Below are 57671 nucleotides of genomic sequence, written 5' to 3'. Positions count from 1 at the left end.
GAAAAGTGTTCAATCGAAATGAGCAAAAACTGTTCACTTTATTCTAGCGGTTACAGCTGGCTTTTATCTATTTCTTTTGTTCGGTAAAAAACGAATAGCGGCTAAGTGGATATAGCGTTTTATGAGAACCATGTGTGTCGACTATTCATTGGCCGATATTATCGTCGGAGCCAGCTTTACCCGACCGGATCTTCTTTAAGTGAATTTCTCTGAAAATACGCATCAGTGGGCGGACAAGCAGTTCGATGCTTCCGAAAAGGAAAAACCAAATCGCTATCGTTTCGGTTTCCTTCCAAAAGAATAGAACACTGCCAAGGATGAACCAGACCGCAATCAGCACATCGTTTATATTATAGTAGAACTTATAGCGGTTGCGAATAATGAGTTCATGATTTTTTGAACTGAATTCGATTTCTGAACGATCATTTTCGTCTTGTTGTGGCATTGGTGGATGCACCTCCTACAGAAGCATGGGTCACATCTATCTTGACTCTCTTCATTTTTTAAGACTTTATAGGTTTTATACCCAAAAGTGCAGAAGCTTAAAAGAACTTCACTTCTTCTTTTGCCCAGAGCTGCCTGATACATTTTAAGGATGTGATTGATGGTGCTTCAAGAGCTTGAAAAGTGGACGACATTGTTTGTTCGGAGATCGACCAATATAATATCCTTAGGAAACGGCTTTCTTGGATGCAATTGTAGTAAGACAGCCAAAAACAGGAGGCGGACAGTGATGACGGGACGCAATGAACCGTGCCCGTGCGGCAGCGGGAAGAAGTATAAGAAATGCTGTGGCCAGGGGCAGGGAGCTGGACAAGCTAAGACGATTGAAGCTGAACTTTTGAATGTCGTTGAAAAATTCGAGTTGATGGGGCTCCGGCCCGAAACCATCAGCGGAATCGAGGAGACGGCAAATCGGTGGCTTGATGAGCTGGGTGCGATATTTCCGGAGTCTTTTATCGAGGAAGCGGCGCACAGTGTCTATGCATTTGTGGGTCATCCAGAAGACTGGCAGGCTTTTCTCGGCGAACAGCTCAAGCGTCATCCGCGTGCGGAAGTGGCTGAAGCACTACGCGCGTGGAAGCGGCCCATGCTGATGCTGGCTAAAGTGCAGCCGGCGGCAGATGGGCGGTTGTTCGTGAAGGATGAAGTCAGCGGCCGCGTGTATGAGGTGTTTCAAGAAGAGCCGGCGCATACCGGCCTGTGGGTGCTTGGTATTGCTCTCCCTTGTCCGTCAGCGACTGGGGATGCAGTACTGTTCATGAACGGGACGCTGTATATGAAAGAAGAAACTCCGCCATCATTAATCGATGCCTTGACACAACAGCTGCCAGCTGGGGATTTGTTGGGACTGTTGAAACTGCTGACGGGCTTGAGCCAGGACGAACTGCCGGAATTGCCGCCATTTGAACAGCAAGTGCTGGAGCAGGTCATCGGCTTTTTAGGGCCATCCGCAGAGGATTCCGCACTGCCATCGCTCACCGTAGAGTTGCTGGAAAGAGTGAAGATCAATGCGAGAAAGCCAGAAGCAGTGGCAGCTGGCGTGATCCAGGCAGGGGCGGATATCGGCATCGCCAAGAATATACCGAAGCAGAAGCAATTGGCGGAAACGTTCGGGGTTTCGGTGATGACAATGCTGAAATACCGTGATCTCACGCTTGATTTTTTGGTCCGCATGCTGGAAGAAACAGAAGGGCCAGCGAGCAAATCCAATAAAAGCGGCCTGAAAATGGACAATTCCGAAGACAGTGGAACAGACGAAATTTTGCAGTTCAAAGTCAAGTTGTTGCGGACCAGCCCGCCGGTGTGGCGTCGGCTTCAAGTGGACAGCCGGATGAGCTTTGCGGAGTTTCACGAAGTGCTGCAAGCCACGTTCGAGTGGGACAATGATCATTTGCATGAGTTCCGGATGAACCGCAGTGGCGGCAAAAACATTGAAGATGCGTTGATTGGCATGGATGATGAACAATTGGATTTTGCGCCGATCCTGCCTTCCTTTGTCGAGACCTTGGATGAGCGGGCGGAATTTCTGGAAGACTGGTTTGTGGATCTCAAGGACCGGGCCGTGTATACGTACGATTTTGGAGCGGACTGGGAACATGAAATCATTTTGGAAAAGCAGCTTGCCGCTGAACCGGGCGCCAAATACCCGCGCTGTGTCAAAGCACAAGGCGAAGCGCCGGGGGAATATGGATTTGAGCTGGAGGATCCGGAGTGGCAAGCTTCTCCGGATGACATAAAAGAAGTCGTTAACGATTTGTTGGAACCGGTGCAGGTTGAGTGGGTTGCGCAAGAACGTCACGCTGTAGCTGCTGAAGGAAATGACTGGCAACGATTGATACAGGAAATGGCAGAGCTCCGAAAACTGGATCCGTGGAACTGGCTGCATGATGACCAGGTATTTGTCTTGGAGAGTCCGACGAGTAAGGAAGTGTTGTTCGTCTCGGTGCTTGGTGCTGCCGGGGAGGAGTTCGGGCTTGCTGTCTATATCGGGGAAGAGGGCTATGAGAGTTTGCTGGCGACGATGAACGGCACGGTTCCGGCTGAAGAACTGATATTCAGCCAGCGCAGCCTGTTGGCTTCATTCTCCGACCGTGACGAGCTGGATGAGGAAGATCTTGAGATAGTGAAGGCGTCCGGCATGTCGTTCCGCGGCAAAAAACAATGGCCGTTGTTCCGCAGCATGGTCCCGGGCTATTATCCGTGGTCAATTGACGAAGAAGAAGTCCGTCTTTTGATCGACGTCATCGCACAAACGAAAATCGTGTTGGAGAAGGTAAGAGGCGGGATGGACATTCCGGTGTCGAGAGATTATCGCTCGTTCTACAAACTCCGGATGGACCAGGACGGCCAATGGCGAGATGAAAAATTCATTGTGGAACGCCCAATGGATTCGATCGCCGGGAGGGTGACCAAGCTGATGGTACCGGAGACGCAAGTCGCAAAGCTCAAAAAGAAAAAGACGGTAAATTTGGCCATCGAATATGGACAATTTTTCATCGATCGGCCCGTGCAGGCTAAGCCGGGTGAGCGTCCTTATTTCCCGCTTATCACGGCTGCGATAGAAGTGAAAAGTGGGCTCGTGCTGCACCAGCATATCGATGGGCAAAAAGAAAAAGCGCAGATGGTCCAACAGGGCTTGCTGAAGTTTATCGAAGCTTCAGGTGCGTTGCCGAAGACATTGCTTGTGTCGGAAGAGACAGCACGGCTGATCCGTCCGTTGACCGAACGCTTGGCAATTCAGGTGAACGTGAAAAAGCATCTGCCGGAATTGGAACAGCTTAAGCAGGTTATGGGGAAGATGTAATGTCCCTGTGCACCACACAATTTGCATATGTGAAAAGCTGATATCGCGGGGGTTGCGATGAAAGGGATTGGTTGTTTGCCCCTGTGCATGACACAATTCTAGAGGCTGCGGAAGTGGTTCTCCTATGTCTTAAGTGGTTCTCTTTTGTGGCCGAGGTGGTTCTCGACTGTGGCACAGATGGTTCTGACTTGTCTTAGGCTCTTGAAGAGGATTTGGTTGCTGCGGTATTCAAGCTTGCTGTAGGAAAACCGGGTCGTGAGCGGTACAATGAGTGTACGAGAAACAGAAACGGAGTGAGGATTTGAATAATAAGCTATGGATCGATTATGTCTCAGCCGCTGTCCAGTTATATGGCATTGCGCCATTTGGCCAAGTGGCGGAAATGATTTCTGCGCAAACGGATGAAGAAGTGAGCGAGTATGATATCGAGCAATGGATAGAAGATCCGTTTGGGGGCAGCATGGCAAAAGCGGCCTTGCAAAAGAAGTTCGTCTATCTATACCCGGGTAATTTTTTTGTTGGGGAATGGATCATGATATTCGATGAGTTTGATTCGCATTGGGCTCGCCAGCAAGGCAAGCCGTTCTATGTGCCGGACCAGGAAGAATTGTTGCTGTGGAGCGATCCCCATTATTTCCACAAGCCGGATCAATATTATGTGCTTGAGGAGTTTATCAAAACGGAATTTGACGGAATGAGTGAAGAGTACGCGCAAGGCATTACCGAAGATATCCAGATGATGGCGGAAGATGCATTTTCACCGGAGAAAGTCTTATCCGAATTTGAGCGGAGGGAGCTGAAGCTAACGGCAAAGCAAGTACAGTCTTTAATGCAGATGGTGACGGATCTTCATAACAACACGCGTCAGCAGATTAACCGCGGGCATACGCCGTATGAGTTGTTTCAGCTGGAGAAGAAGTCCTTGCAGCCGCTGCCGAATCAGGTGAGGCGCAACGATCCATGTGTGTGCGGCAGCGGGAAGAAGTACAAGAAGTGCTGCGGGAAATCGGGGTGAGTGTCCCTGTGCGCTAGACAATTCATTAGGCTGGAAATGCTGGTAGAGGGGGATTTGTCCTGTAACGTGTTCAGGTTTTGTCCCTGTGCATGACACAATTCAGAAGGCAGGGAAGCGAATGAGTAAAATAAAAGCAAATCGAAACTTTACGCCTTGTGTGCCGGTGGTCGACGATGAAACATTCGGCGGCTTTCCGTTCACTTGGAATATTACAAGCGCTCAGTCGTGGATCGAGCAGAACTTTGATCAAGTAGAGCAATCGGTTGTGCAGGTAGCACCTTTATCAACTGGGCTAGATTCCGATTCTTTAGATGAAGCGTGGATTCCACAGGCAGATTTGACGAAACCGCTGCTGGTCGTTCGTATGCGTCCGGAAGTTTTCAAGTTGATCGACGGCAACCACCGCGTGGCGAAAGCAAGGCGTCTCGGTATCACAGAGCTGCCGTCGTACTATTTAACCGAACAGCAGCATCGCCAATTTTTCACACGCCAACAGTCAGACACGATGTATGTAGATTATTGGAATGAAAAAGTGGAGCAAGTGGAACGAGGCTGGGGCAAGTGGGCTATCGTCGGAGAAATGAAAGTATGAGGAGTTTTAAGGAGTTTAGAGGATATATACCAATGGAGTAAGTAAAGTCTGCTAAAAAGCAGGCTTTTTTGAGTCGAATCGGAAAAGCTGAGAATAGCCGCAGGGAAGAAAGTCAGCTTATATTTGGACAAATAAAGCTATGAAATGACAAAATGAAGCGGTAAAATAGATTGTTTGATGAGTCTTAATGACTCGAGTGAATTAATGACCATATTCGCTTAAAAAAGGAAAAAATATCTATACAAGTAGACCATAAAAACTATATAATAATTAAAGTTAGAATAGAGTGACAAATTAATTCCGCTTTAGCGGCCGCAAGATTTCCAGGAGAATCCGCTGGAGGTCAACGGTCGTGAAAGCCCGCTTGGATTGACGGAGAGTCAGATGTCTTTGGCTGATGGGGTTTATCTAAAACGTGGAAGAAGATGATATGCCGCGAAAATGTGCGGGATGTCGTTGAACCGGATAGCTGTTCTCGAAACTGACGATGAATTTAGATATGGGGAGGTGTGCTGTGTTCACGCATAGGGAGATGAAGGCAAAAAGAAACCTCCGGATGTAATGGTCTTGGGAGACAGACATCCGGAGGCACCAGTTGGAGTGTACCAACTATTAGTTAGTATACTCCTTTTTAGTGAAAGAGATAAGCGAAAACTCAAAAAAGGGGATACGGAAATGAGAAAACGGAAGAATTTCAAGTTGGAAATGAACTTTGAAAAGGAAATCGGGCAAGATACCGTATTGATTTTGCCGGACTACGATGAAAATGGTTGCTTGAATTCAATGATTTACCATACGGACGGCAAGATCAAGGTCGAGTCGAAGCCTTTCGATCTAATCGATACGAATTTGCGCTTCCGGGGCTCGAGCATGCGCGGCGCGGTGGAAGGCTCGGCGGCAATTCTCGGGAAGCTCAATAAGAACCCGATCATCATCGATCGCGATAAAGGGATTATTTTATTGCCGAGCAAGTCGGCGCTGGTGGAGGGCTGTGTATGGCTATCCTTGCAGCACATTATGGAATGCATCAGCATCGATGGCTGTACGACGAAAGTCAATTTGAGCAATGGTTGTTCGATCATCCTTGATGGCAGCAAGAAGTCGATCCAGCGCCGCATGGAAAAAGCGTATGAACTTCAGTTCAAGATGGAAGCGCAGAAGCGGTTTTTCGAGAGTGGCCGTGTGCTGCCAGAGACGAGGTATCATTTGGTTAAGCAGGCGGGACATGTGAATTATGAGCATAAGGCTTTGGAATAGGTGAGATGGAGAGTGGGCTGTGTGCCTGCTCTCTTTTGTTTTTGTCCCTGTGCATCACACAATTCGGGAGGAGAGAAGATGGATAGAACGGGATTCGTCTCGAGTTGCGTCCCTGTGCACGACACAATTTGTTGCGGTAGAATGGAGAAAATGCAGTGGAAAGGAAGTCAGACATATGGACAGCATCATTTTTGATTTGGACGGGACATTATGGAATTCGCTCGACGTCGTTTTGAAGGCATGGAACGAGGCGCTTGAGGAAAGCGGCGCAGAGGGAAATTTGACGAAAGAAGATTTACGCGGCGTCATGGGGCTGCAAGCGCATGAAACCAGGGAGAAGCTGTTTCCGCATCTATCGGATGAGCAGCATCGTACGTATACCGAGAAGGCCTCGGAGTTAGAGAGTACGTATTTGCGAAAACAAGGCGGGCAACTCTACTCCGGTGTGGAGCATGTGCTAGATAGGCTCGCGCAGCAATACAATTTATACATCGTCAGCAATTGCCAGGAAGGCTATATCGAAAGCTTCTATGCGTACCACGAGCTGGATAAGTATTTCCTTGATTTCGAGAACCCGGGAAGAACAGGTTTGTCGAAGGGGGAGAACATCCAACTGGTTATGGAACGAAACGATGTGGCGAAGGCCGTGTATGTCGGCGATACAAAAGGCGATCGTGAAGCGGCGAAACTGGCGGATGTTCCATTCGTCTATGCAGCGTATGGGTTTGGGGAAGTCGATGAGTTTGATTATGTGATTGAGGAGTTCGAGGAGTTATTGAAGTTGTTTGGCTAATTGGTCGAGAATCAGGAAACTGGGACTCGGTGAATTGTAGCCATTGTGAAAGCTCATGAATGGACAGGTTAGTTGAAGACTCAGTTTCGGGAGGTTTTGAATTGTGAAACGGATTTGTTATTCGAACCTAGTTAAAAAGTGAAGGCAATAAGTTGCTAAATTGGAATTCTATGAGAGGGCGGATCCTTATTATTGGCGATAAATTCACTTGCAGAAATTGCGGAAGAGAAGTTGAAGAAGACGAGAAGATGGCAATTATCGTTACACCGAAAAAGACAAATGGGTATGTTCTTTTAAAAGCCTGGGGTCCTGACCAAATTATCTATTGTTCAAGATGCTTTAGTAAGTTGGAATAAATACAGGTAACTATTTCTGTGGGAGTCTTGAGACCAAGGGTTAATAAACCGAGCATTTCTCGAAGGACATCCGTTAACGAATGACTGTTAGGACTAAATAGAAGGGGGAATGGATTCTTAGGGGGAATCGCAATGGAAAACAAAAAATTACCTTATATCATGTATTGGACTATACTTAGCATTGGTATTTTGTCTTTCACGATACCTTTTTTCCAGGAATATGGAATCATTACGACCCTAATACTGACGCTTTTATGTAGTTTATTTAGTTGGGCAATAGCGATGGGACTTGGAAAACGGAACTATATGTATCTAAGCGCTCTACTCTTAGTGAGCCCATGGCTATTCTTATTATCGAGCCATTTCATAAACTAGATTTTTTCTTATAGTTATTGAAAAAACAGATACGAACGATTTAGGTGTTTTAGGTTGGAATTCAAGGATTTCGTTTTAGGCAGAAAAGCCGAGTATCTCGTTGTCGCGAGGTACTCGGCTTTTAGTCGTCTGGGACTAATGTGATTTGTCATCTTTTAGCACATTCGCTAGTTTCTCTGTAGCCGCGAAGAAAGCCGACACTATGCCGCCATGTATTTTGACGTATTCGCTCAACCGATACGCCACGTAAATACCGGCAATGTCGATAAGTACATCGACAAGCCTTCCACTGCGTTCAAAGAACAGCTGCAGGAACTCGGTGAAAAAGGCGAACATGCTGCATAGTGCGAAGGCGACGTGGCGTTCTTTGAGGGCTTGATTCATTAATAGATACAAAATGCCGAACGACAAGGCGTGGCCGGTTTTCTGGAACACGTACAGTTTGCTATCGAGATGGATGTCGCTCGTGATGAGTAGGTCCGACAGATTCGGGAACAGCCGGACATTGAAATTGATGTCGTTTGCCAAAAGTGCCGTGAAATTGTAGTTATTGGTGGCGATCAAGATGAATAGAGCCCATAGGAGGACGGGGATGTATTTGGCTTTCATGCAATGGTTTCCTCCGCAGCGGATGAATAGTTTAGTGGTGCAGGTTGTGGAGCTAGTATCTCCCAAGCTGCCTGATCAGCTCGATCGTAAAACCAAACCGCCTCACCAAGATTTCATTGCACTCGACGGGCGGTTTGGTTTCAGTCATCCAGTTTGATAATGATGGTGTCGTCGATGCGGCGGACGGAACTGGCGGCGGGCCAAGGTTCCATTTCTTTGTACAAGTTACTGGCTTCGATGGCTGTTTTCTCTTCTGTTGTGGCTAGGTCGTAAGAATACCCGAAATAGTTTTTCATCATCCGCTTGTAATGAGCAGGGTGGGCTAAGAAGCGGCTTCCGAGCATGCCGGTCATTGCCGGTACACTATTTGGCACTTCTTCACTGCTGACGCTCGGGTCCATGGAGATCCGCCCGAATATCGCGAGTGTAGTAATTTCAGAAGCGCCTTCGGTTTCTTCGATGCGGTCCACTACGCGGTTCAAGAATGCATAGGATCGTTCGTATTTTAAGTTCATATTGAAATAGGCGATGTTGGCGATGATTGCAAAGTTGAAGATTAATACCGCGGACACCAATACAGTGCTCCAGGCCAAGAACGGCGTGGTGAATTTAACGTGAACATAATTGTCGTAGAAAACGATCGGTAAAAAGTAAATGCTGATTAATGCCATGACCATCAACATATGGTAGCTGACCTCAGCTGAAACGAAATACAAGCAATAAGCCGATAATGGCAAACTCAGCAACAAGCCAATCGCAATTCCGAACAATGCCCCGTGGCGGTAGAGTTTGTGATAGATGGCAAACCAGCTGAATCCTAGGATAATCAAGACGAACGTGACAACATTTAATACTTCAAACAGGTTGACCGGCATATCGGTGATGAAACCGCGGAAGAAGAATTTTTGGAACGAGTCATTGATTAAAGTGAAGCGTTCAGCTAATGTTACTGAACTGTCTCCTACTTCACTCAAGCCTTGATAATCAGAGATTTTTCCAGCGAAGAAGTTGGTGTATAGTTTAAATGTGATGCCGTATAAAGCCATACCGACGGCCGTGACGGCAAAAAACCGCAAGATGTGAACTCCAACCGTTTTTAAGTCCGCTTTCCGGCCAAGGATTTCAGCGATCAAGAAGACCGTGACAAGCGTCAGCAGGAATGGTAAATTCGCCTGATAGACCCCAACACTGAGATAGAAAAGGAGCGCTCCGGGCAAAAACCCGTATTTGTATTTCTTCGTGAGGATTAATGCAAGGACGGTCGTCAACGAACCAAGCATATAAGCATCAGCTGTAAACATATAGGAAAAGGTCGAAGTGACGGTTGGAAATGTGACAAGCAATCCAGCGGTCAAGACGATCGATAGGTTTTTCCGTAGGTCGAATAATTCGACAAGGGCGACAGCGGTAAGCGCCAAATAGAAAATGGACAAAGTGCCATTCACCCACGGTAAGTCAAAATAAGAACTGATGCCGCTGAAAGGGGACAGGAAAAACCGGCCGAGGGCGAATTTTTTCTGCGAACCGTAAATATTGAACAAGCTGTCGTGGTTCGGCAAAGTATTAGTGAAAATGTATAGGTGGGTTAAAAAGCCGATGATGATAGCGGCAAAAAACGCTGTCTTCCACTGCGGCTTGATATTGTTTTTGAGTCGAAGCAATAAATGTTCGGGCATGAAATTCTCCTTTTAAATAGATAGGCATGCGTGTATGTACAAAAAAAGTCTTGTTGTTTTAAAAACTCGATTGGTTGGACTGTATTGTTAGGCAAAATAAAACCTTCAAAATTGTACCATATAATGAAGGAGTTATCAGAATTGATTCTTTAACAATTGTACGGGATATATGGTAGCCAATAAATTCTTGTTCGCTTTTCAGAGAAGAAATTGTTATCATAATGATACAATATTTAACAAGTGAAGAGGGCGTGAAACAGATTAAGAAACTAATTACGATTCTGATTCCTGCATATAATGAAGAAGAAGTGTTGAATCCGCTTATCCATCGCTTGAAAAGCGTTACGGCGAAATTACCGAACTATCAATTTGAATTTCTTTTCGTCAATGATGGCAGCAGCGACAATACGCTTGCTATGCTGAAAACATTGGCGAAAGTGCATTCCGAAATTTCCTATGTCAATTTATCGCGCAACTTCGGCAAGGAAGTCGCCATGCTCGCCGGATTTGACCATATTAATGGGGATGCGGTCATCATCATCGATGCCGATTTGCAAGATCCTCCTGAATTGATTCCAAAAATGATTCGCTACTGGGAAAAGGGCTACGACGATGTGTTTGCCAAACGCAAGACGCGGGCAGGGGAAACTTGGTTCAAAAAGTGGTCGTCCAATTCGTACTACAAAATTCTGGAGAAAGTCTCCCATATCCCGACGCAAAACAATACCGGCGATTTTCGCTTGCTGGACCGCAAATGCATCGAAGCATTAAGGCAGATGCGCGAGTCTCAGCGTTATACAAAAGGCATGTTCAACTGGATTGGCTTCAACAAAAAGGAATTGCTGTTTGACCGCGAACAACGGGTAGCCGGCACCACCAAATGGAATTATCCGAAATTGTTCAATTTAGCGATTGATGGGCTGACCTCATCGACCGTGGCACCCCTGCGGATTTCTTCTTTTTTTGGAACTGTAATTTCCATACTCTCTCTATTGTTCATGCTGTTTATCTTCATACGCACCTTGGTGTTTGGCGGTTCAGTACCAGGGTATCCTTCGCTGATGACGGTTATTTTGTTTTTAGGCGGCATCCAATTGATTTCCCTTGGAATTATCGGCGAGTATTTAGGGAAGGTTTTCAATGAGACAAAAAATCGCCCCGTCTACCTGATTGACGAATACTATTCACCGATCGCCTTGCGAAAAACTGAAATGCGCCGAGATGGTTGAGTTCGAACGGACAAACAGTAAGGAAATAAGCAGCTCTTCCCATAAGGGGAGGGCTGCTTATTTTATGGTTTGTCAGTGAAAGATTCCATATAAGAGCAGGCTGATTGCCAAATGCATGTACGACGCGAAAATACCAATTCTTTAAGAAGCTGTTCAATCATGCGCGACAATGTTCAAAGTTTTACTTTGCTATTACACAAAACGCATATTATAAAATTGGATGAAATATAAAAAATTGGGAAATTATAAGTTATAGTTTACTGTCTATATTTATGATTAATAGGAATAAAGATAGTGGAAATACAGCATTTCATAGATTTTTACTGTATAATAGTCCTTACTGATTTTAAAAACGCTTTTATCAGGTGAAGTTCATGATGAAAGGAAGGACGTGTTTATTTGAAGACTGTATTACGAACGATCACTATCCTCCTGGTGGGGCTGGCTATACTCGCGGGAGCTGGATATTGGGCGTATAAGAGCTTAACCACTAGCGATGAGCAGCAAATCTCGCAAGCTGCGGAAGAGGCGGACGAGAAGTTGGCACAGGAAGAAGATACGGAACCGCCGAAAGCGAATGAAACTGTGGAAACGGTAGGCTTGAGTGAAGGGGAATTCCAGATTCATCTTCACCAAATGACGCATCAAAAAATCGAGGCAACCGAAAAGCGCGGAGCCATTGAGATGACGCCAGAGCGGATCGATGAAATGCTGAAAATCTTGCGGGCCAATGAAGGCGCTTATGAGGAGTACGAATTCTATGAGCAAAGCTTGACCGCGTGGGAAGAAGGCAATTTCTCCAATGCCGTCAACGTGCACAATACCATCTGGGAATGGCATAACGGCACGGTCGGACGGGCGACGGGCTTGTTATCGGAAGAGCAGGAAGCTCAGTATGTGGAAGATAATTTCTAAAAATGCACTCTAAGATCGCTGGAGTCATAATGTTATTTGGAAGTTGCATCAAGCGATTGGCGGAGCAATATGCGAGTTGTGAAAGCACAGTCAGGAAGCATATTGTGCGGAAGCGCGTTCTAGACGATTGAGTGTAGCTTAATTTCATTACCTATCAGACGAAAGCCTCGGATTCCTTGATGGAGTCTGAGGTTTTTGGGTTTTCGGGGAGGCGCATTGGGTTATATAAAGTCTCGCGGCTTGGGTTAATTGGCTGATTTTTTCTAAATTTACAAAATAATTCTCTTATTTCTGTTTAATCCTTATGCATCAAGGGAAATATTTCATATCTTGAAATATTATAGGGGGAAAACAGTTGGAACGATTCTTGCAGGGAGTAGCTGATTTTTCAGCATGGCTATGGGGCATTCCGCTCATCACGATGTTATTGATTTCTGGACTTTATATGACGTTTAAATTAGGGTTTTTTCAGTTTCGCTATTTTAGCTACATAGTAGGCCAAACCTTTGGCAGCATTTTCAGGCGGCCAAAAGGCGAAGGGACGGTCACGCCGTTTCAGGCATTGACGTCTGCCTTATCGTCGACGATCGGCGCAGCGAACATTGTCGGGGTTCCGGCGGCAATCATGTTCGGGGGACCGGGCGCGATTTTCTGGATGTGGGTTATCGCATTGATCGGCATGGCGCTGAAGTTCGCGGAAAGCGTGCTGGCGGTTGAGTACCGCGAGAAGAACGCAAAAGGCGAATTTGTCGGCGGGCCGATGTATTACATGAAGAAAGGCTTGAACATGAAATGGCTCGGGATCTGGTTCTCGTTCGCATTGATGATTGAATTGATCCCAAGCATCATGGTGCAAGGGAACTCCATTGCCAATACAGTACAAGCGACATTTAATGTACCTGTCTTGTGGACGGGCATTGCGACCGCTGTGCTTGTGTCGATCGTCGTCTTCGGCGGCATCAAGCGCATCGGTAAAGTGACGGAGATTTTCGTTCCGTTCATGGCATTGATCTATGTCGGCGGGGCCGTAGTCATTCTGTTGATGAACATCACAGCGGTTCCGGAATTCTTTATGCTGATCTTCAGCAACGCCTTTTCACCGGCACCTGTTATGGGCGGATTTGCCGGGGCGGCGATTGTGGAAGTCATCCGCTGGGGATTTGCCCGCGGTCTTTATTCCAACGAAGCAGGACTTGGGACGGCACCGATCGCACACGCAGCGGCGACGACCGACCATCCCGTGCGCCAAGGCTTCTGGGCCGTCATTGGCGTGGTCGTGGATACTTTGATCGTCTGTACGGCGACAGCATTTGTCATTTTGTCTTCCGGCGTGTGGACAGAAGAAGGCGCGATGGAAAATTCATCGGCGTTGACAAGCTTGGCCTTTGAACAGTATTTCGGTGATTTCGGCGCTATTCTCGTGACGGTCGCGCTCATTTTCTTCGTGTTGTCGACGATTTTGGTTGTCGTGTTCTACGGCGCCAAGCAAGCGGAGTTCTTGTTCGGCACTAAAGCTTCCTATGGCATGCAAGTGGTCTATATATTCGCTGTCATTCTGGGCGCTGTCGGTGCAGCTGAAGTGATCTGGGGCTTCCTCGACATCATGCTTGCCGCTATTCTCATCCCGAACATTCTCGCCGTATTGTTGCTTAGCAACAAAGTGAAAGAGTTGAAGGACGAGTTCTTTACTTCGGATGAGTATTACCGCAAGGATTTGAAAGTGAAGAAACGGGCGAAACGCCAGAAAGCGGTTAGAGAAGGGTACGAATCGTAGGTTTTTTGGTTTTGGTTTTGGTTTTGTCCCTGTGCATGACACAATTTCTGATGTGCAATTCGCATAGCAGAGGGATTCTGGCGCTTGGATGTCCCTGTGCGCCACACAATTTGAGTAGTCGGAATGTCAAAAACCCCTTGAACTCGACCGAGTTCAAGGGGTTTTTATGCATTCAGGGGTTTGGAGGTTTTGAGGTTTTGTCCCTGTGCGTGGCACAATTTAAGGTGTGGGATTCGCATCGTGTAGGGAGTTTGTTAGTTGGTTGTCCCTGTGCGCCACACAATTTATTAGAGTGAATTTTGAATTTTTATAAATTAAAATGAATAGTCATAATTGGTTTTGCAATTGTGACAATGAGACTGGATTACTGAAAAAAATTTTCGGAAAATCATTATTGTAGGTTACTCTTTGTTGTGAACCTGGCAAGGTATTTGTAAAAAGGCGAGGGATGAAAAGAGCCGTAAACAGTGAAGTCTATTGGGTTTTGGTTTCTTATTATCAAAGGATCAGGCTAGCGATTTTCCATTAAAAGTATATAAGAAAAACAAAATATTATCTGAATTATGAGAATTTTCATAGACTACTTTACATATTTTGACCCCTGATGTAGGTTTATTGTAGTGCTATTAGTTATACGAATTAATATTTTTGATAAATAATTGATTTTTGGTTATTTATTAGTGAGTGTGAAACTGTTGTCATCTTTCTCGATTCATTTGATGGCCAGAAAGATGAAGATGGTGGAGGTTGAAGTTCTGTCTCTTAGGCTAGCAGCACATGCAGATCGATCAAATCGAGCGGAGGAATGGTTGAAATGATGAACACGCAGCAGGTGACTTCACCAGACAACAAGACAGCCAAGATGATGGCCGCACAAGCGGTAGAGAAATCGCGGAATTGCCCGGTTGGCAGCGCGCCTGAAATCGAAGGGCATAAAATTCCTCAGCTGTATATCGGTTTACCGCTCGACCGGGGCGTTTCCGTTCAATTGTACCGGGATGAGCAACAAGGCTTGAACGAAGCAAAGGTTTTAATTCCAGTTGGGCAAATGCCAAGTTTTATGCGAGCGCTCATTGAACACCCAATATTGCTGCCGACGAGTTATTCACAAAGTTCGTCAGTAGAAGGCGGACAGCATTTGCTTCGGATTACTTCCGAGGAAGCCCTCTCTGATTTCGTTGAACGTTTGACGGATGCGCTCAGTGTGCTGCCGAGAAAAAAGTGAATACACGGCAAATTGATCCTGTTGCTATTGAACAGGGAAGGTATGCGTTTATTTTAGCCACCTTAGCTATGTGTAAATAACCAATTGTTAGCCGCGTGATCAATACTTGTAAGGACCAAAATCGAGGAGGATGAATCGGATGACTGCGATTGTAAAAGAAGAAATGACAATGGAGATCCCGAAAAAAACCTATTTGCAAACTTATAAGGAACATATTGACGGCTACAAAAAGTACAAGCTGGAGAAGTTGGCGCCGCAGTGGCATGTGCCAGTAGGTAGTAAGGTGAAAAAAATACAGGGCTGAAGCTGTCCCTGTGCACCACACAATTCGCGGGGGATAATTCGCGCCGCAGCGGGATTCTGGTGCTTGTGTGTCCCTGTGCGCCACACAATTCAAAAAGCCGTGAACTCAAATGAGTTCACGGCTTTTTGCAATTAATCTCATGTATTCAATAGCTCTTCGTAAAAACGGACCGGATGTATTCTTTTGGTTTCTCCTATTTCAGCAGGGAACCTCCGATGATTAGAAGTCAATATGAAGTTGCAGTTTTCCTGTAAGGCAGTTACCCACACATGAAAATCATCTTGATCAAATTTAGAAAGTGGTTCTGACATTTCCTGCTTTTCAGCAATAGTCTGTGCAGTTTAACGGTCACATCCGCTCAATTCTACCAAGACGTCACCTATAGATAAATGCTCTCGAAGAATCGTTTCCACGCTATATCGCCCTAATATGCTATTGACCGGCAGACCCTCATAGTACTCAAGGAGGGGGTTTAGAAATGCTTGGAAAAATTCTTCGATATCATCTGATGAATAAGCCACACGATTTTTTCCTTTACCTAACCCTTCAGCCGCATTGCGTACGAATTCGAACAAGCATACTTTAGAAAAAACAGGTTGAAAGAGATGTGGAAATTTAGCGGCTTGTAAAATTTTTCGGTTGATTCCATCGGTTCGCAATGCTCCGCACAATATGGTGGTATCAATGAAAACTTTTGGTCGTATAGGCGAATCATAGATCAAATTCATCTACGTTCCCTGCTTTATGGTTTTTGACGTCGATTCGGTCGAAAAAAGCTTTGGCACGCTTATCTTGTTGATCTGTTGTGATGAAGTTTGCCTTTGGAATTCTCCAGTGACCGCCATCTGTCTTATAGGCTCCGGCAAATTTACCTTTCTCGCACATCCTTCTAATCGTTTGGTCGCTCAGTCCGATTTTCTCAGCTGCTTCACTAGGAGAGTAAAAAGAGTTTTCTGTTTTCTGATGTCTGATTGGGCGATTCACGAGAGATGCTCTTAGCGAGTTCTTAGCGCTGTTCGCCATGAGGGAAGCAATCAACTTTTTGTGGATTACTGACGGATCTTTGTCGGTCATCTCACTTAGTTTTGAAAGATAATCAATCAACAGTTCATAAGCTGGTTCCCGATCTTTATTCTTTAGTTGATGCTTTATTTTCCGTTCTATTTGATGTAAGTCTAATACCGATTGGGGATCGGTTATTTTTAATGAGAGGCTCGAGATTGCAGGAGTTGTAAAGCCCATTTGGCTCAAGGAACGCTCGACTGTCGTTTTTAACACAGCTTCGGCTTGTTCGGTATTGATTGTAGACAATGTTTCGACGCTAGCCCAGAGCTTTTCTTGTTCTTGATCGATGGTAGGAATCATTTTTCCACCTCCTATTTGATATAAATTATACAAATTAAAGTCAACAAAATCAACAAAGTAGACATTGAGTTGAGGGTGGTCCCTGTGCATCACACAATTTACGACAAAAGATCCGCGTCGCAGAGGGATTCTGGTGCTTGAGTGTCCCTGTGCACCACACAATTCAATCGTCAAAAAGCCGTGAACTCATTTGAGTTCACGGCTTTTTTGCATTATAGGTTTTTGACGTAGTCTTCAACTTCCTGGGAAGTCGCGAGCCCTAGGATATGCTCGGTGTGCCCTTCCATGTCCGCTTTGGATAGGCGGCTCAGCTGGGAGCGGGCTTTTAGGATGGACGAAGCGCTCATCGAGAATTCGTCCAGGCCGAGGCCGAGGAGAATCGGGATGGCGATTTCGTCGCCGGCCATTTCGCCGCACATGCCGGTCCATTTGCCTTCTTTGTGAGACGCGTCGATGACGGTCTTCACGAGTCGCAAGATGGCTGGGTTGTATGGCTGGTAGAGATAAGAGACCGATTCGTTCATGCGGTCAGCGGCCATCGTGTACTGGATCAAGTCGTTCGTGCCGATAGAGAAGAAATCGACTTCTTTCGCGAACGTGTCTGCCATGACGGCAGTCGACGGGATTTCCACCATGATGCCGACTTCGATTGAATCGCTCACTTCGACGCCTTCTGCTTCGAGTTTCGCTTTTTCTTCCAATAGAAGAGCTTTCGCTTCGCGGAACTCATCGAGTGTCGCGATCATCGGGAACATGATTTTGAGATTCCCGTGGACGCTTGCACGGAGTAATGCGCGCAATTGCGTGCGGAACATGTCCGGCATCTCGAGGCATAGACGGATGGCGCGAAGGCCTAGGAACGGGTTGAGTTCTTTTGGTAATTTTAAGTACGACAACTCTTTGTCGCCGCCGATGTCGAGCGTGCGGACGACGGTCGGTTTGCCTTCCATGCCTTTGAGGACAGCGGAATAGGCATCGAATTGTTCTTGTTCAGTCGGGAACTCGTCACGGCCCATGTACAGGAATTCTGTCCGGTACAAGCCGATCGCTTCGCCGCCGTTTTCAATGACGCCGGTGAGATCTTTCGGCGTGCCGATGTTCGCGCCGAGTTCAACTTCGACACCGTCTTTCGTGACGGTCGCTTCGTTTTTCAGCTTGGCCCATTCGGCTTTTTGGCCGGCGAACGCGGTTTGTTTTTCTTTGTATTCGACAAGTGTCGCTTCGTCCGGGTTGAGCAGGATTTCGCCTTCCAACCCGTCGATGATGACAATCGTGCCGTTATCAATGGAACCCATCGCTGATTTCGCGCCGACGACTGCCGGGATTTCCAGCGTGCGTGCAAGGATCGCGGAGTGGGACGTGCGCCCGCCGATATCGGTGATGAAGCCTTTGATGTATTTCGGGTTTAATTGCACCGTATCCGAGGGCGTCAAGTCTTCTGCGATGACGACGACTTCATCGGTGATCATGCTTGGGTTTTGGATCTTGACGCCGAGTAGGTGGGCGAGCACGCGTTTCGTGACATCGCGCACATCGGCGGCACGTTCTTTCATGTATTCATTGTCCATCGCTTCGAACATATCGACGAACATCGTCGAAGTTTCGTGAAGCGCGAACTCTGCATTGACGTTATCGTTGTTGATCTTGTCGGTGATCGGCCCGATCAATTCCGGGTCTTCCAAGACGAGCAAGTGGGCGCCGAAAATGGCCGCTTCCTTGTCGCTGATTTCTTCAGCGGTGCGTTTTTTGATGACTTCGAGTTCAGCGATCGATTCGTTTACTGCTTGACCGAAGCGCTGGATTTCCGCCTGTGTATCCGCTACGTTTTTCTTGTCGACTGTCAGTTCCGGATTTTCCAGGCGGAAGGCCTTGGCGATGGCGATGCCGTTAGAGGCTGCGATTCCGGAGATGCGATTCATTCGTTCGAGATTCCTTGCTCATTGAGTACGCGTTCGATTGTTTCCATCGCTTCCGCTTCGTCTGCACCGTCTGCTGCGATCTGGACTGTTGAGCCAGAAGGCACGCCAAGTGACATGACGCCGAGGATTGATTTCAAGTTAACTTTTTTGTCTTTGAATTCCATCGTGATGTCCGATTGGAATTTGGATAATGATCCTACGAGTGCTGAAGCTGGACGTGCGTGCATGCCTGCCGGGTCTGTGATTGTGAATGTTTTTTCTACCATGAATAATTCCTCCTTAGGGTGGGTGGTGTGTAAGCGAATTCACCCCTCATTATGACAGTTTCTGTGCAAATTGCATAGCAGGGCGCCGTTTGAAGGTGGGATCAAAAACGACAGGGTTGTCGTGGAGGCGGCGACATGTCCTTGTGTGTCCCTGTGCGCCACACAATTTGGCGTATCACATTCGCGCCGCAGCAGCATTTCGCTTTTGGTTTGTCCCTGTGCGCCAAACAATTTCACGGCAACGACAGGCTTGTCCGGACAGCTGCGACAAAGTTGGTTTTTCATTACATTGAATGCGCTTACACTTAGGACGTATAATCTGAATTAACAAACACAGCACATGGGCAAGAGCCCAAAAGAAGGAGGATGAAAGGAATGGCAGAAGAACGTTCGAGCGTCAAAGTGAACGTCCAGAAGTTTGGTAACTTCCTCAGTTCGATGGTTATGCCGAACATCGGCGCGTTTATTGCCTGGGGTCTTATTACGGCATTATTTATTCCAACGGGCTTTTTCCCGAACGAGAATTTCGCGTCACTTGTTGGGCCGATGATTACGTATTTGCTTCCGCTGTTGATCGGGTATACGGGCGGTAAGCTTGTGCACGACCAGCGAGGCGGCGTCATTGGTGCGATCGCGACGATGGGGGTTATCGTCGGGGCGCCGGATACGCCGATGTTCCTCGGCGCGATGATCATGGGGCCGCTTAGTGCCTGGGTCATCAAGCAGTTTGACCATTTGATCGAAGGCAAGATCCGCTCTGGGTTTGAGATGCTGGTCAATAACTTCTCAGCCGGGATTCTCGGCGGGGCGCTAGCGATCTTCGCTTACCTCGGCATCGGGCCGGCCGTCAGCGCGCTGACGCAAGTGTTGGTGTCAGGCGTTGACTGGCTGCTGGAGGCAGGATTGCTGCCACTGACAAGCATCTTGATTGAGCCGGGGAAAATTTTATTCCTCAATAATGCTATTAATCACGGCATCTTGACGCCGCTTGGGCTGGAGCAAGTGCAGCAAGCAGGGCGTTCGGTTCTGTTCTTATTGGAAGCGAACCCAGGACCGGGTCTTGGCGTGTTGCTCGCGTTCATGTTCTTCGGAAAAGGCATCGCGAAGCAATCGGCACCAGGGGCCGTCATCATCCACTTTTTCGGCGGGATTCACGAGATTTACTTCCCGTACGTGTTAATGAAACCGATGCTTCTATTGTCCGTCATCCTCGGCGGCATGAGCGGCGTCTTCACACTGGTCTTGATGGGTGGCGGTTTGATAGCCCCGGCATCACCAGGCAGTATCTTCGCGATTGCCGCGGTCACACCTCCTGAAGGCATGGCATATGTCGCGAACTTCACGGCTATCTTGGTCGCAGCGACAGTGTCATTCTTAATTTCAGCGGTCATCTTGAAGCGCAGCAAAGACACAGCGTCTGATGAAGACGTCGAAGCTGCAACAAAACGCATGGAAGAAATGAAAGGCAAGAAGAGTTCGGTTGCTGGTGCACTTGGCGCTAGCGCTGGAGCTGCAGGAACGACTTCTGCATCAGGCACGTTCCCGGACGATGTCCAAAAAATCGTCTTTGCGTGCGACGCCGGGATGGGATCGAGCGCAATGGGTGCTTCGCTCTTGAGTAAGAAAGTAAAAGAAGCGGGCATGCACATTAAAGTCACCAATAGTGCGATTTCGTCCATCCCTGCCGATTCACAAATCATCATCACGCAGGACAAATTGACGCCGCGTGCGAAAGACAAACGCCCGGATGCGTACCACATCTCGGTCGACAACTTCCTGTCGAGCCCGGAATACGACCGCTTGATCGAGCGCATGAAACATGGCGTGACAGCAGAGCAAAGTGAATTGGTCGACGATAGCGAAGCGAATGCAGCGACTGGCGATGAAGGCGACGCTCCGTTACTGACGGAAGACAATATTTTCATCAATAAACGCTTCCGCAATAAAGAAGAAGCGATCCGCTTTGCAGGGGATGCACTCGTCAAAGCAGGATACGTGGAACCATCCTATGTCGACGAAATGTTGAAGCGCGAGGAGATCACGACGACTTACATGGGCAATGATGTCGCGATTCCGCATGGCACGGAAGATGCGAAAAAAGCGGTTATCAAATCCGGCTTTACGGTTGTCCAAGTGCCGGACGGGGTAGACTTTGACGGAGAGAAAGCGAAACTGATCTTCGCTATCGCCGGCAAAGACGGCACGCACCTGGAGATCTTGTCAGGCATCGCGGTCATCTGCGCCGAGCAGTCGAACGTCGACGAACTCGTCGCCGCGAAATCTTCTAAAGAACTGCTCGAGATCTTGAACAGCAAATAAACTACACCACGAAAAGGCAGGGGAAATCCTGCCTTTTTGTGCTATTTCTTTGGTTTATAAGAACTTAGTTAAGTATTTCAATTAACACATTCCGCAAACCTGCTGCGCTTGCCGCGGGCGAGCGCCAAGCCTCCTTAGAAGCTGCGCTTCCTGCGGGGTCTCGCCTTTCTCGCTTTCCCGCAGGCAAGATATTGTCGAAGCTTGCGAGGGCAATACCTTTGCGACGCAGTGCGCAGCGCTGTAGGAGCAGTACTGTTTTCTCCGCAGGTTTGCTCCATTTCTTCATCGGGTTATGGTACTTAAAGCCATCTTCAGAATACCGAGAATGAGTTCAATATAAGTATTATAAGAGGCTAGCTATTTTGCGGAATGTGGATAGTAGTGAGAAAATGAATATAGAACGTTGAAAAGCTTTTATAGCTATAAGAAGTAAGAGTTCACAACAAAATGTTCAGTGAGATATTAGAGTGTTTGTAGAAGCGTCCGCTCGTCTCCAGTGGATCAGCGAGACGGCCGAGACCCCGCAAGACGCAACGCGGCTGAGGAGGCTTGGACGCGAGCCCACGGAAAGCGAGCGGTAAGCTTCGAAAAACACGGTTTCCTATTAATCTTTACAGAAAAATATTTGATTCAACAAAGTCTTCATCAACGAAAGGTGACAAGGGAGTAGGTGAGTGGATGTTTGTCACGGTTAGGGAAAAGTCGATTATTGAGCTGGTGACGCGGATGTCGGCGAAGCATACGGTCAATTCCTTGGCGACGTATCTCGATGTCAGCGCGCGGACGATTCAGCGCGATTTGAAATCGGTGGATAAGCTATTGGAGCAGTTTGGGCTCGGGATGAAGCGCAATGCGGCGGATGCGTTGTTTATTGATGGCAATAACGAGAAAATCTACCGGCTAATGCAGAAACTTGCGGCCTCGAGCGCGCCGGAAGCGACGCCGGAGGAGAAAAAGCTGCGTTTGTTGGTCATTTTAATGGAAGAAGGCGCGTTTTTTAAAAAGCAGGTGCTGTCGAATCAGCTCGGCATCAGCACGACGACGCTCACTTCGTATTTGGATGAGCTTGGCAATTGGCTGCGCAAGTTCTCGGTCACCTTGTCCAGGCAGCGCGGTGTCGGTGTGGAAGTTGCGGGTGAGGAAGCACATAAACGCCATGCGCTGGCGGCTTATTTCTTGATTCATTTCTACGAAGAGCTGATCGAAAGCTTGTATGATTTGCAGAGGGGCAAGGCGCAGGACGGCAAAGTGCTCGGTTATTTCAACCCAGACTATTTGGCTGCGGCGAATAAATTGGTCGGCGAACACATCAGCGATGAACAAATCCGCTTGGCTGACAGCGATTATACGGGCCTCGTCGTGCATTTGGCGTTGGCGCTGCAGCGCACCGAGAATGGCTTGTTGCTGGATGCACAAGAGTCGATTGGCGAACCGAACGGCGAGTACCACGTGATGGCAGCGATTTGCGAGGATTTGCATGAACGTCTTGGCGTCCACTTGACTGAGCGCGATATCGAGTTTCTTGCGGTCGTCTTGAAGGGCTCGAAAATCCAGGCGTCGAACGTGCTGTATTACAATAGTGTGCTGCTTGGGAAGCTCGTCAAGAACATGATCCGCGATGTGTCGGGGCAGCTCGGTGTTGATTTGACGAAAGATTTTTCCTTGTACCAAGGCTTGCTCGCGCATATGGAGCCGCTCATTTTCCGGCTCAAGCAAAAGCTTGAATCGTTCAACCCATTGACCGACGAGATCAAGAAAAAATACCCGATGCTGTTTCTCGCGGTCAAGCAGACTTTGGAGACGGAGTTTGACGACCTCGAGTTCTCGGCGGACGAAGTGGCATTTATCGTGCTTCATTTCGGATCGGCCTTATTGATGAATGAAGAACGCGTACAGATCGACGCAGTCGTCGTGTGCCCGACCGGCATCGGCACGTCGAAAATGCTGGCGAGCCGCATCCAAAAAGAGTTGCCGGAAATCGATACGGTGAAAATCTTGGCGGTCCACGATTTCCAGACGGCGAATTTAAAAGATTACGACCTGGTCATCTCGACGATTCGCCTGCCGGTGACCGATGTGGATTATTTGATGGTGAGTCCGCTACTCAGCGAACAGGACATCAGCCATATCGAGAATTATTTGCAGCACAATATCCAGAAAGTGACGCGCAATAAACAGTATTTGCCGGCTGAGGATTTGAGTGAAGTCGGCAGGAAACACCGGCCGGATCTCCGGCGCTTGCTGCTCGACATCAAGCAAGTGCAAACCGGCATGGAAGCGATACTCGAGCATTTCAGGGTCGTAAAAATGCGCGGCACCGATTACTGGCAAGTGCTCTCGGTTGTATTGGACGGGATGGAAGCGGACGGTTTGTTGGATGCTGCGAGCACTTTGCGGCAATTAAAAGACCGCGAAACGAAAGGCGGCCTCGGGATTCCGGGAACCAATATGGCGCTGTTTCATTGCCGCGACGAATCTTTAGGCCAGTTGATGTTCCAAGTGGTGCATTTGGATACGCCGAGTGCGGTCAAAGGGATGGATGGCCGCGACGTTCACATGACGAATTTATTGTTGATGCTGACGCCGGTGGAATTAAGCGAGCGCGAACAGGAAATCATGAGCTTGATTAGTTCGAGCCTCATTGAAAGCGAAGCCGCGATGATGATTTTCTCGTCGTCGAATGAAGGCGTCATCCGCGGCAAGCTGGAAGAGTTGTTTTACGAATACTTACAAAATAATTTGATGAAGGAATGATGCGAAATGAAACAAGCGATCCATTTTGGAGCAGGAAATATCGGCAGAGGGTTTATCGGGGCGTTGTTCTCGGAATCCGGCTATCACGTCAGTTTCGTTGACGTGGCGGAACAAGTTATCGATGGATTGAACGAGCAAGGCCAGTACCGGGTGAACATGGCGCAGGAGACGGAAGAAAGCGTTTTGGTGGAGAATGTATCGGGCATCAATAATATGAAAGACGAAGAGGCGGTCATTGCGAAGATCCAGCAAGCGACGTATTTGACGACAGCGATTGGGCCGAACATTTTGCCGCGCATCGCGCCGTTGATCGCGCGTGGCATCGAAGCGCGCGTGAAAGGGAATTTTGCGACGGGGCCGGATTTGGAGCCGGTATCAGACTTGGACGTGGCGTCGAACATGAGCGCGGGTTCGGAAAAATTATACATTATTGCCTGTGAAAACCAGATCGGCGCGACTGATATTTTGAAAGGGCATATTTTAAGCCATTTGAGCGACGAAGCAAAAGCTGACCTCGCCGGCAAGGTGTATTTCTTTAATTCGGCGGTCGATCGCATTGTGCCGCTCCAGGAAGGCCATTCACTCGATGTCTTGGTCGAACCGTATTACGAGTGGGTCGTTGAAACGACGGAAGACATTCCTGCTGTTTCCGGCATGACGATTGTCGAAGACTTGGCGCCGTTCATTGAGCGCAAGCTGTTTACGGTCAATACAGGGCATGCGGTTATCGCGTATTATGGATATCTCGCTGGCAAAACGACGATTGATGAAACTTTGGCCGACCCGGCAATCGAACAAGAAGTGCGCGAAACCTTGAAAGAGACGGGCGCGTACCTCGTGCAGCAATACGGCTTGGATGAAAACGATCACCTCGCGTATATCGATAAAAACATCGAACGCTTTAAAAATAGCTATTTGAACGACGGCGTCACGCGCGTCGGCCGCGCGCCGATCCGCAAGCTCGGCCCGGAAGACCGCCTCGTGCGCCCGGCCGTGCAAGCTCAAAAAGCAGGGCTTGCTTATTCGCATCTCGCGAAAGCCATCGCGGCGGCGCTGCTGTTCGATAATACAGAAGACGAAGAAGCGGTGAAAATTCAGGAGATGATCGCACAAGGCGGGCCGGAGCTCGTGTTGACAGAAGTCAGCGGGCTTGAAGCCGATAGCGAACTGGCGAAAGAAGTTGTGCGCCAGTATGAGGGGATGAAGAAGTAGGTGTCCCTGTGCACCACACAATTCCAACCGCATCCCGGTGGCCGAAATGGCGCCGGGATGCGGTTTTTGCGTTGCCGATTGTGGTTTGCGTCCCTGTGCACCACACAGTTTCGGCGTGGAGTATTCTTGCCTGTCCCTGTGCATCACACAATTCGACTGGCCGAAACCCCGTCACTGCGGCATTTGGCTGCTGGTGCGTCCCTGTGAGCCACACAATTTGACGGTATACTTTTTGTCAGTATGTGATGTTAAAGTGCGTACTTCCCAAGATGTAGGGTAGGATTTACACTTGGTAAGCATCAAAATACGCATATGAGGAGCTACACATAGATGAAATTACAACTAGCATTGGATTTAGTAAATATTCCGCAAGCCATTGAATTGATCAAGGAAGTTGAAGGGTCGATCGATATCGTGGAACTGGGCACACCGGTCATTAACCAAGAAGGATTGAAAGCCGTTCGCGAAGTGAAACAGGCATTTCCGCACTTGGAAGTCTTGGCGGATGTGAAAATCATGGACGCAGCGGCGTATGAAGTCGGCAATGCTGCGGCTGCTGGAGCGGATATCGTGACGATTCTCGCGCAGGCGGAAGATTCGTCGATCAAAGGCGCGGTGGAAGAAGCGAAGAAACTTGGCAAGAAGATCCTGGTCGACATGATCGCCGTGAAAGACATCGAAACACGTGCCGCTGAACTGGACGTGCTGGGAGCGGATTATATTTGCGTCCACACGGGCTATGATTTGCAGGCAGAAGGCAAAGATTCATTCGCAGACTTGCGCACCATCAAAAGCGTCGTGAAAAATGCGAAAACGGCGATTGCTGGGGGCATCAAGCTCGAAACTTTGCCGGAAGTGATCAAAGCGCAGCCGGATTTGATCATTGTCGGCGGCGGCATCACGTCTAAAGACGATAAGCAATCAGAAGCGGCAAAAATCAAAGCGCTCATGAACGAAAGCGTGACGGTTTAAATTGAACGCTTCTGGATTCATGAATGAAATATCAGCTGAACTTGCGCATACAGTCGGGCAAGTGAGTGATGCGGAAGCTTCCCGGTTGGTTACTGCGATGGCGCAAGCCGATCAGATTTTCGTCGCAGGCGGCGGCCGCTCGGGGTTCATGGCGAAAGCATTCGTCATGCGCATGATGCACATGGGCTTGAACGCCTATGTCGTCGGCGAAACGGTGACGCCGAGTTTGCAGGAAGATGATTTGTTCATCGTCGGCTCGGGCTCGGGTGAAACGGGAAGTTTGATTGCGATGACGGAAAAAGCCAACGCAATCGGCGCAACGGTTGCGGCGGTGACGACCAATCCGGCATCGTCGATCGGCAAGCTTGCCGATCTTCACCTTACCATTCCGGCGCAAGCCAAAGCGGAAGGCGCGAGCGGCAAATCCATCCAACCGATGGGTTCGTTGTTCGAGCAATCGCTATTGGTGGTGTACGACGCGCTCGTCTTGGCGTATATGGAACAGCAAGACATTAAAGCCGATGCGATGTTCGGCACACACGCCAATTTGGAATAGCACAGAAATAAGCTTGGGGCTGGAAGCGATTCCATCTCAAGCTTATTTTTTATGCCAAGCTTACCTATTGGACAACTCGCTCAGAGAGGTGCAAAATTGATGGAATGGAGAACTGCGGTGACAGGGCAGTGTTGATTGAAATGAATGGCGAGCGGCAGCGTGCAGCGCTTAATTTTAATAAAAGGCCCGCCAACGAAATTATTTTGAAGTGAAGGAGCAAATGTATGTATAAAATGATCGCAATTGATTTAGATGGAACTTTATTGAATGATGAGTTGACGGTGACAACGGATACGATGACGGCGATTCGGCAATCGATGGAACTTGGGGTGGTCGTGACGATTGCGACGGGACGCATGTACCCGTCCGCACAGCGCATCGCCTTGGAGTTGGGCCTCGATGCACCGATGATCACGTACCAAGGGGCGATGATCAAATCGGCGACGAGCGGAGAAGTGCTGCGTGAGCGCGTCGTGCCGTTTGAGATCGCGCAAAAATGCATCCACTTGGCAGCGGAAAAGCAAATGCACATCCAAGTCTATCAAGACGATGTGCTCTACAGCGCCGTGGATAACGAGCAAGTCAGAGCGTATTCCAAAGAAGTCGGTGTCGGCTATGAAATCGAGCCGGATCTCCTTGGGCTCGCGAAAAACGGCTTCATGAAATTGCTGTTTATCGACGAACCGGAGGCACTCGCGCCGGTGCAGGAAGAGTTGCAGGCGATGCTCGGCGACGAGGCGTGCATCGAGAAATCCAAATTGCGCTACCTCGAAGTGACGCATCCGGAAGCGAATAAAGGCAGCGCCTTGAACTTCTTGGCTGAGGAGCTCGGCATTGATTCTTCGGAAGTGATTGGCATCGGCGATAACCACAACGATGCAGATCTCGTGAAAGCGGCCGGGTTTGGCATCGCGATGGGCAATGCCGTCGACGAATTAAAAGAGCTCGCGGACTACATCAGTTTGTCGAACAACGAAGAAGGCGTGCTGCACGTGCTCAATAAATTCATTTTGGAACCGCGCACAGCCGCTGTCGATTCGGGGCAGTGAGCGACGGGTTCCATAGACATCACAAGAATGAAATGCCTGAACGATGGAGGGAAAATGAATGCCCAATTTGGGAGAGAAGACATTTAATTGCGAAAAAGAATTGACGCTTTCCATCATCGGCGGAAAGTGGAAAATGCTCGTGTTGTGGCATTTAGGGAAATCCGGCACGAAGCGCTTCGGCGAGTTGAAAAAACTCATGCCGGGCATCACGCAGCGCATGCTGGTGAACCAGCTGCGTGAACTGGAAAATCACTTGATCGTCCACCGCGAAGTGTATCCGGTCGTGCCGCCGAAAGTGGAGTATTCGCTGACGGAACAAGGACGGAGCCTCATGCCGATCCTGGATTCGATGTATGACTGGGGCAAGGGATATATGGAGCGGAATTTGTAGTTGGTGTCCCTGTGCGCCACACAATTTCAACCGCATTCTGGCAGCCGAAATGGCGCTGGGATGCGGTTTTTTGGTGTTGGGAAATTGTTTGCGCCCCTGTGCGCCACACAATTTCATTTCAGAAAATATTTGCATAGATCTGGAAGTTGCTTGATAATCGTACGAGGATCGCTTCCAGGAACATTCTGGAAGTGGAGTGGAGAAGTTGAAAAGTTATTGGAGGTTCTATAGATCAAGAAATGGCATATTGGATTACTGGCAACTGCTGTACTTTTAGCGTGGTGCGGTGAAGATAAGGTAGAACAAACGGGTGCAGATTCCCCGAATGCAAGTGAGCAAGGTGTTGAAGTGGAAGAGGTAGAGATCCCTGAATACAGTGTTTTGGAAATGGACGTTTTTGAAGATGCGGGAATTATACGCCGGGATTATTGGGTGCTCCCAGATGATATTTTTATTTCTGAAGAACAGATTGAATTATTGATTACCGATGCAGTTAATCAGGCTGGGGATGACGGGCCGTATAATTCTGTTTTGATTAACGTCATTGATGATGAGCGGTCCATAGATGAACTTCGGACGTTCGCAGAGGGCCAGCATTCTCCTTTTGGGAATTGGGCGCGATCGAGTGAAGTGGAAGCGGGTGATTACTCGAACCACGAACTTGTCATTGAAACAGGCTCATTACGTAATGACCAAATTCCGGCCGACTATGAAGAAGGGGAGTATCCGACTGAAGAAGAGCTGGATGTATTTTACTATATATTGGATAAATTACATGAAGAGTTTGAAAGTGCAGGTCCAGAAGAATTCATCGATGGGGACAAAATCGTGAGGGAATCAGCGCAAGAGTTATCGATCAGCTACGAGGAAGCGGAAGCTATTATGGAAAAAGCCAAAAATCGGTGAGGAGGGAATGTCCCTGTGCGCCACACAATTTGCCGGCCGGAAAACCTGTTGCGGCGGCGTTTGTGTGTTTGTTCGTCCCTGTGCACCACACAATTCAAACAAAAAAAGCCCGTTCCAGGGAAGGAACGGGCTTTTCTTATGGAGATATTAACGGACGTTCATTTCGTTCGGGTGGGCGCCTTTGCGGCGGTTTTTGTCCAGCCCGTTGATTTGGTTCACGTCTTCTTCGCTTAATTCAAAATCGAAGACGTTGAAGTTTTCTTCGATGCGTGATGGCGTGACGGATTTCGGGATGACGATTGTGTTGTTTTGCAAGTGCCAGCGCAAGACGATTTGGGCTGGTGATTTTTTGTGTGCTTCAGCGATTTGTTGGATCACTTCGTCTTTCAGTACTTCGCCGCCTTGGTCAAGCGGGCTCCACGCTTCGACGAAAATATCGTGCTGCGCGCAGAATTCTTTGACGTCATTTTGCGCCAAGTACGGATGGCATTCGATTTGGTTGAGTACTGGCGGAATGTCGCATTCATCCAACAAGCGCTGCAGATGTTCAGGTTGGAAATTGCAGACGCCGATCGCTTTGACGCGGCCGTCTTTGTATAGTTTTTCCATCGCTTTATACGTCTCGACGTAATTGTCGAATTCAGGTGTCGGCCAGTGGATAAGGTAGAGGTCCACATAATCGAGGCCAAGGCGCTCAAGGCTTTCGTCGAATGCGCGCAAGGTGCTGTCGTAGCCTTGGTCAGAGTTCCAGACTTTCGTCGTGATGAACAACTTTTCACGCGGGACGGACGTCTCTTTCAACGCTTGCCCGACGCCTTCTTCGTTTTTATAGATCATGGCTGTATCAATAGATGTATAACCAGTTTTCAGTGCAGTCGATACGGCCTCAGCGGCTTGATCGCTGTCGACTTGCCATACACCGAATCCTAATTGGGGCATTTGGAGTTTATTGTTTAATGTTACATGATTCACGGGACATTTCTCCTTTTCGTGTTTTTATCACAACAATCTTTAGAATACCCTAAAATTAGAGGGTCTAAGCTTTTTTTGTTTGTGTCCCTGTGCAAGGCACAATTTGAAAGGAGAGATTGTTGTCGTAGAGGGGATTTGGTGAACGCTTGTCCCTGTGTGCCACACAATTTAAGCTGTATTTCCACTGCTGAAAAAGCATGGGAATACGGTTTTTGGTTCGGGAAGGTATTTTTTCCATGTGCGCCACATGTAAGATAATAGTTAGGATCCTCCATCTTTATTTAAGTCATAGAATCGGTTGTGTCCTAGGTCACGGCTAGCTAAGAAGAGGAATCCGGAGGTGTGTGGAGAAGATATGGGGAAAGGGATAAAATGGATAAGGAGGAAACGGCCATGAAACATAGAGGTGCGTCGAAACTTGCAGGAGCTTTGATCGGATTGATCGCTGGGGTCCTGATTGGGGCATTTTTCGGGCTGGTCATCGGCGGCACGTTTTTGGGTGGATTGGATATTTATGAGCGTCTCGGGCTCGAAGGGTATGAGCTGGCGGCGTATGTGGGAGCTGTGATTGGCGGAGGGGCTGGACTGGTCTTTGGGGCTCGCCGGATGGGTTCGTGATGTCCCTGTGCGCCACACAATTTGCTTGGAGAAAATGTTGTTGCGGCGCGGTTTTACTGTTCGGTTGTCCCTGTGCAAGACACAATTTATAGGATAAGAGGAGGAAATATGGATATACTAGCCTACTTAATCGTTTCATTGATCATTGTTATCGTGGTGAATCTTGTTATGAAATTCTTTTTGAAGGATAAGAAGAAAAAAGATAAAGGATTTGTGCTGTTTTATCAAAGGCTTTCTTATAGAAGAAGATTTATTCGCGCGTTATGGGGGATTCCGTTTATGTTGCTGATGTATTTTCTTATTTATCAGATGGAGGTATTTACCGACACGCAGCTGCAGCTTATTGCGCTGGCGTTTGTGTTAATGGTTTTGTTTGATGCTGGATATAATTATTACCGTTGGAAAAAGGAGGAGCAGGTAGCGTGAGTTGTTTGCTTGGTCCTGTGTGTGTTTCACGAGGAATCTAGTTCATTCTAGTAGTAAGTAATGCTAATGTATGGACGGTATCATTACGTTGTAATACAATATAATGAAAAGGAGGCAACTGATATGGCGACTAAATCCAAAAAAGCGATTGTCCAAGTGCGTGTAGATGAAGATGTAAAAAGCCAAGCTGTTGAAGTTTTGACAAACTTGGGAATGGATACGAGTACGGCTATTAATGTGTTTTTAAGACAAGTCGTTGCTGAGAATGGATTGCCCTTTCAACCAAAAATAGCACGTTTTAATGAAGTGACGATAAGCGCTATTAAAGAATCGGACGAAATGGTCGCTAACGGTGCTTACGATGCCAACAAGTCAGTAGACGATCTTTTTGATGAAGTGCTTGGAGAACATCAATAATGCTAGCAATTGATACACCTTCCCAGTTTAGGAAAGATTTGAAGCGGCTGCAAAAACGTAAGTACGATTTAACAGAGTTAAAAGCAGTGATGAAGATGATCCAAGAAGAAGTCGATCTCCCAGAGGAGATATACCGAGCGCATAAATTACGTCCTACCAGAGATTATCTGGATTGTTGGGAATGCCATATCGGCGGCCGTAATAGTGATTGGCTGCTGATTTATAAATTCTATCCAACTAAAAACTTAGTGGTTTTCATTAGAACAGGAACGCATGCTGATTTATTTTGAGTTCTGTCCCTGTGCACCACACAATTCCAACCGCATCCCATTGCCGAAAAGGCGCGGGGATGCGGTTTTTTGATTCGCGGAGTGTTTTGGCGTCCCTGTGCGCCACACAATTTCTATAGGAATCATTGACAGTTTAAAAATTGAATTACTATTAATTGGAAAATAATGATGTTACAATAAGCGAGAATTTACCAGCCACGGAGAACAGGCGAAAGGGGTCAACAATTTGAATACATCCAAAAAATTCGGAATTATGTTGCTTACAGGAGCGGCGGTGTTTCAGGCCGCGGGATTGGCGTCAGCGGATGAAGGCAATCAGACAGACCGTGTCATCGTCACACTTGAAAAAGGAACCAGCAGCCAGGCGCTGACAGGAGAAAACATCGATGCCTTGAACATCAACGCAGCGAACAAGGTCGTGACGGTCGAGGTGCCGGAAGGGCAAAGCGTGGACGATTACATAGAACAACTCGGCAGCACAGCTGGCGTGGCGAAGGTCGAGCCAGACCATTTGCTCAAAACGACGGCGGTGCCGAACGATCCGTATTACTCCTTCCAGTACCATCACGGATTGATCGGGTCGGAACTGGCTTGGACGAGAACGATGGGGACGACGGATGTGTTGGTCGCCGTGCTCGATAACGGGTTTGATTTGGATCATCCCGATTTGAAAGGCCAAATCGTAAGTTCTTATGCCACCGCCACGAGCATGAGCGAAGATGATCATGGCACGCATGTTGCGGGCATCATTGGCGCTGTGCATAATAACCGGACATACGGCACAGGCGTTGCGCCTGGAGCGGGCTTGCTGGCGATTGATGTGTTCGAAAATGAGTTGGCCTATACTTCGGACGTAATTGAAGGCATCTATTACGCGGCGGACGCAGGAGCCGACATCATCAATATGAGTCTCGGAAATTATTATTGGAGCGAACCTTATCAGGCGGCAATTGATTATGCGAATGAACGCGGCACGATGGTGATCGCGTCTTCGGGAAATGACTACACGGAAGATACGCATTATCCATCGGGTTACGAAAATGTCATGGCGGTTGGGTCGACGGACCGTGCTGACCGCTTTTCGGGCTTCTCGAATTATGGGGCAGATCAAGACATCACAGCACCCGGCACCGGCATTTGGTCGACGGTCGCCGGGGGCAGCTTCGCTTCGATGAGCGGAACTTCGATGGCGAGTCCAGTCGTGGCAGGAATTGCGGCGCTCGTGAAAGCGAACGAGCCCGATTTGTCGAATGAACAGATTGCACAGCGTCTGTATGATACTTCGGTCGATCTCGGCGCAGCCGGGAAAGATCCGTATTTTGGCCACGGACGTATCGATGCAGAAGCGGCGTTGATGATTTTTGACATCGCACAGCCGGCTGTCAGCGATGTCTACGATAGCTCGGTGGAAATTACTGGTACGTTGGATCAAAGCTTGGAAGACGCTGTGATTAGCGTGCACAATGAAGGCGGTGAAATCGCGCGTACAGAAGGCTATACAGGGACGGACAAGTTCAGCGTGGCCATTCCGAAGCAAGCAGCCGGCAGCGTATTGGCTTTGACGGTTCGCGATCGCTACGGCAATCAAAGCGAAGCGCTGGAAATCACCGTGAAAGAAACGCAACCTGATGAACTCCCAGGACGCATTTCTGGAATCGACCGCTACCAGACCGCAATCGCGATTTCCCAAACGGGCTGGGAGTCGGCTGATACAGTGGTCATCGCCACTGCCGCTGATTTTCCGGACGCTTTGGCCGGTGGGCCGCTGGCATATCAAAAAGATGCGCCGATTTTATTGACCCGTTCCGGTGAACTTCATGCCGATGTGCGCAAAGAAATCGAGCGATTGGGAGCTGACCGGGCGATTATTCTAGGCGGCAGCGGGGCCGTATCGGATGCGGTCAAAACGGAATTGGCTGAAATGAAACTCGCGACCGAACGCATTGGCGGCAAAACGCGCTACGAAACAGCAGCTTTGATTGCAGAGAAGATGGACTCTAGACGTGCTGTCGTTGCAAGCGGATTGAACTTCCCAGACGTCTTGTCGGTGTCGCCATATGCCGCGAAAAACGGCATTCCAATCCTGTTGACACGCAGCAAGGCGTTGGCGGAAGAAACGGCGGATGCTCTTGAAAACTACACCTCCAGCTATGTCATCGGCGGCATCGGTGCTGTGAGTGACGACGTATTCAGCCGCTTGCCGGATCCGGAGCGCTTCGGCGGCAAAACGCGCTATGACACGGGATACGAAGTGGTGACGCGTCTAGCACTCGGCGATAGCCGTGTCTTTATCGCCACTGGATTGAACTTCCCGGATGCCTTGACGGGATCGGTTTTAGCAGCGAAAAACGACGCGCCGATTCTACTCGTGCGCCCTGATAAAATCCCGCCTGCGACCGAACAACAGCTGCCGACATATCGCGGGTTCTCGATTTTCGGTGGCACCGGTGCGGTGTCGGAAGACGTGAAAGGAATGCTTGGGAAGCGGCGGTAGTTGTGTCCCTGTGCGCCACACAATTCACGGGGGCGAAATGCTGATGTGGTGGGTTTTTGGGAGGAGAATGTCCCTGTGCATCACACAATTCAACATAAAAAAGAAGCATCCATTCGTTTTTGCGGATGGATGCTTCTTTAAATTGTGTGGCGCACAGGGGCGCATCAGAAAAAGAAATTCACCTAGCCCCCGTGGTATCTGCTATTGCTAGAAAGAACGGCACTGAAATTGTGTGATGCACAGGGACACATGCTGTCCACACTCTACATTTCCAGAGTTCCAACTTCTTCTGTTTTCACGTCTTCTTCCACTTTTTGTCGGTACTTCAAGCAATATTGGCAATAAGAGGCGGTCGTTTTGTCGTGGGGATAAGGCATGATCGTGGAGAGAAAGCTGCGGTCTAGAAACGGAGGGGCAGGGAGAGTTTCATCCCAGTAATACGGAAACGAACTGTACGGATAATGGTCCAAGCGTTTGACCATGGGCGTGGAGGTCTGGATGGGGTTACGGTGGATATAGCTGCTGACAACCAATAACCCGTATGCTGAAGCGACTTCCTTGGCAGAATAGCGTTTTTGGTAGATGCGTCCGACATGATTGTAGCGCTTGCTGTAAGAGTAACTGTAGCGGCGATTGATCATGGCCATAATTTTACTGAGCGAATCTTCTTTTGGTTTAATTAAAATATGGTAATGATTGGTCATGAAACACCAGGCGAGAATCGTGAACGGGTAGCGATTGTGTGTGTAAAACAAGGCCCGCGTCAATTCGTTCATGTCTTCTGGCGTGCCGAATATGGGCTGCCTGTTGTTGCCTCGCATGATGACATGATAATAGGAATCCGGGTTGAACTCGCGTCGTCTGGTCACAAAGCATCACCTTCCGATCTGATGGCGCCGAGATGAGCGAAAAAGGCCGTATCGTGTAGCGGAGGGTTTTGGATAAAGGCTGAAGAGCTTGCGTGGCGTGCTGAAAACGGCTGCGGGGAAATGAAGATTGTGCTTATAAAAATCCCTTCTTTCTATAAAAGTTGTGATCTCGTTTAGTATAATCTACCGGTGAAAAATAGTATACAGAATAGTGTGTCGCTCAAATTGTGTGGCGCACAGGGACAATCAGACACCGAAATGCCGCCATCACACAGATCCTGCCCGGTAAATTGTGTGATGCACAGGGACACAAAAACTCTACTGTCAGAATACGCCGTTGAAAAGGTTTTCATGATAATATGAGCTTAACGGCTTTGCCGAGAGAAAATGGGGGAATGGATTTTGAAGACGATGGGTTTTGTAATTAGCCGCAAGAATAACGAGAAGCGGCGGGCGATTTTGCCGGCAGATTTGAAGCAGGTGGCACATCCGGAGCGTTTGTATTTTGAGCAAGGCTACGGCGAAGTGCTGGGCCTGACAGATGAGGATTATCGCGCGATGGGCGTCCAGATTGCGACGCGTGATGAAGTTTTGTCTTGCGACGCGATTGTCGATGTGAAACTGGGCTTTGCGGATTATTTCGATCAACTGGAAGATGGCAAGTTGTTGATCGGCTGGGCGCATGCAATCCAGGACGTTAAGTTCACGGACGGCGCGATTGCTGGCAAGCATACGGTCGTCGCTTGGGAAGAGTTATTTGAAGGCGGGCGTTATATTTTCTATCGCAACCGTGAAGTAGCTGGGGAAGCGGCAGTGCTTCAGGCTTACCAGAATTGTGGCAAGATGCCGTATGAGACGCGTGTCGCGATTCTTGGCAATGGCCATACGGCAAAAGGCGCGATGCGCATCCTTCACGGACTCGGTGCGGAAGTGGACGTTTACGGACGCCGTTCGGAGGCTTTGTTCCGTGAGAAGATGGTCGATTACGACGTGCTTGTCAACTGCATCATGTGGGACACGACACGCACCGACCGCATCATCTACCGCGAAGATCTGAAGCGCTTGAAAAAAGGCGCGATGATCATTGATGTCAGCTGCGATCCGGAACTCGAGATCGAGACATCGACACCTACGACGATTGACAACCCGGTGTATACAGTGGACGGAATCATTCATTACGCTGTCGACAACACGCCGGCGATGTTCCCGCACACGATCACGAAAGTGCTCAGCACTGGCTTTGCGCCAATGCTTGATGAGTTGCTCGAAGGCAATATTTCTGAAATGGTCCAGAATGCCATCGTCATCGAAAGCGGCGTCATCAAAGACCAACGCATCACTGATTTCCGCCAAGCGCGCGGATTGACCGTTTAATAATAGAAGAAACCAATGATCCGCCTTTGTCATGTCGACAAGGGCGGATTTTATTATGCGGCCGTCTTTTGAAATAGTCATTGCGGCCTAGAACTTGCCAATATATAATAAGTTAATTGGCTTATCACATGATAATGAAATAGATTTCTGATGAATTTTCAGTGCTAACCCAGCGTGCTGCATAGATAACTTAGGAGGAATGGCATGAAATTGTTTTGGGCTATGCTTTTCAGCTCGATATTGGGCTATATATTATTGATGTTCGGCCCGTTGTATGGCGGGATCTTGGCTTTTGGCATCCTGTTCGGCTGCATGTTCAGGGGGCTTTATTTATTAAGCCAAATTCATCAAAAAATCTCGCAGGCTACTATCGAAAAAACGCAACTTCCTCAAGAAGCCCAGCGCATCATTTAAAGAACGGCGATTGGACTTAAAAAAATATCCATATTATATAGTAGAAAATCAAAGGGGATAGAGACATGATGGCGACTGTTCACATCGAAACAGCGGATGATTTGGTTCGCGTCATTGGAGAGTTATGGAATAAGAAATCTTTGCGTGCGGCAAAGGAATTTTTGGCGGGTATTCCGGATGAAGAGGGATTTTACCGCTTGATCCGCATGGCTGATGAGTCGGATCTCTACGGCTACAGCAATTTTTTGGCAACCGCGAGCTATAAGCGCTTTGGCAGCTTGCGTTCCTATGCGTGGCATTGCGTGCGCTTGTTGGAAACCGGGCGCAGCCTGGAAGCGGAAGAGAAGATTCTCGCTCGCCTGCAAGGCATCCATGCCGATAATTATCAAGACAATGAATTGATGCATGCGCATCATTTATTGATGAAAGTTTATTGCCAATTGAACCGCATTCCGGAAGCAGCCGAGCAATTGGCGCGCATCGAGGAACTCGGTGGGGCGCGCCCGGACCAGCAGGCATTTTTCGCCATCCATAGCGGGGACTGGGATGGTGCAGAGAAAATCTTGTTACATGCATTTCCAGATACGAGTAGCCGCTGGAGTACAAGCATCTGCCTTTTGTACGCAGACTTATTGGCGATGCGCGGAGCCCCGGCCCGTTCGTTGGAGGTATTGGTGGGGGCTGCTGAGGAGTTTCCGAAAGTCCATGCTTTCCACACGGAACAGATTGGAAGATTGCATCAGTTGGGCCGTTTTGAAGAAGTCTTGGCGAAGATGGAAGCGGCGATCGGGCAGAACCCTTATCATTCGCGCAAAAAGCTGTTTATTCATTTGGCGGCACATTGTTTGTATGAATTGGAACGCTTCGATGAGTTGGACCAATGGATTGCCAAGCACCCCCTGGATTTGAAAGACAGCCTTTACACAAAAACGAAAATCGATCCGAACGGAACACATAAAAAACTTTCATTGACGCCGGAAGTCCAGAAACTCAATTATTGTGTGCCGGCTTCGCTGTCGTTGATTTTGCAGGCTTTTGATAAGACGGCAACGCAAGATGATATTGCCCAGCACGTCTTTGATGTGACGGGTTCGAAGTTGCAGACGACGATGTCCTATATGGAAACACTCGGCTTTACGGCCCGTTATTTCAAAGGCACTATCGACCAGTATAAAGATTTTATCGATGCGGGCATCCCAATTTTGCTCAGCATGATGATCGAAAACAGCGCGCATGTGCAAGTCGTGGTCGGATATGATGACCGCCTGCAAGCGCTCGTCATTCAAGACCCGAATGATTTGGGGCCGTTCCTCGTCGCGTACGATGAAGTGCCGAAAATGTTCCGCATGACCGATTCCCTGAGTATGGCGTTTGTGGACGGTTCCCGCAATGAATTGCTAGAGATGCTGGACGATTCGGACCACCGTTTCTTTACGGAAATTTACGAATTGCTTGATGTCGAGCCGATTAACGAAGCGCAGTTTGTAAGCTTTTTGGAGCAGCACCAAGAACAGTGCTATGCCGCGGTGATCGGATTGACGATGGCGCTTTCGGGCCAGCCCACTGAATGGCATGAACAATGGCTGGAGCGGCTGCGGGCCGAATTCGACACCCATGATGCAGAACTGGAATTACTGGAAGCGCATTTGTATTTTCAAAAAGATCAAGGAACTAAAGCGCTGGCTGCTTTAAAAGAACCGGCACATGCCAGAAGCCCGTATGCATTGTTTTTAAAAGCGGCCATTTCCATGAATGAAGGAAAAGTGGAGCAAGCGATGCCTTTATTGAAACGCTCGATTGAACTTGACCATTACCAGCCGCTCGCCTATAGCCATTTGGCGCGCTGTTATTTGGAAGGCGGGCGCATTTTCCAGGCTTATAAATGGTCGAAAATCGCGACCGGGCAATTGCCCGAAGACATGTACGCGCAAATTACACACGCACTCATCCAGTATGAATACGGTGCTGTTGAGCAGGCGTACCGCCGCTTCGCCGAATTGAACCAAAAACATCCGGAAGATGGCTATTTCCTCTATGAAATGGGCCGCTGTCTGCAGGCATTGGATCGAACAGAGGAAGCGCTGGAACAGTACCGCCAAGCACTTGTCCTGGATTCGGAGCAGCCTTTTGCGTATTTGCGCATGGCCGAACTGTTCATGGAAAAAGAGCGCTGGGCGGAGGCGCAAAAAATCATTGGAGACGGCTTGAAAAAAGAGTTGAATCAAGACATTCTTCACTCGTATCTTGGCCATATCGCGATCGAACAGCAACAGTTCGAACAGGCGGAGGATGCCTACAGGCGTGCGTATGAACTGGATCCCAAGGATTTTTTCACACCCGTTCACATTGCGCATGCTCTATACGGCCAAAAGCGCAGTGCCGAAGCATTGGCGTTTTTGAAACAAGGGATGGAACGGGCCGATGCAGGTTACCGGCTGCGTGCAGCTGACTTGATCTTGGAACAATCGGAAGACGCGGCGTCTGCTGGGGAAGCATTGAAAATCATCGAAGACGGCTTCAAGCTTGCTGAAGGAGAAGATTTGTACATGCTCGCTGAACGCTATAGCGAATCTGGTGCGGCGCCGAGTTTGCGGCACAGGGTCATCGCTGGATTGAAAGAGTTGCGCAAGACCGGCGAGCCGCAAATCCTCTGCCTGGAAGCGGAACTTCATGAACAAGCAGGCAATCCGCGTTTTGCCAAGCATCTATACGAGGCGGCTGGAAATATCCCGTTAGCACTCGCCAAACAAGGGCAGCTTGCGGAAATGGGCGACGATATCAACCGTGCCATTGTCTTGTACGAGCAAGCGGCTGCGCAGGAAGCGGGCTATGCGCCAGCGCTTGGCGGGTTGGTGCGCTGCTACCGGGAAATTGGGAAAAACCAAAAAGCATTTGCCGCAGTGCTGGACTTTATCGCAGCCGAGCCTTTGTCCGCTGTATTGCCGGACTTAGTTGGGTTTGCTGCGACACAAGCCGATATCGAAAAATTAAACCGTTTGCTCGACCGGATTGAAGACCAAGTACCAGCTGAATGGTTGTATGCCGCACGGGCACATGTCCATGAAGCAGCGGGCGAACTCGAGATGGCGGAGAAGCTTTTCCTCAAGGCGAATGAAGAACCGAATGCTTTCCCGTCGCGTTTCCAATATGTGCAATTTTTGAATCGCCGCGGCGAACATAAGCGCGCGCTGGACGAGCTTAAGAAGCTGCTTGTGGAAACGCCTGAAGAAGAGGAATTATACAGCGAATATGTCCTGACACTAGAAGCGCTCGGAAAGATTCCGTTCCTTAAGCGCAATTTACAAAAATGGCTGCCGGCAGATGCCCAGGCAACTGCTTATGAATTGGCAGCCAGTGCGATGATGAACCGGCTTGAGCAGCTGGAGGAAGAACCGCCAGCCGGGTTTATCAAGCGCATGCGCCACCGCAGTAAACGATTGATGTTTGCCAGTACCATCATCACGCTTTGCGAAACTGCAGCCAAGCTTGCACCGGACCGCGAAGACGCAGCGATTCAGCTTGCGCAATTTTACTTGAACCGTGGCATGGCACAGGAAGCAATCGATGAATTGAAACCATACGCGAAAACAAAAACTCCTGGAGAAGCGCAGCGCATGTTGATTTTTGCCGAACTTCAATTGGCGGAAGAAAGTGGAAAACCGCAACATTATGAGTCCGTCGTGAACCGCTTGGAAGCTTACGAGGAACTGACACCGCTCGATGCGGAAATGCTGGCTTGGTGGGGCGAGGCGCTGGAAATTCAAGAGGATATTCCGGGAGCGCTTGAAAAATTGGATGCCGCCATCGCGCTGGAAGTATTCAATCCGGATCTTTATATTCGTAAATGGAATGCTTTGGAGTCCTTGGATTCTGAAATGCGCATTGAATTGGAGGATAGCCTGCCGGAAGAAATGCACTACGCGGAATGGTTGATCCTCGCCCGGGCGTCAAGCTATTCGACGAAACGCCACGGGCAGCGGGCAAAAGAGATGATCGAGCCGCTGCTTGCGGATATGCCGGGCTTTGTGCCGGCGAAATATGAATTGGCCCGCGCACAAGCTGCACGCCATCAGCCACTGGCCGCAAAGACAATTCTAAAGGAACTACTCGAGACGGAAGAGGCTTCCGCGATTTGGGAGATGGCAGTGGAAGAGGACCTATTTGCTTCATTTCTTGTGGAGCTTTCTAGTCCATAAAGAGGAAAAAAGTCTCTCGTGCAATTATTCTGAATATGATAATGTGAAATAGTATAAGACTGCACGGATTCCGAGTCACGGACCACAAACCTGAAAGGGGCGTTCCGTATGAAGTTAGAGAGTATCCGCACATTTTTATCCACGCTTCTCGAATATCGCGGCGTGCGTATTACCCAGACTTTCAACTCTGAAGACGGCAAAACGCTTATCGTTCAGTGTGAGCCAAGCACAGGGGGATTGGTCATTCGCGACATGTCCAACGGCATGACATGGGAATACAAAACGCTTGAAGAAGCGACGCAGTTCATTGACAGCTATTTGCATCCAGAGACACCCAAAGTCAACGCCTGAACAGTTTTTGTTCAGGTGTTTTTTTTAGCTTATGTGATAAGGATAAACGGAATTTCATACGACTTGGTTGCAACAATGAGAAAGGAAGATGCAGGATGAAAAGAATGCTTGGCTTGATGGTAATGCTTGTAATGTTGCTTGGGGCATGCAGCAACGGTGAATATGAGACGATTGCGATTGAGGAAGTGGCGGCAAAGCAAGAGGCTGGCTATACGGTGCTCGATGTGCGTGAGCCTTTTGAATACGAGGAGGCGCATATTGTCGGCGCAGAAAACAAGCCGCTCAGCACGCTTCGGGAAGAGGAATTTTCCGGCTTGTCGGAAGATCAGCAGTATGTGGTGATTTGCCAGTCTGGGAACCGTTCCAAGGAAGCGAGCGCCATTTTGAATGAAGCAGGATACGAGGTAGTGAATGTATCGGAAGGCATGTCGTCTTGGGAAGGCGATGTGGAGTAAGAACTGCCAATAGGCGGTTCTTTTTTTTTTGTAGATTTGTAGACCAGTAGATTTGCAGAGGGGCAGGAATCTTCATGAAATTGAAATCTTACTGTAAATTCAAGAGTTATTTTGTATTGATTTCCAGTGTTAACTTGCCCCTCAAATCTCGTGGCTCACTCTAAAACCTTCAAGTAATGTAGATCTTAGGTTTGCCTTACAGAAAACACCGCCTTCATTCACTCCTATAAATGATCGTTTCCTTTCATTAATACCTGAAAATCGTTCGTAAAAATGTATGCAAATTAGCGAACGTTCGTAAAGTGTTTTAACACTTTTACGAACGTTCTTTTCGGCTATTTTGAGCTGTTTTCATAGCGTTCGTGAATGTGTACTTTTACGAAAGGTTATTTTCTGATAAATTTTCTTCGACTATAATTTTCAACTTTCCAACATGGTATTATTAGTAAAAAATGAAAATCATTAAATTTTCTGCTGATAAACCATATTAAAAGAGGAGGACTTTGTTGTGGAGTGGAATTTGAATAAGACCAGCATCAATATTCCCTATTCATATGAAAATCTTAAGACGCTTTTAGATACGATTTGCAAGAAAGAAAACAAATTTCCTCAAGTTGATTTTTGTATGTGGTGCGATAATTTAACGATGGCTTGGGATGAAGAAGATTTAGACGACCAGGATCAATTAGCTTTTGGTATTGCCCGGAATATTGAAGCACAATGGGATTTATATTGGTACGAGTTTTATTCATATGAACAGCTTATGAAAATGGACCTCACTAAATTGGAATTACCACCCGATTGGTTCAAAGAATGGGCAGCGGAGTTAGTTGGAAAATAGACAATAAAGTTGAGGATGTGAATGTAACTTAAGTGCAGTTAAGTTACATTCAGTCTTTATTAAGAATGCAATGGTAAAAGCTAAAAACTGATTTTTAACTAAAGGGGATAATTTAAGACATGACTCATCTGAAGTATTTTTTATATCTTTTCTTTTTAAACTCCATATTTGTTCTTTGCATTTTTTACTTGAGTGAAAACTTCAATAAACCTTTTGCAGATTTGAATAATGTTGATATAGGAAGAGCGATAGTAGTTGGAATAGTTCAATTCTCATGTTTCTTCTTGATTCCAGATTTACAGTCAAAATTTCCGGAAATTAGAGGGAAAACTAAACATATAATTTTGTTTAGCTCTATGGTTACTGCAGGTCTAACTATATTGTTTCTCGTTAGTATCTATCCCACTACTTAAAGTTTAAGTAAGCATATTCTGAAAAATTTCAGTTAGGATGATGAAATAAGGTTTTGAATGTAACTTAATGTGAATTAAGTTACATTCGAAAGCCCTTCATTGCTGGAGGGCTTTTCTTCATGTTCACTTCACTGAAAGTTTTTCTAAAAGTCACCTCCTGTAACCAATAAATTGTATTTCATGTCTAAAGTTGAGATAAGGAGGAATAAGAAGATGAAATCTAAATTATTATTTTTAAGTATGCTGATTATTTTTGTATTGGCTGGATGTTCTCAAGAAAGTGAAGCTACAAAAAATGAAGAAAATATGAGTGATTCCGGGGAAAATGTAAAACATACAGAACAAAAACCACCTCAATTAAAAATAGGGGTGAACCAAGAGGAGTTTTCAGCTGCATTAGGTGGTTATACATGGAGTTACTTTGATCAAAAAGAAAACTCTATGGTTGAGATAGAGACAGAAACAGAAACTATCGGTGTTTCTGAATTAATTGGTGATCGAAAGGGGCCAATCGTAAATCCAGGTACATCCATTGAGCTCATGTTTGAAGAAGAACCGATTTCTTACCAGGTAAATATTTGGGATTCTACAGAAAATATAAAAGGTTCTTCCGAAGATATAGTGCTGGACGGACAAAGTGGAAAAACTATCTATGAAGTTGTTGCCACTTGGGAACAAGGGACGGGGTATTATTTTTTCCCTTTAACTATTGAGTAGATTCTTTCAACGTTAACACTTTTCAATTTAAGTAAATTTTTCGGATTTTGAATGTAACTTAATAGCAATTAAGTTACATTCAAATCAAGTACTTAAGGTAGGTGGTGAAGCACCGTGATAGATTGGCAATGGACAGAAGTGGATGCATTAGAAAGTCAGGAAAAGTGGAATGAAGCTAGATCGCTTTTAATAAAGAACTGGCAGGAAACCCCCCAGGACTTAAAAGTGAATATTCGCCTTGGTTTCTTTTGTTGGTATCTCTTAGTCGAAGAAGTCCCTCTAGGGGTCAAAAATGTAGACTTGGATGAGTTAACGACCATATTAGTTCAAGTTACGAATTTTGGATTAGCTAATTTCGAAGATTGTGTAGATTTCCTCTGGGTTTTCGGATGGATGATTTCCCTGTTTCCATATTACTTTGGTGATTATGAAGAATGGGAAGAAAAAGGTGAATCGATGTTGAAACATGCCCATGAACTAAACCCAGAAGACCCCATATATAGGTATTCTTACATAGGTTCCCTTCCCACTAGTGAAGCCGAACTGAAGAACGAACTTCAACAATTGCAAGTTGTTCTGGAAGACAGGTTCCAAGGAAAGGGGTTATTGTCCGAGTACTTCAAAGATATCTGGCGTAGCTGATGAGGAGATTGAACCGACCAAAAGGTTCGCGTTTAATGAAAAACCATCTGAAATCCAGACAGTTTTGTTTCATGTGAATGTAACTTAATGCTAATTAAGTTGCATTCAATCTCCCGGTTTCATGCGCTTGATTAGAAAATCCACCGAAACTGATTTTGAACGAAAATAAGATACATTCAAAATGCAATGACAGTAAGTTTGAAAACTCGCTTTTTAAAAGGATTGTGGTTTACCTATCAAGCGTTATTGAAAGAAAAAAGGTACTAACATCTGACGTTGGAATTATTAAAGCTGTTATTAACCAGCTTAGCATTGGCAGCGAAATGATCACTGTATATAAGACAATTTCAGCAACAGCATCTAATTGGAGGTGGAAGGATGCTTATGAATACTGTAATTATCCAAATAATATGAGATTATCTGAACGAAAAAGTGAGATTTTTCTTTTAGTGCTCTCAATTCTTGCTTTTATATACGCCATAGTGAGTATCTTTCATCAAATGAAGTCAGGTTTTGAAATAAGATGGACTTCATGGATTGTGTTATTTTACAGCTTAATAATTATGTTTTTTTTGGTGAAGGATTGGAACAAAAAAGAAGAATAACGGAGAAAGACCTATCCGGTTTTTATAACCTCTTATTAAAAAAAGATAAAGTTTACATATCATGAGGTTATCGGAAGTTGCATAAGTAGAGAGCGAGAAAGTAGGCTAGTTAAAGCTTATTTTCTCTTTTTTCTGTGAAAGTATACTGTTATTAACGATTTTCTATATACGTCGAATGCTTTGTCGTGTCTACGTAAAGTTGAATAAATTGATTCTACTCAGCGCAATATCCTTTTAAAAGATGATCTTGATTTGATGATTTGTATCAAAAAGAATTTTCTGTATTTATTCATGTTAAGATTAAAAAAAGATGTATTTCAATAAACTTACATTTTTCTACCCAGTAAAAAAAGTAAAATTTTTTAATTGGTTTGTAAAAGTAAGTAATCATTTTATATTGAGGTGAGTTTGTTGGAAGTTTTAATCGCTTTTTCGATTGGTATTCTATTTTTAACTTATGGTATTTTTGATTTTTTTGTCCGATCTAAAACACCTAGAGTCATTAGATTTATCATTAGATTTATTATTATAGTAATTGGTGTAGGTTTTACCTTATACTCAGCAATTAGATTTATTGAATTAATAACTAATTGAGTTATCGATTTAAGGACTATGTTTTTCCACTCTTTTTCAATTTACATATGACACCCTATCGAAAGTGAAAAAGCTGAACGAGAGACTGTTTTCTTAAGTATTAAAGGATATACAAAAAGACTTCCTCTGTTTAGAAGAAGTCTTTCTAAGTGTAGTATCAATTCTCCCCACCAACTAAGTAAGCTAGTTGGCAAGTTTACCGTATAATTTTCCTACAAGCACTGAGAATCCTTGAGAGAAGAAGTACACAATGGAAATAGGATACCTTTTTCTTAAAAGTGTTTATACTTTGTTCTTTTTCTTATTTCCCTAGCTTCTGATCTTATGCTTTCGCGTTTGTCTGTGCTCAATTTCTCGATTATTTCTTTAAGTAAAAAATGCAACTTTTTATCCGATTCAATAATATAAATTTCAAGATTGTTATTTAAGATATTAGTAACAGTTTCCCTAATTAGTACCTCTGAATGAGTAGCGCATTTCAAGAGCTGTTCGAAATACCATTTGTGGTTTTCTGAATATTGAAGATTTAATAAGGTCTCTTCGATTAATAGAATATCATTCCCCGAGAAGATCGTTTCAGCTGTTTCTTCAGAAGTACCCCAATCTTCGTCGTCTCCGTCATTTTCGAAAAACACGTTCTCTTTTGAAAGATTGTTTAAGAAATCATCAAATGTATGAGCTACTTCAATAATTTCTTCAGTTTCTGGTTCCAAATAAATCACCGAAGGGTTTACTGAATCCTTTCTGTAATCAAGAGCAAAAAAACTATTCCCATCTCCGCTAAAAATAAGGATGTTTCTCGGAAGATCCCATTCTTCAATGAGATAATCTGAATCTAAAATACCACCTTGACCACAACCATAAATGTGATTAATCTCAACGTGCGCATTGGTTTCAAGATGACTTTCTTTTTTCACCGAGTTGAACTGTATGGTACCGCCATTTTGTTCTAAAAGAATCTCTTTATAAGAAGCTGGCAATTCCATATTTAGTTGTTTTTCTATTTTTTTAATCTCTACTTCTGAAGTTTTGGGTAACTTATAATCATCCTCGACTTCCTTAGCCCATATATACATTAAGTAACCTCCTAAGATTTTAATGAATAGTTTTCTTTAATATAGTTACTAACCATAATAAAACAAAAGGATTGAAAATATCCGTTTCACAAAAAATAGGGAATCAAAATTTTTTTACTATCCATCCGTTTCCATATTTCCGGATTATCGGTAGTTGGAACAGTTTTACATAAGAAACCTCAAGAACCTTGTCTTAACAAGGGGCGTCTATTATCTGCAAAATAACGCTTAAAACGAGTGCGAAATAGCACTTAAAGTGACAAATCTTGCTATCCGGCACGTTCAGGAATAGCAAGCTGTCATTCCATTTAATTGTAATAAAAGTGAATCATTTCAAGAATGGAGCCGTATGGTAGTTATAAGCTTTTTATAATTGGGTTCATTTTAAAGAAATGGAGGAATGGGGATGACAGACAGGCTAAGTCGCTTGGGGAAATTTTGGTTATCTGGAATGATGGTGTTTTTATTGAGCGTGATAGCGGTGGGCTGTTCGGCCGAAGAAACGGCAGGGGAAGTGAACATGGCTGAAACCGTAGAGCCGGACGATGAAGTGGATAAGAGCGAAGAAGCGATCCGTGCGGTGATTGAACAAGAATTCAATGGGCCGGACGAAACGTATAGGAATTTGTGGGACGTCATGGCTGACAAGCAACCGGTGGATCCGAGCGAGGAAGAATATAACGCTTTCCTAGAGTCTGCTGAGTATACAGACTTGATGAATTATATGGAAGAAAGTTACGCAGCGTATTTTACCGACAATGGCTACGATAACTTTTCCAGAAACGGGGCTTTTTACTATAGTTTCAGCGATCGCGACTATCAACTGAGCACGTCTGACATCGATATCGTGCAAAGCGATAATGGAGAGACGCTTTACAGTTTTACATTTAACGTATTATATGAACCAGCAGATGGCGAAGCGAATGAATATGATTTTGAAGGCAGGGCGATTGTGCCGGAAGAAGGCAAAATCGGTAAAATTGATTTTAATGATAAAGATCAGCTAATCGAAGATATCAGATAGCAAAAAAATTTTAAAACGCAGCCACTCGCCCGCTGCGTTTTTTGCGTTCAAATTAATTTTCGAAACTTGTGTTTCGTATTCGATAACTTGAGCAAAAATGGAATCAATAGTAAAGCAAGCGTTAGATGAACCAAAAAGATAAGGAGAAGAATCAGCCAACCCGCTTCCAGGTAAATACGGACGGAATTGAACACCACAACAAACGGAATAAGGAATAACATATAGCTCCAGAAATGCGATTGGTATGTTGGATATTGGAGTTTATCGCAATTTCGACATGGTTGCTTTGATTTAAGGGTGAGTTGGAACATGTCTTTCCAGTTCCACTGATATCCGCAATTTCGGCAGTGAGGCATAAGGTTCATCCTTTCTGGCAAGCATAGATGCATTGATTTTAAAGATAGATGGAAGTAGTCAATTATTCTACCGTTTTGCCGAAGCGTTTTTGGGTGTTCGATAGTTTGTAAAAGAAGGGCATCAGTAGTGAAACAAGCGGTATGTAAATTGGTATGGCAAGGAAGATCCACAGCCAGCTGATTTCGTAATAAGCACGCAGGAAGTTCATAGGAAGGAGAAAAGCCATGGAAGTCAAAAAAGTGGTCCAAAAATTCGATTTGGCCGATATGTACTGGATTTTGTGACAGTTCTGGCATTTCCTTTTCGATTTTAAGCTGAGCTTCATTACATCTTTCCAACTCCATTGGTATCCGCAGTGTTGGCAACGAGGCATAGCATTCATCCTTTCTCATCCGATGGGGTATTGGCAGCTATGGTTTGTTTCGGCCGGTTATGCAGCTTGATGGTATAGGGCGAGAAAATTATGGCCAGTAAACTCAAGATAATAAAAAACAAGACATAAGCCAAATCAGGAATCTCTAGATAAGCCCACGCAAGAGGCGCGATAAACATGATGATAAGCATAGGGATGTATAGTTTACGGTCTAAACCAGATGGAGCATATTGCATTTTATTGCACGTTGCGCACTTTCGTTTCGTTTGAAATCCGATTTTTAAGAGGTTCACCCAACTCCATTTTGTCCCGCAATTTTCGCAATGAGGCATTGATTTGCTCCTTTCCATCCCAAATTGTCCTTAGTTAAGTATTGTATACCCTTGATTTCAGAAGTAATCCAAATTTATGGGAATAATATAAGGAATCTTCCCTGGGAGGGAATATCGGCAGCTGTAAAATCAAAACCGTCCGCTCTGTTCAATCCATAAAAAGATATTCCGGCCTCTCTATGCAGCAAGTCCTTGCTATTGCATGACAATATTCTTAGAATAAAGGTATAAGTTGTAAACAGAGAGGGTGCGGGGGATGAAGTTGAATATGGAACAGCGGCGCATAGTGGAACTCGAGCCGAGCGGGCCGATGTTGGTGAAAGGGGTGGCTGGATCAGGCAAGACGACGGTGGCAATTCGGCGGATCCACTTTTTGATAGATCATTATTGCCACGAGGAAGATGACCAGATTTTATTGGTGACATACAATAAGACTTTGCTCAATTACATAAAATTTCAATATGAGCGCTTGGCGGATGCAGCTGCAGGAGAAGCAGAGCGGTTATTTGCGTCGAATGCGGAAGTGAAGATCGCGACGATCGATTCGCTGATGTACGGGCAATTCATGAAATACTTGCGGCGCGCGAACCGCAAGCTGTCCATTGCGCCAGCTGACAAGGAATGGCAAGTACTCACGAAAGCGATCCACGAAGTGAAGAAATCCCACCCGGATGTGAAGCTGCTGACGCCGAAAAACCAAAAGTTCTTGAAAGACGAGGCGGAGTGGATTACTTCGTGTGCGATGACGGATATCGAGACTTATCAATCGGTGGACCGCGTCGGGCGCGCTTCTGGAAATAGCGGAACGCCTCAAAAACTATTGAAAAATTCGCCGACCCGTGAAGCCGTTTTTGAAGTGGCGAGATTGTACCGCGAGTTTCTGGAAAAAGAAGGGCTCGTCTCATTCAAGCAAATGAACGAACTGGCGCTGTCAGAAGTGAGGCGCTCGAATGGCGGCCACTATACCCATATCATCATCGATGAAAGCCAGGACTTGACGCGTGTTCAGCTGGAATTCTTGAAGGAATTGTACAAAGAAAAAGACCATTCGTCCTTGATGTTCGTGGCGGACAATACACAAAGCATCTACCCGGATTCCTGGCTTGGCAAAGGCCGTCCGTACACGACGATTGGCTATGATATGAGCGGGAAATCACGCACCTTAAGTAAAAACTACCGGACGACGACAGAGATTTCGCAAGCCGCGTTCGATTTGATCAAAGCCGACGAAACGATTCAATCGAACGTCGATTTCGTCAAACCGGCATTGATCGACCGTCACGGCCATCCGCCGATTTACCAGTTCTTCATGCAGCCTGAACAGCAAGTAGCCTTTCTCGCCGAGGAAATCGATCGGCTGCGAGGCGATTACCGCTTGTCCGAAATGTGCATCGTCGCACGCGGCAAACGCTCGGTCGAAAGCGCGGCTGCGGATTTGGCGGCACATGGTATTCCGTGTGAGATCCTGCAGACCAATGAGCCGGATTTCGAATCGGACAAAGTAAAGCTCGTAACGATGCATTCGATCAAAGGCCTGGAATTCAAAGTTATTTTCCTCATTGATTTAAATCAAGGCGTCATTCCGATGGAGCTTTATGAGGATGCAGAAGATCAGAAGACGATCGATTCAGATGAACGCAAGTTATTGTATGTCGGCATGACGCGCGCGAACGAATTATTGTACATGTCGTCGGTGAAAAAGCCGTCGAAATTTATTAAGGAAATCGACCGCAAGCATTTGCGCATGCGAAAAGATGCCTCGCTGCGACCGTTCGAATCGATCAGCATGACCCAATACCGACTGGCCGATCAATTGGTCGACCTGCATTCAAAAGAAGAACTGACCCGCCAGTGGCTTCTCCGTGAACTCCACGAAACTTACGGCTACCCATACGAACTCATGCAGCTCGAATACCCGGTCCAGCAGTTTTCGAAAAAAGGCTATTGCGATATCGCCGTTGAAATCCATGCAGACGGAGAAGTGCGGCCGTATATCATTGCGGAAGTGAAGCGGTTCGGAACGGGGATCGATGACGCGGTAACCCAATTGAAGAGTTATTTGGAAGCAGATGGCCGTGCATTTTACGGCATCGCGACGGACGGTTTATCGGTAAAGATCATCGATAGAAAAGGCGAAGAAGTGCAAGACCTGCCAAAATGCCAAGCACGCTTTTTGCCGGACACAAAGCAGCGCAGCCTCTACAAAAACTTGAAGAACGGGCGAGATTACGAATACGCCCAAGAACCGGGAGCGGATATCGAAGTGAGAGAAGCCGGGGAAGAGGCGTTGATCCAAGTGCACGAAGTGGCGGAAGTGCCGCTCATCGGCAATGTAGCGGCGGGCATTCCTGCGCTTGCCTCTGAAAATTACGAGACGGCACACAGCTTGCCGCGCGACTGGCTCGTGTCGCCGAAAGACAGCTTTTTATTGACGGTGACCGGCGACAGCATGATGAACGCAGGCATCGATAAAGGCGATATGGTCGTCGTTCACCAGCAAAATACAGCGTCAAACGGCGACATCGTCATCGCGGTCATCGACGGCGAAGCGACGATGAAAAAGTATATGCCGATGGGCAGTGAGATCCTGCTCGTCGCGGAAAATCCTGAATTTGAACCGATCATGATGCGCAGCGAAGACGTCTACATCAACGGCCGCGTCATTGGGGTAATGAAGAAATAGCAACCATAAAAAAACAGCCCGCGGGCTGTTTTTAAATACGTTTTTTCGTATTCGATAATCTATAAAAGAATGGCCCCATAAGTGTACTAAGCGTCATAATAAAGGCGAATGCGGTAATTGCCAAAGGCCAGCTGAAACCGAAAGTGGAAGTAAGATGAGAAAACAGGAGCACAAAAGGTATGACAAGTAAAAATGCCCAGAAGAGATTCCGGCCGCTTTTGACGTATTGGTCTTTCCTGCAATTTGCACAAGGTATATTTCCTTTGAAGGCAATTTTGATCATATCGTTCCAACGCCATTTAACTCCGCAATTTTGGCAATGAGGCATGAAGGCACTCCTTTCGAGTGAGAAACCTTGTTTTTTTCTCATCATACTATGGTTTGGGACGTTTGGATGCTTGCTCAAAAAATTTTATCCAGTTTTAGTCCAGGACATCGCTTCTGCAGCTCGGCGATGAAAACATCTTGATTTTCCGGTGAAATTTTCACCGTCCCGAATATCGTCGTGTTGTTGATGAGTTCGAGCGCATCACGAGAAGACAACAGTCGATAGCCAGTGAAAATATCGCGTGTCGGGGAAACTTTCAAGATGCTGTCGGAAGGAATACGGCTTCTGAAAGGGCCGGCCTTCACGAGTAGATGATTTTCCAGAAAAACGTATTGGATAGCGAAAGTGATCCATAGGATGAGAGCAGTGGTCACGAAGAAAGTAACCGTGACGATTACGAAAGCTGAAAACGGCGCGTTCTCAAATAACAGTGGAATAAATGAAACTGCGGCGATGAACAGGATTGCTGCTATAAGAAATCGGATAAAAAACGAATCGATTTTCGAATGAAAAACCATATATATTCACCTCTACTCATCTATACGAATGACAGCAGCGAAAGCTTCACACTTTATGTGCTTTTCATAGAATTTTATTATGCCAAAGCAATTATTGAAGAGAGCGCAAAATAGGAATTAGCCACGATAAGGGGGAGAGCGTATGCTAAAGAAAAACGCGAAAATAGCCTTGGCCGTTTTTCTTGTCTTTTCGTTTAAGGATTTTCTGTCGGGCGAGGAAATCAAGTGGGTAAACAGTCTGGTATTTGCCGTTATCGTATTCACAATTTATTTATTTCTGGACTGGACGAACGAACCTTATGATTGGAGTAAGCATAAACGATAAACAATCGCGTACATTTGCCATTGCCCAATGAATTCATCGCAAATGCCGAAAGCTGCGAACGGCCGGTCCACGGCATTAAAGACTTGAGGGTCAATAAAATCGGAGAGTATGCGGTCGATATCACGCTGCAGTCGCATCCAAAAAGTGAAGAAACGGCATAATGTCCCTTGCGCCCTATCTGGATTCTGACAATCCGGACAGGGCGTCTTATCGTTTTTTTAACATTTCCTTAACCTTCTGCCATTAGGCTAAAAGAAGACAGCCAGGAGAAGAGGGGGACGCACATGAAACAGGTCAAAATCGGCGTAGGCATCGCCTTGCTCACAGCGGTGGGCGGGATGGGCGCGTTTACGCAGGAAGCGCTAGCTGCAGAAACAGAGTACCGGGAGCTAATCAAGCTTCCAGACGGCGTCAAAGCAGGCGAGGTGTCTGTTGTGGATGAACAAATCATAGCGGTGCTCGAAAACCAGACGGCAGCGCAGGCAATCGTCAGCTATGACGCAGAGGGCAAGGAATTATGGCGCAAGGAGCTAGCAGGTGCCCCTTATGCAATCGACGACCAGGCGTTTATCATGATATCCGGTAGTGAAGTGTCGGTGCGAGATTTAGCTGATGGCAAAGAAACGGCATCATTTATGCTTCCAGACGGCTTTCGCATGAGCAGTTCGGGGGCGGAAGTCGCGCTCGAGGCGGGTCATGTCATCATTACTGGCAATCTCGGAGCGCGGATGCTTGTGTTTCAACTCGATGGCACGCCGGTCGCGGATATAACTGGCGGCGATTTGCGGCAAGCAGTTGTTTCAACTGAGCATTTGATGTATTTTGATGGCTCGGTACTTCACGGACTTGCACTTTCAGGCGGCAACAACTGGCAGGCGGCCAATGTGTTGGAGCCATATGCAGTAAAAGACGGAATCATTTATTATATAAAAGCGCCGAACGAAGAGCTGGATGCGCCGACTTTAGTGGCGCGCTCGCTGGACGAAGCAAAAGTGATATATGAGAAACCTTTGCCGGGATCAGAAGAAGTGCGGCTAGCCGGGACCGACTCAAAAGGCGCAATCATCGAATTTGTGGATTCCGAAGAATGGGCTTTTTTAAATTCCAAAGGGGGAGAACGCTTGCGCCAGCCGATTCGCTCGGCTTCGTTTCGCGCGCTTGAGAATCGCTACCGGCCGGTCGTGACCGAATCCACCCTGAGCCATCTGCAGCAAAACGATCACCGCTTATTATTGCTTCAGGAACAAGGGACAAGCGCGCTCGGCAATCCGTATCATCTCGGTGCCTTGCAAGTAATGGCACCAAACGGCGGGTTCAATAAAGTATTGGAGCATTCCATTGAATCGGCAACGCTGTCCCCGTCCGGCGGCGCTGTGGTGCTTGGCGGCGGAAATTTGAAGTTCTATGATGCAAAAGGAAACCAAGTGGCGCAAGAGGGCGTGCCTTCAGGCAGTGAGTTGCTCGCTTCCGTAAATGACACCGTGTACGTCTATGGCGGCAGCGGCATTGCGGCGTTCAGTGGAGAGCCCGAACCGAAAGCGGCAGCGGTGACGAAAATCAGCGGCGATGATAGTTACGAAACGGCGGCTCTCTTGTCAGAAGCAGTATGGGATTCAGCAGAAACGGTAGTGCTCGCTACAGGTGAAAGTTTTGCGGATGCTTTATCCGGTGCGCCACTGGCCTATTTGGAAGGCGGGCCGTTGCTGTTTACCGAAAAAGGGCGGCTGAACGCGTCGGCGAAAGCAGAAATCGAGCGTCTCGGGGCAAAAAATGCCATTATTCTTGGCGGTGCACCGGTCATTTCAGATGCGCAGCTAAAAGCACTGTCTTTGATGAACGTGGAAACCGACCGAATTGGAGGCGTCAATCGCTATGAAACAGCGGCATTGGTATCGGAACGCATTGATTCAGAAGGCGCAGTCGTTGCGGACGGTGCGACGTTCAAAGATGTGTCGCTGGCCTCTGTCTTCGCGGCGCAGAATCAATACCCAATCCTGCTATCAAAAGGCAACCGCCTGCCGCGCGAGACGACCGAAGCGATGGCGGGACGCAGCGATATCGTGCTTGCCGCTGACCGTTTGTCGATCGAAGCGCGCACAAAAGAAGAAGATGCAGAGCGCCGCATGGCCGTTTTGGCTCCTGCATCGAGCTTCACTGATGCTTTGTCTGCGGCGACTGCTGCGGCGAGACGGAATGCTTCGCTGTATTTGGTAGATGATGGTGGCTTGACTGAAGAACTGATGGGGCAACTTGCGCAGTATGAATCGTTTTTGGTCGTCGATTCGGAACATTTGATCGATACAGAAATGGTACGTTCAATCGAAGCGCTTGTCGATTGAAAGCGCTAGGTTATAATAGAAGCATGACAAGAACGAAAAGGATTTGGCGGGATGAAAAAGCAATTGCTGGCGTGGCTATGGCCGGCCTTATGGATGGTTCTTATATTTACCTTATCGCATCAGCCAGCTGGCGTGTCCGGCGGCATCAGTTCGGAAATCGTCCGGCAAGTGTTCCAAGCCGTTGCATCAGTCGTGCCGGTGGAATTTGAAACGCTTCATACGCTATTCCGTAAAAGCGCACATTTCTTCGCCTATCTTGTGCTCGGACTGTTGTTCATGAGAGCACTCTTGAAAAATGGCATGACCCTGGGGCGAGCGGTTTTGTGGGCATTTGCCTTGAGTGCGCTGTATGCAGCGTCTGATGAAGTCCATCAATTATTCATCACCGGGCGCAGCGGGGAAATCCGCGATGTCTTGATCGACAGTGCAGGGGCAACGACAGGTTTGTTATGTTACTGGCTATTCGCAAAAATTAAATGGCAACACGATAAGAAGGCCGAAACCAACTGGTGACGGCCTTGTTTCATTTTGGCAACGTGGTGTTTTTGATAGCGGACAACGGGAATAGAACAACCAGGAGGTGGATACGGATGAAAGATAAGTTGAAAGACAAAGAAGAAAAATTTGCGGTGAGCACGGAATACCGTGAAAACTTACAACAAACGATTCAGGTATTGCAAGAACAAGTAGAGATTACCAAGCAATTCGAAGACGACCAAGACGTTGACGCGATGAAAGCGAAACTCGGTGACCATGTGAAAAAACACGAAGAGCTGGACGAACAATCGCATCGCCTGTCAAAATTATTGTTAGATATGTAAAAAAAGTACCGCAGTGTTCCGACGAGAGCATTTGCGGTATTTTCATGTCCGTACATCAGATTAAACACCTATTTAATTTTAATTTATTTCCAAACGGCATGTATGAAAACACATTCCCTGCTAAACTTAGGATATTGACCGGAGTGGGGTGTAATGATGGAAACGTATTTTTTTTACTTCCTTGAAAATATGGCGTTGATTATAGCGATGATGTACCTCGGCTTGAAAGCGCGCGAGTACATCGTGCCAACCGTTGTAAAGTCGCTAAAAGCACCATTATTGAATGGTTTTTTGATGGGGGTTTTGGCGTTTGCCATCATGTACAATCCTCTTATTCATGAGGGGATGCGAGTCGACCTTCGTGAAGCGCCCTTGTATTTCATCGCTTTTGTGGGAGGGTGGCTGCCTGGCCTTGTTGCATTGATTATCCCGGCGATTTACAGAGTGATGATGGAAGGCCCGACTGTTCTGCAAGGCATTTCGCAAGCCATCCTGCTGCCTGTACTGATCGGCAGCCTGTTCCATGATTGGAAAAATTACCGGCCACCTTATGCACTGGTCAGCATTAAACGCATGATGCTTGGCTTTCTAGTATTTGAAATGATTAAATCGGTATGGATGGCTTGGTCAACCCCGGCGACTGCAAGTATGGTAATTATTATGGCAATGATGGGAGCGGTTGGCGTGTTGGCGATGGGGTGGATTCTCAACGATACACATCGCAACATCATCCGCTGGAAAGCGCTCGAACATGACTCGACACATGACGCTTTGACGGGTTTGCCGAATCTTCGGTTGTTTCATGAAAAGGTGCGGGAATTGAAGTATCGCGGCGTTCCGATGGCGATTGTCATGATGGACGTCGATCATTTTAAAAATTATAACGACACACATGGCCATCCGGCAGGAGACGGTGTTCTGCGGTCGATCGGCCGGTTGATGGAAGAAACTGCGAGGCCGGAAGATGTCATCGCCCGCTATGGAGGTGAAGAATTCATCGCATGCTTCACCGGGGTGTCGACTGAACAGCAGGCCTTCGAACTGGCAGAGAGCTTGCGTGAACGCATCGAGAGCTACGCATTTTACGGTGCTGATAAACAGCCAGGAGGGCGTTTGACGGTCTCGCTCGGGGCGGCGATTTCAGAAATAGAGCAGCCGCTTGATACACTGATCGAACAGGCGGACCGTGCGCTTTACCAATCGAAAAAAACCGGACGTAACAAAGTTACAGTCGCATCGATTAAAACCTTTGCTGAAGCAGAAACGGAAGAGCAAGTGAATGCATAACTCGTGTTGACTAAAAAAGCTTGAAAGAAAGTGCTGCAAAAAAGGGGCTGTCCCAAAAGGTCATGAAAAGTGACTTTTAGGGGCAGCCCATTTTCGTCTTCTAAAGAAAAGGCTGATGTCCATTTCGACGGACGCTTTCCGCGGGCACGGCCTTAGCCGCTTCCCTCGCTTCGCTCAGTCCAGGGTCTTCGGCTCGCGCTGTTCCCGCTGGAGTCGCCGTCTCCATTCCCATCATCCGGTTTAAAAAAGAAAAAAGGATACAAAAAAATCGTCCATTTCTGTAAAATGGGAGTTACCACACCACCATTAGAGAAAGGACGATTTTTATGTGCAATCCAAAGATTACTTCCTCAAATTATAACACTGAACAAGCCACATTTCCAC

Annotated in this window: 54 protein-coding genes; 39 read left to right on the top strand and 15 right to left on the bottom strand. The window is 47.0% G+C overall.

What is annotated here, in order from left to right; genetic code table 11:
- Window positions 1-145 precede the first annotated feature (145 nt).
- Window positions 146-445, bottom strand: a complete 300-nt coding sequence (locus KTG14_RS10850) for a YrhK family protein (protein WP_216970970.1) — start codon at window positions 443-445, stop codon at window positions 146-148.
- 288 nt (window positions 446-733) lie between these two features.
- On the opposite strand from KTG14_RS10850, the gene KTG14_RS10845 reads away from it, so the two are divergent.
- The 5 genes from KTG14_RS10845 (at window position 734) to KTG14_RS10825 (ending at window position 6964) form a co-directional block, all read left to right on the top strand.
- Window positions 734-3307, top strand: a complete 2574-nt coding sequence (locus KTG14_RS10845; RefSeq protein ID WP_216971028.1) for a plasmid pRiA4b ORF-3 family protein — start codon at window positions 734-736, stop codon at window positions 3305-3307.
- A 301-nt stretch (window positions 3308-3608) separates the two neighbouring features.
- Window positions 3609-4322 (top strand): SEC-C metal-binding domain-containing protein, encoded by a 714-nt coding sequence (locus KTG14_RS10840; RefSeq protein ID WP_216970969.1) that lies wholly within the window; start codon window positions 3609-3611, stop codon window positions 4320-4322.
- A gap of 118 nt (window positions 4323-4440) precedes the next feature.
- Window positions 4441-4914: a ParB N-terminal domain-containing protein gene (locus tag KTG14_RS10835; protein WP_216970968.1), complete on the top strand. Its 474-nt coding sequence runs from the start codon at window positions 4441-4443 to the stop codon at window positions 4912-4914.
- Between the two features lie 675 nt (window positions 4915-5589).
- Window positions 5590-6171 (top strand): competence protein ComK, encoded by a 582-nt coding sequence (locus KTG14_RS10830; protein ID WP_216970967.1) that lies wholly within the window; start codon window positions 5590-5592, stop codon window positions 6169-6171.
- Between the two features lie 175 nt (window positions 6172-6346).
- Entirely contained in the window at window positions 6347-6964 is a 618-nt protein-coding gene (locus tag KTG14_RS10825) for an HAD family hydrolase (RefSeq protein WP_216970966.1), read from the top strand.
- Between the two features lie 866 nt (window positions 6965-7830).
- On the opposite strand, the gene KTG14_RS10820 is transcribed toward KTG14_RS10825, so the two are convergent.
- Together KTG14_RS10820 and KTG14_RS10815 are read right to left on the bottom strand one after the other, a co-directional pair.
- Window positions 7831-8304 carry a VanZ family protein gene (locus KTG14_RS10820; RefSeq protein ID WP_216970965.1) on the bottom strand — a complete coding sequence of 158 codons (474 nt, stop codon included), beginning with the start codon at window positions 8302-8304 and terminating at the stop codon, window positions 7831-7833.
- Between the two features lie 140 nt (window positions 8305-8444).
- Window positions 8445-9980 carry a glucosyltransferase domain-containing protein gene (locus KTG14_RS10815; protein ID WP_216970964.1) on the bottom strand — a complete coding sequence of 512 codons (1536 nt, stop codon included), beginning with the start codon at window positions 9978-9980 and terminating at the stop codon, window positions 8445-8447.
- 251 nt (window positions 9981-10231) lie between these two features.
- Here KTG14_RS10815 and KTG14_RS10810 point away from each other — a divergent pair, with 251 nt between their 5' ends.
- The 5 genes from KTG14_RS10810 (at window position 10232) to KTG14_RS10790 (ending at window position 15427) form a co-directional block, all read left to right on the top strand.
- Window positions 10232-11209 carry a glycosyltransferase family 2 protein gene (locus KTG14_RS10810; RefSeq protein ID WP_308462043.1) on the top strand — a complete coding sequence of 326 codons (978 nt, stop codon included), beginning with the start codon at window positions 10232-10234 and terminating at the stop codon, window positions 11207-11209.
- Between the two features lie 399 nt (window positions 11210-11608).
- Window positions 11609-12124 (top strand): DUF6241 domain-containing protein, encoded by a 516-nt coding sequence (locus KTG14_RS10805; protein ID WP_216970962.1) that lies wholly within the window; start codon window positions 11609-11611, stop codon window positions 12122-12124.
- Window positions 12125-12479: 355 nt separating this feature from the next.
- Window positions 12480-13898 carry an alanine/glycine:cation symporter family protein gene (locus KTG14_RS10800; RefSeq protein ID WP_216970961.1) on the top strand — a complete coding sequence of 473 codons (1419 nt, stop codon included), beginning with the start codon at window positions 12480-12482 and terminating at the stop codon, window positions 13896-13898.
- 814 nt (window positions 13899-14712) lie between these two features.
- Window positions 14713-15123 carry a hypothetical protein gene (locus tag KTG14_RS10795; RefSeq protein ID WP_216970960.1) on the top strand — a complete coding sequence of 137 codons (411 nt, stop codon included), beginning with the start codon at window positions 14713-14715 and terminating at the stop codon, window positions 15121-15123.
- A gap of 139 nt (window positions 15124-15262) precedes the next feature.
- Window positions 15263-15427 (top strand): hypothetical protein, encoded by a 165-nt coding sequence (locus KTG14_RS10790; protein WP_216970959.1) that lies wholly within the window; start codon window positions 15263-15265, stop codon window positions 15425-15427.
- Between the two features lie 341 nt (window positions 15428-15768).
- Here the strand turns inward: KTG14_RS10790 and KTG14_RS10785 are convergent, their stop codons facing one another.
- The 4 genes from KTG14_RS10785 to KTG14_RS10770 form a co-directional block, all read right to left on the bottom strand.
- Window positions 15769-16155, bottom strand: coding sequence for a PIN domain-containing protein (locus KTG14_RS10785; RefSeq protein ID WP_254178111.1), 387 nt, complete (start codon window positions 16153-16155; stop codon window positions 15769-15771).
- Complete coding sequence (locus KTG14_RS10780) at window positions 16139-16792, bottom strand: helix-turn-helix domain-containing protein (protein ID WP_216970958.1); 654 nt, start codon at window positions 16790-16792, stop codon at window positions 16139-16141. Before KTG14_RS10780 ends, KTG14_RS10785 begins: the two co-directional genes overlap by 17 nt.
- 212 nt (window positions 16793-17004) lie before the next feature.
- Window positions 17005-18711, bottom strand: a complete 1707-nt coding sequence (gene ptsP / locus KTG14_RS10775; protein ID WP_216970957.1) for a phosphoenolpyruvate--protein phosphotransferase — start codon at window positions 18709-18711, stop codon at window positions 17005-17007.
- On the bottom strand, window positions 18708-18977 hold the full coding sequence (locus KTG14_RS10770) for a phosphocarrier protein HPr (RefSeq protein WP_068463656.1): 270 nt from the start codon (window positions 18975-18977) through the stop codon (window positions 18708-18710). The genes ptsP and KTG14_RS10770 overlap by 4 nt, the downstream gene beginning before the upstream one ends.
- Before the next feature lie 375 nt (window positions 18978-19352).
- Between KTG14_RS10770 and KTG14_RS10765 the strand changes: the two genes are divergently transcribed.
- The 8 genes from KTG14_RS10765 to KTG14_RS10730 all read left to right on the top strand — a co-directional run bounded on the left by KTG14_RS10765 (window position 19353) and on the right by KTG14_RS10730 (window position 29136).
- Window positions 19353-21296 carry a PTS mannitol transporter subunit IICBA gene (locus tag KTG14_RS10765; protein WP_216970956.1) on the top strand — a complete coding sequence of 648 codons (1944 nt, stop codon included), beginning with the start codon at window positions 19353-19355 and terminating at the stop codon, window positions 21294-21296.
- A 678-nt stretch (window positions 21297-21974) separates the two neighbouring features.
- The gene (locus tag KTG14_RS10760; protein ID WP_216970955.1) at window positions 21975-24050 is read left to right on the top strand and encodes a BglG family transcription antiterminator; all 2076 of its coding nucleotides are present in this window, start codon (window positions 21975-21977) and stop codon (window positions 24048-24050) included.
- A gap of 6 nt (window positions 24051-24056) precedes the next feature.
- Window positions 24057-25262, top strand: coding sequence for a mannitol-1-phosphate 5-dehydrogenase (locus KTG14_RS10755; RefSeq protein ID WP_216970954.1), 1206 nt, complete (start codon window positions 24057-24059; stop codon window positions 25260-25262).
- A gap of 330 nt (window positions 25263-25592) precedes the next feature.
- The gene (gene hxlA / locus KTG14_RS10750) at window positions 25593-26234 is read left to right on the top strand and encodes a 3-hexulose-6-phosphate synthase (protein ID WP_216970953.1); all 642 of its coding nucleotides are present in this window, start codon (window positions 25593-25595) and stop codon (window positions 26232-26234) included.
- A gap of 1 nt (window position 26235) precedes the next feature.
- A complete protein-coding gene (hxlB, locus tag KTG14_RS10745) occupies window positions 26236-26790 on the top strand; it encodes a 6-phospho-3-hexuloisomerase (protein ID WP_216970952.1) in 555 nt (184 codons plus the stop codon).
- A gap of 224 nt (window positions 26791-27014) precedes the next feature.
- Entirely contained in the window at window positions 27015-27839 is an 825-nt protein-coding gene (locus KTG14_RS10740) for a Cof-type HAD-IIB family hydrolase (RefSeq protein WP_216970951.1), read from the top strand.
- A gap of 58 nt (window positions 27840-27897) precedes the next feature.
- On the top strand, window positions 27898-28230 hold the full coding sequence (locus tag KTG14_RS10735; RefSeq protein ID WP_216970950.1) for a winged helix-turn-helix transcriptional regulator: 333 nt from the start codon (window positions 27898-27900) through the stop codon (window positions 28228-28230).
- A gap of 348 nt (window positions 28231-28578) precedes the next feature.
- On the top strand, window positions 28579-29136 hold the full coding sequence (locus KTG14_RS10730; RefSeq protein WP_216970949.1) for a hypothetical protein: 558 nt from the start codon (window positions 28579-28581) through the stop codon (window positions 29134-29136).
- A 147-nt stretch (window positions 29137-29283) separates the two neighbouring features.
- On the opposite strand, the gene KTG14_RS10725 is transcribed toward KTG14_RS10730, so the two are convergent.
- Entirely contained in the window at window positions 29284-30108 is an 825-nt protein-coding gene (locus tag KTG14_RS10725; RefSeq protein ID WP_308462042.1) for an aldo/keto reductase, read from the bottom strand.
- Between the two features lie 393 nt (window positions 30109-30501).
- On the opposite strand from KTG14_RS10725, the gene KTG14_RS10720 reads away from it, so the two are divergent.
- The 5 genes from KTG14_RS10720 to KTG14_RS10700 all read left to right on the top strand — a co-directional run bounded on the left by KTG14_RS10720 (window position 30502) and on the right by KTG14_RS10700 (window position 34353).
- A complete protein-coding gene (locus tag KTG14_RS10720; RefSeq protein ID WP_216970948.1) occupies window positions 30502-30726 on the top strand; it encodes a hypothetical protein in 225 nt (74 codons plus the stop codon).
- Between the two features lie 108 nt (window positions 30727-30834).
- Entirely contained in the window at window positions 30835-31152 is a 318-nt protein-coding gene (locus KTG14_RS10715) for a hypothetical protein (RefSeq protein ID WP_216970947.1), read from the top strand.
- A gap of 123 nt (window positions 31153-31275) precedes the next feature.
- Complete coding sequence (locus KTG14_RS10710) at window positions 31276-31569, top strand: type II toxin-antitoxin system RelB/DinJ family antitoxin (RefSeq protein ID WP_216970946.1); 294 nt, start codon at window positions 31276-31278, stop codon at window positions 31567-31569.
- Window positions 31569-31859 carry a type II toxin-antitoxin system YafQ family toxin gene (locus KTG14_RS10705; protein WP_216970945.1) on the top strand — a complete coding sequence of 97 codons (291 nt, stop codon included), beginning with the start codon at window positions 31569-31571 and terminating at the stop codon, window positions 31857-31859. Before KTG14_RS10710 ends, KTG14_RS10705 begins: the two co-directional genes overlap by 1 nt.
- A gap of 226 nt (window positions 31860-32085) precedes the next feature.
- Window positions 32086-34353 (top strand): cell wall-binding repeat-containing protein, encoded by a 2268-nt coding sequence (locus KTG14_RS10700; protein WP_216970944.1) that lies wholly within the window; start codon window positions 32086-32088, stop codon window positions 34351-34353.
- 263 nt (window positions 34354-34616) lie between these two features.
- Here the strand turns inward: KTG14_RS10700 and KTG14_RS10695 are convergent, their stop codons facing one another.
- Entirely contained in the window at window positions 34617-35222 is a 606-nt protein-coding gene (locus KTG14_RS10695; RefSeq protein ID WP_216970943.1) for a transposase, read from the bottom strand.
- Window positions 35223-35633: 411 nt separating this feature from the next.
- Between KTG14_RS10695 and KTG14_RS10690 the strand changes: the two genes are divergently transcribed.
- The 8 genes from KTG14_RS10690 to KTG14_RS10655 all read left to right on the top strand — a co-directional run bounded on the left by KTG14_RS10690 (window position 35634) and on the right by KTG14_RS10655 (window position 44625).
- Window positions 35634-36596: a N(5)-(carboxyethyl)ornithine synthase gene (locus KTG14_RS10690; RefSeq protein ID WP_254178117.1), complete on the top strand. Its 963-nt coding sequence runs from the start codon at window positions 35634-35636 to the stop codon at window positions 36594-36596.
- Between the two features lie 204 nt (window positions 36597-36800).
- The gene (locus KTG14_RS10685; protein ID WP_216970941.1) at window positions 36801-37010 is read left to right on the top strand and encodes a hypothetical protein; all 210 of its coding nucleotides are present in this window, start codon (window positions 36801-36803) and stop codon (window positions 37008-37010) included.
- Window positions 37011-37075: 65 nt separating this feature from the next.
- Entirely contained in the window at window positions 37076-41206 is a 4131-nt protein-coding gene (locus tag KTG14_RS10680; protein WP_216970940.1) for a C39 family peptidase, read from the top strand.
- Between the two features lie 108 nt (window positions 41207-41314).
- Window positions 41315-41557 carry a hypothetical protein gene (locus KTG14_RS10675; RefSeq protein WP_058383190.1) on the top strand — a complete coding sequence of 81 codons (243 nt, stop codon included), beginning with the start codon at window positions 41315-41317 and terminating at the stop codon, window positions 41555-41557.
- A gap of 95 nt (window positions 41558-41652) precedes the next feature.
- Window positions 41653-42012: a rhodanese-like domain-containing protein gene (locus KTG14_RS10670; RefSeq protein WP_216970939.1), complete on the top strand. Its 360-nt coding sequence runs from the start codon at window positions 41653-41655 to the stop codon at window positions 42010-42012.
- 508 nt (window positions 42013-42520) lie between these two features.
- Entirely contained in the window at window positions 42521-42853 is a 333-nt protein-coding gene (locus tag KTG14_RS10665) for a hypothetical protein (protein WP_216970938.1), read from the top strand.
- A 626-nt stretch (window positions 42854-43479) separates the two neighbouring features.
- Window positions 43480-43983, top strand: a complete 504-nt coding sequence (locus KTG14_RS10660; RefSeq protein WP_216970937.1) for a hypothetical protein — start codon at window positions 43480-43482, stop codon at window positions 43981-43983.
- Window positions 43984-44097: 114 nt separating this feature from the next.
- A complete protein-coding gene (locus tag KTG14_RS10655) occupies window positions 44098-44625 on the top strand; it encodes a hypothetical protein (protein ID WP_216970936.1) in 528 nt (175 codons plus the stop codon).
- A gap of 1471 nt (window positions 44626-46096) precedes the next feature.
- Here KTG14_RS10655 and KTG14_RS10650 read toward each other — a convergent pair.
- The gene (locus KTG14_RS10650) at window positions 46097-46900 is read right to left on the bottom strand and encodes an SMI1/KNR4 family protein (RefSeq protein WP_216970935.1); all 804 of its coding nucleotides are present in this window, start codon (window positions 46898-46900) and stop codon (window positions 46097-46099) included.
- 406 nt (window positions 46901-47306) lie between these two features.
- Between KTG14_RS10650 and KTG14_RS10645 the strand changes: the two genes are divergently transcribed.
- Window positions 47307-47924: a hypothetical protein gene (locus tag KTG14_RS10645; RefSeq protein WP_216970934.1), complete on the top strand. Its 618-nt coding sequence runs from the start codon at window positions 47307-47309 to the stop codon at window positions 47922-47924.
- A 47-nt stretch (window positions 47925-47971) separates the two neighbouring features.
- Here the strand turns inward: KTG14_RS10645 and KTG14_RS18020 are convergent, their stop codons facing one another.
- The 3 genes from KTG14_RS18020 to KTG14_RS18010 all read right to left on the bottom strand — a co-directional run bounded on the left by KTG14_RS18020 (window position 47972) and on the right by KTG14_RS18010 (window position 48986).
- Window positions 47972-48280 carry a TIGR04104 family putative zinc finger protein gene (locus KTG14_RS18020; protein ID WP_216970933.1) on the bottom strand — a complete coding sequence of 103 codons (309 nt, stop codon included), beginning with the start codon at window positions 48278-48280 and terminating at the stop codon, window positions 47972-47974.
- A gap of 62 nt (window positions 48281-48342) precedes the next feature.
- On the bottom strand, window positions 48343-48654 hold the full coding sequence (locus KTG14_RS18015; protein ID WP_367948939.1) for a TIGR04104 family putative zinc finger protein: 312 nt from the start codon (window positions 48652-48654) through the stop codon (window positions 48343-48345).
- Between the two features lie 5 nt (window positions 48655-48659).
- On the bottom strand, window positions 48660-48986 hold the full coding sequence (locus KTG14_RS18010) for a TIGR04104 family putative zinc finger protein (protein ID WP_254369277.1): 327 nt from the start codon (window positions 48984-48986) through the stop codon (window positions 48660-48662).
- Window positions 48987-49242: 256 nt separating this feature from the next.
- Between KTG14_RS18010 and lexA the strand changes: the two genes are divergently transcribed.
- On the top strand, window positions 49243-51669 hold the full coding sequence (lexA, locus tag KTG14_RS10625; RefSeq protein WP_216970930.1) for a transcriptional repressor LexA: 2427 nt from the start codon (window positions 49243-49245) through the stop codon (window positions 51667-51669).
- Between the two features lie 31 nt (window positions 51670-51700).
- Here lexA and KTG14_RS18005 read toward each other — a convergent pair whose 3' ends face one another.
- Together KTG14_RS18005 and KTG14_RS10615 are read right to left on the bottom strand one after the other, a co-directional pair.
- Window positions 51701-51997: a TIGR04104 family putative zinc finger protein gene (locus KTG14_RS18005; protein ID WP_216970929.1), complete on the bottom strand. Its 297-nt coding sequence runs from the start codon at window positions 51995-51997 to the stop codon at window positions 51701-51703.
- Between the two features lie 74 nt (window positions 51998-52071).
- The gene (locus KTG14_RS10615; protein ID WP_216970928.1) at window positions 52072-52515 is read right to left on the bottom strand and encodes a PH domain-containing protein; all 444 of its coding nucleotides are present in this window, start codon (window positions 52513-52515) and stop codon (window positions 52072-52074) included.
- Window positions 52516-52657: 142 nt separating this feature from the next.
- Here KTG14_RS10615 and KTG14_RS10610 point away from each other — a divergent pair, with 142 nt between their 5' ends.
- The 6 genes from KTG14_RS10610 (at window position 52658) to KTG14_RS10585 (ending at window position 57287) form a co-directional block, all read left to right on the top strand.
- Entirely contained in the window at window positions 52658-52840 is a 183-nt protein-coding gene (locus KTG14_RS10610; RefSeq protein ID WP_216970927.1) for a hypothetical protein, read from the top strand.
- A gap of 14 nt (window positions 52841-52854) precedes the next feature.
- Entirely contained in the window at window positions 52855-53001 is a 147-nt protein-coding gene (locus tag KTG14_RS10605; RefSeq protein ID WP_216970926.1) for a hypothetical protein, read from the top strand.
- A gap of 123 nt (window positions 53002-53124) precedes the next feature.
- Window positions 53125-55179 (top strand): cell wall-binding repeat-containing protein, encoded by a 2055-nt coding sequence (locus tag KTG14_RS10600; protein ID WP_216970925.1) that lies wholly within the window; start codon window positions 53125-53127, stop codon window positions 55177-55179.
- 51 nt (window positions 55180-55230) lie between these two features.
- The gene (locus KTG14_RS10595; protein WP_216970924.1) at window positions 55231-55692 is read left to right on the top strand and encodes a VanZ family protein; all 462 of its coding nucleotides are present in this window, start codon (window positions 55231-55233) and stop codon (window positions 55690-55692) included.
- A 77-nt stretch (window positions 55693-55769) separates the two neighbouring features.
- Window positions 55770-56000 carry a hypothetical protein gene (locus tag KTG14_RS10590; protein WP_216970923.1) on the top strand — a complete coding sequence of 77 codons (231 nt, stop codon included), beginning with the start codon at window positions 55770-55772 and terminating at the stop codon, window positions 55998-56000.
- Window positions 56001-56153: 153 nt separating this feature from the next.
- Complete coding sequence (locus KTG14_RS10585) at window positions 56154-57287, top strand: GGDEF domain-containing protein (RefSeq protein ID WP_216970922.1); 1134 nt, start codon at window positions 56154-56156, stop codon at window positions 57285-57287.
- Window positions 57288-57671 lie beyond the last annotated feature (384 nt).

Origin of the sequence: Planococcus sp. CP5-4_YE, from assembly GCF_019042655.1 — a bacterium.
Lineage (GTDB): Bacteria > Bacillota > Bacilli > Bacillales_A > Planococcaceae > Planococcus.
The sequence above is the reverse complement of the archived record's forward strand: the minus strand, read 5'-3'. Positions and strand labels throughout refer to the sequence as shown.

Excerpts from the sequence above, each read along its gene's own strand:
- KTG14_RS10850 (WP_216970970.1), bottom strand. The coding sequence starts at position 445 with ATGCCACAACAAGACGAAAATGATCGTTCAGAAATCGAATTCAGTTCA.
- KTG14_RS10845 (WP_216971028.1), top strand. The coding sequence starts at position 734 with ATGACGGGACGCAATGAACCGTGCCCGTGCGGCAGCGGGAAGAAGTAT.
- KTG14_RS10835 (WP_216970968.1), top strand. The coding sequence starts at position 4,441 with ATGAGTAAAATAAAAGCAAATCGAAACTTTACGCCTTGTGTGCCGGTG.
- KTG14_RS10830 (WP_216970967.1), top strand. The coding sequence starts at position 5,590 with ATGAGAAAACGGAAGAATTTCAAGTTGGAAATGAACTTTGAAAAGGAA.
- KTG14_RS10825 (WP_216970966.1), top strand. The coding sequence starts at position 6,347 with ATGGACAGCATCATTTTTGATTTGGACGGGACATTATGGAATTCGCTC.
- KTG14_RS10820 (WP_216970965.1), bottom strand. The coding sequence starts at position 8,304 with ATGAAAGCCAAATACATCCCCGTCCTCCTATGGGCTCTATTCATCTTG.
- KTG14_RS10815 (WP_216970964.1), bottom strand. The coding sequence starts at position 9,980 with ATGCCCGAACATTTATTGCTTCGACTCAAAAACAATATCAAGCCGCAG.
- KTG14_RS10795 (WP_216970960.1), top strand. The coding sequence starts at position 14,713 with ATGATGAACACGCAGCAGGTGACTTCACCAGACAACAAGACAGCCAAG.
- KTG14_RS10790 (WP_216970959.1), top strand. The coding sequence starts at position 15,263 with ATGACTGCGATTGTAAAAGAAGAAATGACAATGGAGATCCCGAAAAAA.
- KTG14_RS10785 (WP_254178111.1), bottom strand. The coding sequence starts at position 16,155 with ATGAATTTGATCTATGATTCGCCTATACGACCAAAAGTTTTCATTGAT.
- KTG14_RS10780 (WP_216970958.1), bottom strand. The coding sequence starts at position 16,792 with ATGATTCCTACCATCGATCAAGAACAAGAAAAGCTCTGGGCTAGCGTC.
- ptsP (WP_216970957.1), bottom strand. The coding sequence starts at position 18,711 with ATGAATCGCATCTCCGGAATCGCAGCCTCTAACGGCATCGCCATCGCC.
- KTG14_RS10770 (WP_068463656.1), bottom strand. The coding sequence starts at position 18,977 with ATGGTAGAAAAAACATTCACAATCACAGACCCGGCAGGCATGCACGCA.
- KTG14_RS10765 (WP_216970956.1), top strand. The coding sequence starts at position 19,353 with ATGGCAGAAGAACGTTCGAGCGTCAAAGTGAACGTCCAGAAGTTTGGT.
- KTG14_RS10760 (WP_216970955.1), top strand. The coding sequence starts at position 21,975 with ATGTTTGTCACGGTTAGGGAAAAGTCGATTATTGAGCTGGTGACGCGG.
- KTG14_RS10755 (WP_216970954.1), top strand. The coding sequence starts at position 24,057 with ATGAAACAAGCGATCCATTTTGGAGCAGGAAATATCGGCAGAGGGTTT.
- hxlA (WP_216970953.1), top strand. The coding sequence starts at position 25,593 with ATGAAATTACAACTAGCATTGGATTTAGTAAATATTCCGCAAGCCATT.
- KTG14_RS10740 (WP_216970951.1), top strand. The coding sequence starts at position 27,015 with ATGTATAAAATGATCGCAATTGATTTAGATGGAACTTTATTGAATGAT.
- KTG14_RS10735 (WP_216970950.1), top strand. The coding sequence starts at position 27,898 with ATGCCCAATTTGGGAGAGAAGACATTTAATTGCGAAAAAGAATTGACG.
- KTG14_RS10720 (WP_216970948.1), top strand. The coding sequence starts at position 30,502 with ATGAAACATAGAGGTGCGTCGAAACTTGCAGGAGCTTTGATCGGATTG.
- KTG14_RS10715 (WP_216970947.1), top strand. The coding sequence starts at position 30,835 with ATGGATATACTAGCCTACTTAATCGTTTCATTGATCATTGTTATCGTG.
- KTG14_RS10710 (WP_216970946.1), top strand. The coding sequence starts at position 31,276 with ATGGCGACTAAATCCAAAAAAGCGATTGTCCAAGTGCGTGTAGATGAA.
- KTG14_RS10705 (WP_216970945.1), top strand. The coding sequence starts at position 31,569 with ATGCTAGCAATTGATACACCTTCCCAGTTTAGGAAAGATTTGAAGCGG.
- KTG14_RS10690 (WP_254178117.1), top strand. The coding sequence starts at position 35,634 with ATGGGTTTTGTAATTAGCCGCAAGAATAACGAGAAGCGGCGGGCGATT.
- KTG14_RS10685 (WP_216970941.1), top strand. The coding sequence starts at position 36,801 with ATGAAATTGTTTTGGGCTATGCTTTTCAGCTCGATATTGGGCTATATA.
- KTG14_RS10680 (WP_216970940.1), top strand. The coding sequence starts at position 37,076 with ATGATGGCGACTGTTCACATCGAAACAGCGGATGATTTGGTTCGCGTC.
- KTG14_RS10675 (WP_058383190.1), top strand. The coding sequence starts at position 41,315 with ATGAAGTTAGAGAGTATCCGCACATTTTTATCCACGCTTCTCGAATAT.
- KTG14_RS10670 (WP_216970939.1), top strand. The coding sequence starts at position 41,653 with ATGAAAAGAATGCTTGGCTTGATGGTAATGCTTGTAATGTTGCTTGGG.
- KTG14_RS10660 (WP_216970937.1), top strand. The coding sequence starts at position 43,480 with ATGAAATCTAAATTATTATTTTTAAGTATGCTGATTATTTTTGTATTG.
- KTG14_RS10650 (WP_216970935.1), bottom strand. The coding sequence starts at position 46,900 with ATGTATATATGGGCTAAGGAAGTCGAGGATGATTATAAGTTACCCAAA.
- KTG14_RS10645 (WP_216970934.1), top strand. The coding sequence starts at position 47,307 with ATGACAGACAGGCTAAGTCGCTTGGGGAAATTTTGGTTATCTGGAATG.
- KTG14_RS18020 (WP_216970933.1), bottom strand. The coding sequence starts at position 48,280 with ATGCCTCACTGCCGAAATTGCGGATATCAGTGGAACTGGAAAGACATG.
- KTG14_RS18015 (WP_367948939.1), bottom strand. The coding sequence starts at position 48,654 with ATGCCTCGTTGCCAACACTGCGGATACCAATGGAGTTGGAAAGATGTA.
- KTG14_RS18010 (WP_254369277.1), bottom strand. The coding sequence starts at position 48,986 with ATGCCTCATTGCGAAAATTGCGGGACAAAATGGAGTTGGGTGAACCTC.
- lexA (WP_216970930.1), top strand. The coding sequence starts at position 49,243 with ATGAAGTTGAATATGGAACAGCGGCGCATAGTGGAACTCGAGCCGAGC.
- KTG14_RS18005 (WP_216970929.1), bottom strand. The coding sequence starts at position 51,997 with ATGCCTCATTGCCAAAATTGCGGAGTTAAATGGCGTTGGAACGATATG.
- KTG14_RS10615 (WP_216970928.1), bottom strand. The coding sequence starts at position 52,515 with ATGGTTTTTCATTCGAAAATCGATTCGTTTTTTATCCGATTTCTTATA.
- KTG14_RS10610 (WP_216970927.1), top strand. The coding sequence starts at position 52,658 with ATGCTAAAGAAAAACGCGAAAATAGCCTTGGCCGTTTTTCTTGTCTTT.
- KTG14_RS10600 (WP_216970925.1), top strand. The coding sequence starts at position 53,125 with ATGAAACAGGTCAAAATCGGCGTAGGCATCGCCTTGCTCACAGCGGTG.
- KTG14_RS10595 (WP_216970924.1), top strand. The coding sequence starts at position 55,231 with ATGAAAAAGCAATTGCTGGCGTGGCTATGGCCGGCCTTATGGATGGTT.
- KTG14_RS10590 (WP_216970923.1), top strand. The coding sequence starts at position 55,770 with ATGAAAGATAAGTTGAAAGACAAAGAAGAAAAATTTGCGGTGAGCACG.
- KTG14_RS10585 (WP_216970922.1), top strand. The coding sequence starts at position 56,154 with ATGATGGAAACGTATTTTTTTTACTTCCTTGAAAATATGGCGTTGATT.